We start from the raw sequence: 57,671 nt of genomic DNA, 5'->3' as shown, positions 1-57,671 counted from the left end.
GGAAGCAAGAAAGGAAAAGGCGGGGGCTATTACCTGCTGAAGACTCCGAAGGAGATACCTTTGGCAAAGATTATCCGCTTGCTGGATGGTGCAATTGCGCTGCTTCCTTGTGTAAGTCTCAATTACTATGAAAGGTGTGAGAATTGCCGGGATGAAGCAGTATGTGGGCTGAACGATGTCATGAGCAAGGTGCGGGATGCGACGTTGAAGATCCTTGAGAATAAGACGCTGAAGGACATATTAACAAGGAATGTTTCGATATTATAATCTTTTTGAAGGCCGGGGTTGATCTCCGGCTTTTTTATTGTCCTGGATTTCCACTTTGTATTTCTCTTGCCGGAGTCCTGATATTCAAGCGGTACGTTATGGTTTGTTGGGGGAAATTGTTGGGATAGGAAACGCGTTGCGGTTTCAGATGGGACCGCGGTCGGCGCCTCTTTGGTTGGATTTCTATTAGGCTTTTTCAATCGTATAGACCTTGGGGCATTATTTAGCTATATCAAGCGTATCTCAAAGAGCCGAAGGCCCGCGATCTCCATCTGAAACCGTCCGCTACTTCCGGCTCCCACCTATTTTTAAGGCTGTATGAGGTTGCTATCTCTCATGAACATCCAATAACCAGTTATTCGACTAATATTCATTGAATATTACATTGAGTTCTAATTAGCTGAGAACACCAAATCATAAGTATTTCCCCGTTTTCTCCGCCCCTACCCTTCTAATGATAACTATCATATCGAAACCTATGGAGACAATTAGAGTCCTGAATATTACCTGCCTGCCATGAGTCAGAGAATTGATCTCCAGCGGTTTCAGGAGGAGATAACGGGCATTAGCCCTTGTAGAGCCTCTATACGATTGACAGGGGTTTAATCAATATTCCCAAAGCCCGTACGATTGACAAAGCCAGATGGATAGTGCTCGAAAAGGGGTACAGCCCGTTATCCCTACCTGAAACCAGCAGACGTCAAAAACGAACGATTCAAAAAGTCAGCCTTGCTAGGGATGAGAGAACTGATCTATAGGGGCACAGCCGTTCCACTACCTAAGACCTGCAGAAAACATCAGTAAGCCCATCCATAAACCAAACCATAAGCCACTGATATACAACAAATAACCATGCCAGCAAGCCGTATTCAAAAAAAGTCTATCCTTTTTATAGAGTTTATGTATTTTTGTATGCAACAGAAGTTGCTAATTAACTAAAGGAAGTATTGCTGGTATCTGTAGGCAACTATAGATGGATGCCAGGCTATTTGAGACAGATTCACATGGATAATATCAGTACAGCACTGGAAGGGCTAGATCCAATCGCTGCCATGCAGTATCTGGCAGCACAATTCCCCGGAGCGGTGGCCTTCTCCACCTCATTTGGACAGGAAGATCAGGTGATTGCCGATATGATTTGGCGTGCCAACTTACCGATCAGGGTATTTACGCTTGATACCGGACGTTTGTTCCAGGAGACCTATGATTTAATGGACCTCACCCGCGCCCGCTATAAAAAGCCTTTTGAAGTCTATTTCCCCGAAACCGCATCAGTGGAAAAACTGCTGCTGGAAAAAGGACCAAATAGCTTCTACGAATCCGTTGAGAACCGTAAAGAGTGTTGTAACATCCGTAAAGTGGTGCCACTCAACAGAGCACTCACAGGCGTTAAAGTATGGATCACCGGTCTTCGTGCGGAACAGTCCGAAAACCGCCAGTCACTTCACGCTATCGAATGGGATGAAAGCAGGCAACTGTATAAGTACAACCCGTTGATCAATTGGACGTATGATGAAATGATCAACTATCTGAAAGAGAAGAACGTACCTTATAATAAATTGCACGATCAAGGCTTCATCTCTATTGGATGCGCTCCCTGTACACGGGCGATCGAACCTGGAGAACATCCACGCGCCGGCAGATGGTGGTGGGAACTTTCCAAGAAAGAGTGCGGATTGCACGGGTAACGGAAACAACGGCAGACAAAGAGGTCTGTATATTAGATTAAATTGATTAAACTGGTCCGCAGGGACATCTTAAATAAAGACTTATGACCAATAAAATACAGTGGGAGTTTCCGCAGGCATTGGAAGACGAGGCCATCTATATTTTACGTGAAACAGCTGCACAGTTTGAACGCCCCGCCATCCTGTTCTCGGGTGGTAAGGATTCTATCACTATCGTGCGATTGGCGCAAAAAGCATTCTATCCGGGTAAGGTTCCCTTCCCGTTATTGCATATAGATACTGGGCATAACTTCCCTGAAACCATCCAATTCCGTGACTGGCTGGTGGAATCACTGGGTCTTGATCTTATTGTAAGAAATGTACAGGATAGCATCGATCAGGGTAAAGTACAGGAAGAAACCGGTAAATATGCCAGCAGAAATGCCTTACAAACCGTAACCCTCCTGGATGCCATCGAAGAACTGAAATTTGACGCCTGCATCGGTGGCGCCCGCCGGGATGAAGAGAAGGCCCGTGCTAAAGAAAGGATATTCTCTGTAAGAGACGAATTCGGTCAGTGGAATGCTAAAATGCAACGCCCTGAACTATTCGATATGCTCAATGGTAAAATACACCTGGGCGAAAACGTGAGAGTGTTCCCGATCTCCAACTGGACAGAACTGGACGTGTGGAACTACATCCGCCGGGAAAACCTGCAGATCCCATCCATCTACTTCTCTCATGAAAGAGAGATCATTGAACGTGATGGCATGTACTGGCCGTACTCTCCTTTCCTGAATACTACTGAGGAAGAAACACCTTTCCGTCAGAAAGTGCGCTTCCGTACCGTTGGTGATATGACCTGTACCGCTGCAGTGATCTCCGAAGCAGATAAACTGGAAGACATTATTTCCGAAATACTGGAAGCCAAAATATCTGAAAGAGGCGCCCGTATTGACGATAAACGCTCTGAAGCAGCGATGGAGAAAAGAAAACAGGCAGGTTATTTTTAACGATCACCGGCTACTATCACTTTCTTTTCCGTTTACAGGATTCAATCAATTAGTATAAATCGCGCGGATAGCCCCGCTCTCCGCCGCTCAAAAAATATAACATGGAGGTTTTACGTATAACCACTTCCGGCAGTGTAGATGATGGCAAAAGCACCCTGATAGGCAGGTTGCTCTACGATACCCATTCTATTCCACAGGATAAAATGGAGGCGCTGCACGCCGCCAGCAAACGTAAGGGACTTGATTTTACTGACCTGTCACTGCTGACAGACGGTCTGGTAGCTGAACGCGAACAAGGTATCACCATTGATGTGGCACATATCTACTTCTCTACTCCCAGCCGCAAGTACATCATTGCCGATACACCCGGGCACATCGAATATACCCGTAACATGGTGACCGGTGCTTCCAATGCACAGGTATCCCTGATACTGATCGACGCCCGTAAAGGCATCGTTGAACAGACTTACCGTCACTTCTTCATCGCCGGTCTGCTGCGTATTCCGTACCTGGTGGTGTGCGTAAACAAAATGGACCTGGTCGAATATAGTGAAGCACGTTTCAATCAGATCGTGGAAGACTTCCAGCAGATGATTGCCAGTGCAACGTTTAAAGCACCTTCCATTAAATTCATTCCGATCTCCTCTCTCTATGGTGAGAACGTAGCTGCGCGCTCTGAAAAGATCAGCTGGTACTCCGGCGATTCACTGCTGGAATACCTGGAGCAGATCACGTTTGACCACGCTGACAGCAGTCACCCGGGACGCTTCAAAGTGCAGTCCGTGATCCGTCCGAAAACGGAGGCTTATCACGACTTCCGTGGTTTTGCGGGAAAAGTTGTGAGTGGTCACTTTAATGTAGGTGATGAGATCATCTCCCTGCCTTCCCAGCAGAAAAGCAAGATCAAAACCATAGAACAGTTCGAAACACAGCTGACGACAGCAGAAGCACGTCAGAGTGTTGTGATCACTTTTGAAGATGAAATTGATACCAGCCGTGGTAGTATGTTGTCCAAACCGGAGAATGCGCCTTCCCTGTTGAAAGAGATCTCAGCACAGGTATGCTGGATGGACCAGCAGAAACTTGTTCCAGGTAAAGCTTATCTGCTGCAGCACGGCATTAACCGTGTAAAGGCTAAAGTACAGCAGATAGAGCATGTGATCGATGTGACTTCAAATAAGATCCTGGAAGACAAAAAAGAACTGGGGCTGAACGATATTGGTAAAATCACACTGAAGACCGCACATCCGATATTCGCAGATAGCTATGATGTGAATCCAGCGAATGGTGCATTCATACTGATCGATGAATTTAGCAACTCGACAGTGGCTGTGGGATTCGTGGCCTAATGAAATATTTTAGTGTTTTGGTAAAATGACGGATGCTTTTGCATTCGTCATTTTTTTTGAGGTTCATTACAAATGAAAGAAGCTATTTTTTAAACTGCGATGATCCGATCTTCTTTTGGATGCAGGATGTTATTTCACCTTCTGTTACAGCGCGGCAATCAGGTTGTATGCCTTGCCGCTCCCACGTCTCTGTTGTTCCATGCCAAACCGGAGCCATCTCTGATACTGAGATGAAAATATGTTCATTAATGGGAAACCAGGCATTCATGTTTGCGGCACCTGCAGATGGCTGACCAATTACAGTAGCTCTTCCTGTTCTTTTCATAGCAAATGTAAAAGCCTCTGCAGCAGATGCTGTCTTATTATTGATCAGAATAAAGACGGGGCGGTCGTATCGTTTTTCTTTCAGCCAGGATACTGTACTATCTGTTGTTCTCTCCCCTGTTCTGCTGATAAACGTTATAAGAGGTGTTTTTTCCGGTAGAAAGAAGCTCTCGAATACCGCTCCTGTATCGCTGCCACCTCCCCCATTGTCGCGCAGATCAATGATCAGTGCGCGGGTGCCAGCTACTGATGTCATCGCCTTATATAGCGTTGGCAGGCTTTTACGAGAGATGTTGATCTCTGATAAATGGATATAACCAATATTGTCCGCGGTTATACCTATGCTGTCAAAACCATACTTACGATCCGCTGCGGAAGGGCTGTAAAAGAACGGATCGGATTTTTCCTCATTACTTTCCAAGACCTTGTTTTCTTTACTGGTTTCACTTTGCTGCTTTGATAGCTCCCGGCTTAATGCTGTGTCATAACGTACGTACAGATGCCCGTCATGACTATAGTCCTGCAGACATTTCGTTACGGTGTCCGCGAACTCTTTCCAGCTGCTGGCAGAAAGAAATTTCCCGGCTTTGTAACTCTTCGTTAGATGATCTGCAATAGCGACGCCCTTTTGCGGATAAACATAGTGATCCTTTAACTCTTTCGACATCTTGCCGATAGCAGCTGATACTGCTGATTTTGGAAGCAGCTGGGCTTTAACGGTGCATAAAAAGAAGCTGCAAATAACTGACAGCCATATCGTTTGGCAGTTCATACCCTTGTTTTTTGTCAAAGGTCAGACATCCCTTATACATAAAATAGTATGGATTTAGCAGACGCAGGGAACTTAATACTGAAGGATCAGAGCTTCCGGAAGTCTTTGGGCAGAAAACCGGTCTGTTCTCTAAAGGTCCTCGTAAAATGGCTTTGGTCAAAAAAGCCGCATTCATAGGCAATATCTGTAAGGGAATCATCCGTTTGCCGTACAAGGGATAGCGCTTTCCCTACCCTGATCTTTCGCATATATTCTCCCAGTGAGCAGTTAAAATACGCCGCAAAATGCCTGGAAACGGTCACAGGATGCAGCTCGGTAACGGCTGACAACTCCTTCAGGGATATATTTTCATTCCAGCGGTCGTGTAGCAGTTCAACTACATTAAGGGTGCGGCCTGCAAACAACTGTTTTTCGGATTGGCGTGTTTCCTGGGTGGTCTGTAATAGTGCCAGTAATTGCTGATGGATAGATAAAGTACTATGCTGATCCGCCACCTGACAATCATGATAAATCTTAATAGCCGTCAACGGTGCGTGGGTCTGAAATGTTTTTAACTCATTATAAGGACCAGCGGGAAAGCTGGCCTCATAATGAGTTAAAAAACTATCTTCTATTTCGAGATTGATATTCTGTGACGGGTGTTGGGTGTTGTTGTTACGATGCCATTCACCGCTGTGATACAACATAATATTCCCGGGAATAACAGCGCTGTCGCCATTTTTGCGGTATTCCCGGTTCCCCCCTTCCAGTATAAATGAAAGATGGTTATTCTCATGAAAATGCCATCCTTCGAATACCTTTTCCTGGTAAGTGGTTTTGCTGATGATCAGCCCATCTTTATGAAAAGTACGGCTGTTCTCCCCCAGATATTTCCCATTCTCCAGCTTCATACGCGATGAGTTTGCGTTAAGCCAAATGTAGGAATAACTGCTTATTTTTTGAGGTTCTTCAGCATATCCGTTGTCATCTTTTCCAGGTCAAATTCCGGCTTCCATCCCCAGTCCTGACGGGCGAGGGTGTCATCCATGCTCTGTGGCCAGCCGTCGGCGATCTGCTGACGATAGTCCGGTTCATAGCTAATAGTGAATTCAGGAATGTGTTTTTTGATCTCCGCAGCGATCTCTTTAGGCGAAAAGCTCATACCGCCCAGGTTATAGGAAGAACGTACCTTAACCTTCTCTTTATCAGCCTCCATCAGCTCAATAGTAGCACGGATGGCATCCGGCATGTACATCATAGGCAGATAAGTGCCTTCGGAGAGGAAACAGGTATATTTCTTTTCCTCCAGCGCTTCATGGAAGATCTCAATAGCGTAGTCGGTCGTACCACCACCCGGAGCGGATTTATAGCTGATCAGGCCAGGGTAACGCAGGCTGCGCACATCTACGCCATAACGATGGCTGTAGTATTCGCACCAGCGTTCACCGGCAAATTTGCTGATACCATAAATGGTGGTAGGCTCGATAATAGTATGTTGTGGTGTAGATTCTTTAGGGGAATTAGGTCCGAATACAGCGATGGAACTTGGCCAGTATACCTTATCGATGTGTTCTTCTTTCGCGATATCCAGCACATTCAGCAGACTTTGCATGTTGATATGCCACGCCAGCAGCGGGTTCTTCTCGCCGGTGGCAGAAAGGATGGCCGCCAGCAGATAGATCTGGGTGATATTATGACGGATAACCAGTACATGCAGCATCTCTTTGTTCATGACATCCAGAGATACATATGGGCCTGTTCCTTTGAGCAGGTCATGCTCTTCACGGAGGTCCGAAGCAAGTACATTGGCTTCTCCGTAGATCTTCCTTAATGCCAGTGTAAGTTCAACTCCAATCTGCCCGCAGGCGCCGATTACCAGTATTTTGTCTTTCTTCATGCTATCTCGAATGAATGGCTTTTTTAATTCAGACGTAATATTAACAGCTTCCGCAATAATTCAGAACAAACAGCCTCCGCGCATGACAATGCGGTAACAATCCGGAAAGTTTCTTCAGAACAGACACAAGCCCAGCGAACATTTCACTGTGTCGAGTTACAATATTATGACAATTGGGCGAGTCCCGGTCACTTCCACTACTGAAAAGTAATCTCTTAGAATAACATAACTTTGCACTCTCAAATACAAAAATCATGTCAGCAACAACACACCTGAAGTCAATTTTTAAGGATCAATATAACCCAGATAACTTTTTTCTGATAGCCGGGCCTTGCGTAGTAGAAGATGAAGCGCTGTTGATGCATGTAGCTGAAAAAGTATCAGGCATTTGTAAACGTCTGAACATACCATACATTTTCAAAGCTTCCTACCGCAAAGCTAACCGTACCAGTATCAATTCCTTCGCCGGTGTTGGCGATGTGGAAGGTCTGGACCTGTTACAGAAGACGGGTGAAACTTTCAATCTGCCTGTTACCACAGATATCCACTCTGCCGCAGAAGCTGCTATGGCAGCCGCTTATGTAGATGTACTGCAGATCCCGGCATTCCTTTGCCGCCAGACCGATATTCTGATCGCAGCAGCGGAAACCGGTAAATTCGTGAACGTGAAGAAAGGCCAGTTCGTGAGTGGTGAGGCTATGAAATTTGCCGTTGAAAAGGTAAAACAAGCCGGTAATGACAAAGTTTGGCTGACCGAGCGCGGCACGACCTTCGGTTACCAGGACCTGGTGGTAGACTACCGCAATATTCCTATTATGCGGGAACATGGTGTGCCTGTGATCATGGATTGTACCCACTCTCTTCAACAGCCTAACCAGACCAGTGGTGTTACCGGCGGAAATCCTAAGCTGATCAGCACTATTGCGAAAGCAGCTATTGCAACCGGCGCAGACGGTCTGTTTATTGAAACCCATCCTGATCCTTCCAAGGCTAAGTCAGATGGCGCTAATATGTTACATCTTGACCTGCTGGAAGGCCTGCTTGAGCAGCTGGTAAGACTGCGCGAAGTAGTAAAATAAGGGTCCGGCCCCGTTAGGGGGCATGTGTTTTTAGTTGTTAATAGGACGATTATAATTGATAGTCCATAGATCGGTCAGATGGCCTGCCTTTTGTGTTAAAATAGAAGACAGGAAAATGGCTGTAGTCTATGGACTATTTCTTATCTTAGGATAAGACTACGACCGCTCTTTACAGACTATAACTATAACACTAAACACCCAAAATTTTATTCCATGATCAATTTACATGATGTAAAAGCAGGAGATACCGTATTAGTGGAGTATGAAGGAAACACTGTGGAAGGTCAGGTATTGGAAGTTAACCGCGAGGACAAACAGGTATGCGTACAAACCGGAGAACAGGAGTTCTGGTACGACCTGCAGGATCTCTACCCGATTCCACTGAATGAAGATCAGTTACTCAAACTCAAATTCAAAAAAGACGAATCCCTTTCTGTTAATGGCGGTGGGCAGATCTATGTACGCGGACCATTCTCGGTAAAACTGCACACCCAGCCCAATGGGGCTCCGGCTACCCGTCTCGATTACAGGGATGAGCACCGGGAGATCAAAGGTTCGATCACTGTGAACCAGCTACAGAACCATTACCAGGAAATGACGAATTTCCATCTCGATTAAAATACATTCAAAATAAAAAATCCATTCGCTTATAACGAATGGATTTTTTTATCTGGTTACTGACACGGTCAGTGTACCAATGTCAGCGTATCTATTGTCGTTACTTTATCAAATTCCACTGTCACGCCTTGTTTTGTTGCAGGCTGCAACGTGCGGTCAACAGGAATATATTGAAGCGTGTAACTGCCTGCCACAAGGCCTTTCAGCAGATAACCACCGTCTGCGCCGGAATAAGTACTGGCCACGGTATCGGTACCATTCATCAGCAATATGGCTGTAGGCAATGTTGCAGGTAATACAGCACCCTTGATGCTACCTCCCTGTAATGCTGCTTCAAGAACAGTTCTGATAACAGGTTGCAGGATATACTTGCCGGCGTCTCCTGCTTCATGAATAGATTTCGCTACGTCAAAGTCGAGCAGCAGCTTATAAAGCACGCCGTCGAATACAGCCATATTGATCTTCAGTTCCACACCGGAAGATTGTCCGCTGGGTATTTGCAATTTTACGGAGTCGCCTGTGTTGGTCACCACCCAGTTGTTGTCTCCCAATACCAATCTGATGTCTTTAATATTACCGGAGGAAATCTCCCCATCTGCCAATAAAGTGTCTCTATCGTTAACAAGTGTAAGCAGGTTGTAGATACCCTTTTTTACACCTCCCATTGTTTGCCAGCCATTAACGCCCTCACCGCTATTATCGTAGTTGACATCTATTTGCTGGATATCAATGTAAACAGCTTTAAAATCCCCGGGGGCATCGGTCAGTGAGATCTGCATCGTGGATTTTCCATTACGGTCGCTTTTCGAACACGCGGCCATTGATGCGATGGCAGATAAAAACAGCACACCATTTACCAGGTGTTTCAGTGAAGGCATTTTCATTTGACTATATGTATTGGTTAAAATTTCCACATCCCACGACAAGCAAACTTTCCTACGCATACGAAGTTTTTGCAATAAGGCTCAACTTGTTATGCAATAGATCCCTGTCAATTTTTAAAGACAGCAGTGTAACAAAAATGATGCTCAATTTTAAATTACCTCGGGCTATTACCGGGAAGAATCAATAAAAAAATCCATTCGCCTAAGACGAATGGATTCTCAATTTCGTAATTGATGAATTATTTCACCAGTGTCAGCGTATCTATTGTGGTCACTTTACCTGACTCCACTACTACGCTTTGCTTTGTTGCTGGCTGCAGTGTAGAATCTACGGAAATATAGTGCAGCGTATAGCTACCCGCTGTAATACCCTTCAACAGATAGGCACCACCTATACCGGAATATGTGCTCGCAACTGTATCGGTGCCATTCAGTACCAATACTGCAGAAGGTAACACCGCTGGTAATACAACGCCTTTGATGCTACCGCCCTGGGCTTCCAGAACAGTTCTGATAACCGGTTTCAGGATATACTTACCTGCATTTCCTGCTTCGTGAATGGACTTAGCTACATCGAAGTCCAGTAATAATTTGTAAAGGATCCCTTCAGACACAGGCATGTTGATCTTCAGTTTTACACCCGAAGACTGACCGCTCGGCGTCTGCAGTTTAATAGAGTCGCCGGCGTTGGTTACCACCCAGTTGTTGTCTCCCAGTACCAGCCTGATTTCTTTAATAGTACCGGACGCAATTTCCGCGTCTGCCAGTACAGTGTCTTTGTCATTAACAAGTGTAAGCAGGTTGTACAATCCTTTTTTTACGCCGGGTAATGCCTGCCAGCCATTGTCATCGCTGTCGTTGTAGTTTACGTTTACTTCCTGAACGTCAATGTAAACAGCTTTAAAATCTCCCGGATCATCGGTGAGTGCGATTTGAATTCTTGATTTTCCTTCATTTTCGTTTTTCGAACATGCGGCCATAAATAACGCGGTAGACAAAAGCAGCACACCATTCGTCAGGTGTTTCAGAGAGAGCATTCTCATTTGTAAGTGTATTTTGGTTAAAATTTTTCTTCCTTATCCTTATCGTGGTACAAACATACAAACTAATAATAATGCATTATATCCCTGTTATCAGGGAATAAATTCACCGGCCATTCTTATAAATGACTGAATATCAAAAATGATGCTGAATATGCTACAAGTATCTGAGAGGGTTCCTGCGGGCGTTGAGGATATAATTCTTCATGTTTACCCAGAAGGCCATGATCATATACACGATGAGTGGGGAGCCCATAGTGATAAAGGAGGTATAGATAAAAAACAGGCGGATACGTGAGGTAGCTATCCCAAGTTTATTGCCGATAGCCGTGCAAACCCCAAAGGCCTGCCATTCCACGTAATCTTTAAATCTATTCATATATCAAATTTATTACAATTCCGGGTCAAAAACAAGTGTTTAATTTCATACTAATACTAAGCTGGCAGTGATTTAGCGGTATTTTACAGGGAGCACTGGCTGGGTAACCGATGTTTTCGCTGGCTTATCATTTATAGACAATAGCCTACATATCTTTTAAAAACTTGTTGAATTTAATTAATTTTGCGGTGCATTTTCTAACCGGTCTTAAATTATTTTTTTCCATGGTGTTTGATATTGAAATGATTAAAAAAGTGTATGCGGCACTGCCGGGTAAGGTGGAAGCTACCCGTAAAATGCTGGGACGCCCGCTCACACTGTCAGAAAAGATTTTATATGCTCACTTATATGCACCTACCACTGCGGCCTATGAGCGTGGAAAGTCTTATGTGGAGTTTGCGCCTGATCGCGTAGCTATGCAGGATGCCACTGCACAGATGGCCCTGTTACAGTTCATGACCTGTGGCCGTGACAAAGTAGCTGTTCCTTCTACCGTACACTGTGATCACCTCATTCAAGCCAAAACAGGCGCCGCGGAAGACCTGGCGACTGCTGTGGACACTAATAAGGAAGTATACGAGTTCCTTTCTTCTATCTCTAATAAATACGGCATCGGTTTCTGGAAACCAGGTGCTGGTATCATTCACCAGGTTGTACTGGAAAACTATGCTTTCCCAGGCGGTCTGATGATCGGTACTGACTCTCACACACCAAATGCAGGTGGTCTGGGTATGCTGGCTATCGGTGTTGGTGGTGCTGACGCGGTGGATGTAATGGCTGGTTTGCCATGGGAACTGAAAATGCCAAAACTGATCGGTGTTAAACTGACCGGTAAACTGAGCGGCTGGGCTTCTCCTAAGGACGTTATCCTGAAAGTAGCCGGTGTACTGACCGTTAAGGGTGGTACCGGTTGCATCGTTGAATATTTCGGTGAAGGTGCTGATAACCTGAGCGCTACCGGTAAAGGTACTATCTGTAACATGGGTGCGGAAATAGGTGCTACCTGTTCCGTATTTGCTTACGATAGCAAAATGTCTGCTTACCTGTCAGCAACTGAACGTGCTGATATCGCAGCCCTGGCTGACGGTGTGAAAGATCACCTGCGTCCAGATGCTGAAGTATATGCAGATCCTTCCAAATACTATGATCAGGTGATCGAGATCAACCTGAACGAACTGGAACCACATGTAAACGGTCCTTTCACTCCGGACCTGGCATGGCCTATCTCCAAATTCGCACAGGCTGTAAAAGAAAACAACTGGCCGGAAAAACTGGAAGTTGCCCTGATCGGTTCCTGCACCAACTCTTCTTATGAAGATATCTCCCGTGCTGCTTCCCTGGCTAAACAGGCGGTTGACAAGAACCTCGACGTTAAAGCTGAATATACTATCACACCGGGTTCTGAACTGGTACGTTATACCATTGAAAGAGACGGTCTGTTAAATACTTTCGACCAGATAGGTGGTGTTGTACTGGCTAACGCCTGCGGTCCTTGTATCGGTCAGTGGGCCCGTCACATCGACGATCCTAACCGTAAGAACTCTATCATCACTTCCTTCAACCGTAACTTCGCTAAGAGGAATGATGGTCTGGCTGCTACACACGCTTTCGTTGCATCTCCGGAAATCGTTACTGCCTTTGCAATTGCAGGTGATCTGACCTTCAACCCGCTGACAGACAAACTGAAAACCAAAGATGGTAAAGAAGTAATGCTGGATGAGCCGACTGGTTTCGAACTGCCTTCAAAAGGCTTCGCAGTAGATGATCCAGGTTACCAGGCTCCTGCTGCTGACGGTAGCGGTGTTCAGGTAGTTGTATCTCCAACCAGCGACCGCCTGCAACTGCTGGCGCCATTCGCTGCATGGGAAGGTACTGACATCAAAGGCCTGAAACTGCTGATCAAAGCAAAAGGTAAATGTACTACTGACCACATCTCTATGGCTGGTCCGTGGTTAAAGTACCGTGGTCACCTCGACAACATCTCCAACAACATGCTGATCGGTGCGATCAATGCATACAACGATAAATCTGACACCGTTAAAAACCAGCTGACTGGTGAATATGCAGGTGTTCCTGTTGTACAGCGTGCTTATAAAGCTGCTAACATCGGTTCTATCGTAGTAGGTGATGAAAACTATGGTGAAGGCTCCAGCCGCGAACACGCTGCAATGGAACCTCGTCACCTGGGTGTTCGCGCTATCCTGGTTAAATCTTTCGCACGTATCCACGAAACCAACCTGAAAAAGCAAGGTATGCTCGCGCTGACCTTCGCTGATAAGGAAGATTACGAAAAGATCCAGGAAGATGATACCTTCGATATCGTTGGTCTGACGGCTTTCGTTCCTGGCAAACAACTGACTGTTGTGGCTAACCACAAAGACGGTAGCAAGGACGAAATCCTGGTTAACCACACTTACAATGAACAACAGATCGAGTGGTTCAAAGCAGGTGGTGCACTGAACGTGATCCGTGCTCAATTTGCTGCTGCAAAAGCATAATAGCCTCCGGTTATAAACGATAAAGAGATCCCGCCTGCTTCCTGTAGGCGGGATTTTTATTTTAACTTTAATCCTATGCCAATGACTTTTCTATTGCAGAATTTCTGGCAGCAACTGCTGGAACGATATACCGATAACCAGGACCTGATAGACGAAGGCTACAGGATAATTGACACCCGTTATTCAGAACAGCATCGCCATTATCACAACCTGAGGCATATCGATATCATGATAGACCTGCAGCAGGTGCATGCCCATCACATCACTGACAATGATACAGTGTCTTTTGCGATCTTCTTCCACGACATCGTCTATGATGTAAAGCAATCGGACAATGAAGAGTTGAGCGCATTGGCTGCGCGTGCATTTCTGCAACGGACCAGCTTTCCGGCAGAACGCATAGCAGAGGTGATGGCGTTTATCCGCGCTACTAAATCACATCTTAATACCAGTAACAATACTGACCTGGATTATTTCCTTGATTTCGATCTTTCTATACTTGGCACAGGCGACAGAGAATATTTTACTTATGCTGAGCAAATCAGGCGCGAATACCGTATGTATTCCGATACTCAATTTAAAATCGGCAGAAAGAAAGTATTAGCTCATTTTCTGGCGCTACCGGCCATTTATAAAACAGCTATATTCAGGGAAGAACGGGAAGCAATTGCCCGGGAAAATCTGGATACAGAGTTGAGGATGTTTGCTGATGTATAGGTAGGACACTGGTCCGGCCGAAACCATCTTCTGAAAAACAGATTATTCAGCTGGTACGGCATTAAAACAATTGCTTTTTCAACGTGAACCTTCTGGCGAAACTGATCCTGAAATTACCCGCTCCCATAGTCTGATACGTACCCGGCACGGGCGACTGACTCCTGGTAGTGAGGTCCACATAGTGAATGCCTGCAAAATACCGCGACGAGTTATACCCTATGGAGATACGGATATTATTGTTCAGTTGTAAACCTGCTTTTTTCAGATCAGCGGCGTCTACTCTATTCAACGTTGTATAATTCACACCTAAACTGCCAGTAAGAGAAAGCGTGGCGAACCAGTGTTTCTTGTAAACAAAAGTATGTGCATAACCTGCGTTTGCGGCAGCACTGATAACCCGTGTGCGGTAGAAATTTTCACCATTAAAGAACCCTGCTTTCTGAAGATATGAAGGGATCAGCCCTGAGTCACCTTTCATTCTCATACCAAAGATCCCTCCTCCGAAGAGAAAGGACCCGGCGCTTTTTTTCTGGTAGTCATTCTGCAGATAAGCGGCCCGGTAAGAGAAGCGTTTGGCGTTGACAACATACTGTACATCCAGTCCTACATTCACATTCCGGGCATCGGGCCGGATCATCTCCACATTGTCAGATCCAAAGTTGTTGATCAACCTTCTGGTGTTAGCAATATAATATCCTTTATACACCTGTCCGTAAAAGTCGACAACAAGCTTACGGGTATAAATATGTGTTTGCAGGTCCAGCACTTTTGTCTTGCCATATTCACCGCCTTCCTTATTAATGACGGGCAGGTTAAAGGCAACGTTAAAAGCTATGAAGCGATAGTTAAACCCCACTCCGATGTTGAAAGGAGTATTGGGCCTGTAGAGAACCTCTTTGGAACTTTTTGTATTTGAGATGATACTGTTATCAACAATCCCGTCATCTACGATCTTGTGGTCGACAATATCATAATAGTTGTATTTACGCGAGCCAAAGACACGGAAGGTAATGTCCCGCGTATGTTCTTCGATATAATTCGAATCATTCTCCGCCTCCAGCCAGCCGCTCACTTTTTTGAACAGCGAAGTTTTCTGCGCTGAAACAGCCAGACATAAAAAAAGGCATCCCGACAAAAGAGTGAGCCATTTCAGCATTCTCTTAACAGTTGTATGGTATTCACAATTTACTTCTTCCACAATTACTTTGGCAACTCAATTACTTCAAGTTGGCTGATATTTCCTTCTGATAATTCAAAACGTAACAATGTTTTAACCTTATGCCATCCCTGTATACCAGAGGCTCCCGGATTGATATGCAGCAATTGCAGGGCCGGATCAGGCATTACTTTCAAAATGTGGGAATGACCGCAAATAAATAGTTTGGGAGCGCTTTTCAACAGCTCATCCTTAATACCCGGAGCATATTTTCCCGGATAACCGCCTATATGTGTTATGTAAACTTTCACCTGCTCCAGTTCAAAATGCAGGTTTAGCGGATAACGCACCCTCAGATCTGCTCCATCGATATTCCCATATACAGCACGGAAGGGCTTGAAAGCCTCCAGTTTATCCGCCAGTTCTGTGTTACCGAGGTCTCCTGCGTGCCAGATCTCATCTACCTTATCAAAGTATCTGAACACGTCCGGATGGAGGTAACTATGTGTATCTGACATCAATCCTATCTTCTTCATGCTTCAAAATTGGGCCAAAAGTAAAATAACATTTAGTATTTTACTGAGAATATATTTTCGATTTATGCAGACCGATATCACCGGCAGGTTACTGATCTGCTGTCCGGACCGGCCCGGTATAGTTGCCGGCGTATCCCAGTTCCTTTATACCTGCGGCGCCAATATCCTTGATGCGAGCCAGCATAGTACTGATCCTAAAGAAGGGGTCTTTTTCATGCGTATGGAATTCCACCTGGAAAACAGCAATATTACAAGTGAACAACTGGAAAAACAGTTCCAGGAGAAAGTAGGCGGGCCATTAAAGATGGACTGGCATATTGATTACACTACCCATCGTAAGAGGATGGCCATCATGGTATCCAAATATGACCATTGCCTTATGGAATTGCTCTGGCGCTGGCGCAGCGGCGAATTACCTGTGGATATCCCCCTCGTCGTCTCTAACCATGAAGACCTGAGGGAACTGACGGAAGATTTTGGCATTCCCTTCCACTATCTGCCTGTTACTGCGGCTACCAAAGCAGAGAAAGAACAGGAAGCGATCAGGTTGATCCAGGAGGCGAAAGCTGACTTCACCGTCCTCGCCCGTTATATGCAGATACTATCACCCACATTTGTAAGCATATTTCCGGGGAAGATCATCAATATTCATCATTCGTTCTTACCAGCGTTTGCAGGCGCCAATCCTTATAAGAACGCATACACACGCGGTGTAAAACTGATAGGCGCTACAGCACATTATGTTACTAACGATCTGGATGAAGGTCCCATCATTGACCAGGATGTAGCGCGCGTTAGTCACAGGCATGATGTAAGTGACCTTGTTGCGCTGGGACGTGATATAGAAAGACAAGTACTCACAAGAGCAGTAGTGGCACACGTTGAAGACAGGATCATCATTCACGGTAACAAAACAATTGTATTCTAAATATCTAAAACCTCCTTAGTGATAATGTAGGTTGCCCGCCATCTCAAACAAGAGTGAAGCCCCCAGTTTAGCGGTATGGTTATCAATATCCAGTGATGGGTTCAATTCTGCAATATCAATGCCTGCCAGTTTACCGCTTTGCAGGATGTTACGGTATGTTTCCAGGAACAAACCATCGGGGCGGATACCATTGTATGCAACGGCACTCACACCTGGGGCAAAAGCGGCCGAAAAAACGTCTAGATCTATCGTGAGATAGATATGGTCCACATCTCTCAAAAACTGGCTTACAGCAGCCTGTAAAAGCACTTTATCCTGAAGATGGAAAGCGTCCGCATCCACATACTGTACATCGAGGTCGCCGGCTATGCGGAATAACTGCTGTGTATTGCTATTTGACTGGATGCCCAGTGCCAGGTAATGAAAGGGAGTGCCTTCCAGTTTGCAATCCTGTGCCAGCTGCCAGAAACCTGTCCCGGAGGTGCTTCCCTCCTGCCCGGCTATGCGCAGATCAAAATGTGCATCTATATTCAGCAATCCCAGTTTTTCATTGCGCTTACGCTGCTGCAGATGCTGATAGATCCCTTTTGCATGTCCGTAAGTGATCTCATGCCCGCCGCCCAGTAATACCGGCAGATAACCAGCCTTACGTATAGCCAGCACAGTATCTGCCAATGCCTGCTGTGCATCTTCCAGTAAATTGTCTTTACAGAAGATATCGCCGGCATCCGCAAGAATGAGCTCACTTTCAAAATGCACGGGGAAATTGCTGCACGCACGCCTTAATGCTGCAGGCCCTTCTACTGCGCCCGTACGGCCCTGATTGCGGCGAACACCCTCATCACATGCGAACCCCAGGAATACGATACCTTGCTGGTGAGGCTTTAATGCCGGTAATCCGCCTGTCAGCAGGTTTACCGGAGTAACTCGCTGGTGCCAACGTAGTAATTCTTCATCCGTTCCATCTATCCTTCCCGTCCAGGCCACTGGCGGCCTGTAAAAATCTGGCTTCTTCATAACCGCAAAGTTAGTATTGTTACTTAAAATTCGCTCGTATTAAAAATTTGTCCCTATATTGCGGCCAGCATATATCAACCTTAGAGCGACTGTAGTATAAAGACCTGTAGATCTGTAGCATAGACCTATTATACAATTCACCATATCAACATCCAACCTATGTAACCATTACAAACAACATATCAGTTCCTTTATTTTCTCACCCTCAAAACAACTATCCAAATGAAAAAGAATGGAAGACGTCCTTCTTTCAAATTGGCGGCATTACTGTTATGCCTGTTAGGTCTCGGATCACAGAGCCAGGCCCAGACACCGGTTGCCAAAAATGGCCAGCTAAAGGTGATCGGCACCAAACTATGCAACCAGTATGGCAACCCTATTCAGCTCAGAGGCATGAGCACACATGGTATCCAGTGGTACGGCTGGGGAAGCTGTCTGACAGCCGCTTCTCTCGATGCACTTGCATATGACTGGGGTGCAGACGTACTGCGTATTTCATTGTATGTACAGGAAGGCGGTTACGAAACCGATCCTGCTGGTTTTACCGCACAGGTGAACCGTCTTATTGAAGAAGCTACCGCACGCGGCATGTATGCACTCGTTGACTGGCATCAGCTGACACCTGGCGATCCGAATGCCAATCTTGCGCGGGCTAAGACCTTCTTCTCTGCTATCGCCAACACACACAAGAATAAGAACAACATCATCTACGACATCTGTAACGAACCTAACTCAGGTGCTACCTGGGCAAAGATCAAAACTTATGCAGACCAGATGATCCCGTTCATCCGTGCTATTGATAATGATGCGGTGATCCTGATAGGTACGCACGGATGGTCTACTATGGGCCTTTCCGGCGATGGTTCCCTGCAGGACATCTTCAACAATCCGCTGCAGTTCCCTAACATCATGTACACCTTCCACTTCTATGCGAAGGCCCACCGTACACCATATCTGAACCAGCTGAACACAGCGTCCGACAGAATTCCTGTATTCGTAACAGAGTTCGGTACGCAGGAAGCCAGTGGCGATGGTGCGAACGACTTCGCTATGGCACAGCAATTCATTGATCTGATGCGCACCAAGAAGATCAGCTGGACCAACTGGAACTACTCCGACGACTTCCGTTCAGGCGCTGTATGGCAATCAGGTACATGTTCCAATGGACCATGGACACTGGCCCGCTTAAAGCCCGCCGGTACATGGATCCGTGAGCGTATGTTAGTTCCTGCGGATGATTTTCCTGGCGGTGGTACCGGTCCTGTTTGCGAACCAGTGTCGGCCAGCACACATGATGGCAACGTACCAGCTAACGTACAGGATAATGACTACAATACCCGCTGGTCTGCCGAAGGTGATGGTCAGTGGATCCAATTCTGCCTGAACACTGCTACTACAGTTTCCCGTGTTGATATCGCTTTCTACAGCGGTACAGTAAGAAGAACATTCTTCGATATCCAGACAAGCACCGATGGTAGCAGCTGGAGCAATGCCGCTACTGGTTTGCAAAGCAGCGGTACATCCAATGCACTGGAGTCTTTCACTTTCGCTGCACGCAGCGCGAAATATGTAAGGATCGTAGGTCATGGTAACAGCGCCAGCGCCTGGAACAGTCTGACCGAAGTAAGGATCGTTTCATCCTCTTCTTCTCTGCAAACTACCCTGGCGCCTCTACAGGACGCTTACGTAAGGAATGGTGATTTTGCATCTACTACTTATGGTACTACTGATCCTGCTGTGTTGTCATCTAAGCTGAATGCTACAACTACTCCGGGTTACGATCGTCAGTCTTTCCTGCGTTTCGATGTGAGCAGCGTGAGCAACATCTCTTCTGCTGTATTGAAAGTATTCGGTAAGATCGAAGATAACCGCGTATTCAACATCCCTGTGGGTGTTTACGCCGTAGCTAATAACACCTGGTCAGAGTCAACACTGACATGGAATAACAAACCTGCTGCAGGTACTGCTGCATTGCAGACCGCCACAGTAACTGATTCTACCGGCAGGTACTACACCTGGGATATCACCAGTTATGTGCAGACTGAAAAAGCGGCCGGCCGTAACAGCATTTCACTCGCCCTGGTGAGTGGTACTATTGCAGATCCGCGCATTGTATGGAGATCAAAAGAAGCAGGTCTGACGGCACCATTGCTCGAGATCACTTCTACTACTACCGCATCGAAACTGGCAGCAGCAGCAGCTCCTTTGCAAGAGCCTATCAAACTGACCACTTCCCTGACAAGTTACCCTAATCCGTTTGGCGATAACAGCACAGTAAGTTTCTTCCTGGAGAAACCATCCATCGTTACACTGGCTGTATTTGACGTCAACGGTAAACAGGTGGCTGTACTGAAACAGGGCCGTCTCGACGCCGGACAATATAACAGCAGCCTCGCTGGCAGCCATCTGCCTAAAGGTGTGTATACGCTGAAACTGACCTATGGTGAGAAAGCAATTACACGTAAGGTTGTGAAACAATAATATTCACCAGCTTTTGCCAAACCAACGGGACCGTCTCATTAAAAAATGAGACGGTTTTTTATTGAAATCAGTTGCAGATGATCTTAAATCCTATATGTCAAAGAACTCCTCCCAACAACACTTTCCGGATTAATGCCTATTACATTCATTACACCGTCATGCGCTTTCACAATACAATGTTCGGAAAGATTTCAAAGCGATTTTCAACAATGTATACAGGACGCAAAAACATGTATACAGGACGCAAAATCGCGTATACAGGGCGCAAAAATGAGGTGCCCGAAATTTGAAATTATGACCTTGTAAGGCCCTGTTCAATAACCGGCTTTAGTTCCACGCTTTCGGGGTTCAATCCCCATTATACAAGGTTTATACAAGCTTTATCTTACGTTCATCTTACGTCTTTGAACGTAAGATGAACGTAAGATAAAGCTTGTATAAACCTTGTATAATACAGATTTGATCAGGAAAATATCAGCCATGCAGTATTGCCGGAACCAATCAGGGAAAGACAACCTTATCCGGACTAAGAAGCAGAGGAGTCAACCTAAAACAGGATTTAACCAGCTTATGATATCAACATGTAAACTGCAATTATGTTATTTGACCCGCTCGCCTTCTTTCCAAACCCTGGTGGGCTTCATTTTCCCCTGATAGTATAGGATATCGCGGTAATCGGCACAGGGATAGGCCTGCATATCCGCAACGAAGCCGGGAGCAAGTTGCCCGATATTGTTTAGTTGCAATGCTTTTGCAGCGCGGGAAGTAAGTGCAGCAAATACTTCAGCGGTCGATAATTTTTCTGCAGCACTTAATACGGCTGCTTGTAAGAGTAAGTCGCCCATTGGCGCGGAGCCCGGGTTCCAGTCGCTTGCGATAGCCAAAGCAGCACCTGCGTCGAGCAAACGTCTTGCCGGTGCATAGTGCATACCAAGCCCTAAGGAAGCACCCGGTAAAACGACAGCGACAATATCTGCGGCTGCCAGTAATGCAATAGCAGCATCGTCACTGGCTTCCAGATGATCTGCAGAAAGCGCACCCGCTGCTACTGCAACGGCAACACCACCTGTAGAGAACTGATCGGCATGTACAGTAGCCGTAAAACCCATATCAGCAGCTTGTTGCAGGAAATGTTTGGCAGGACCGGCTGTGAATGCAGTTTCTTCTATGAAGATATCAACACGCTGCGCCAGTTGCTCAGACTGAACAGCAGGCAGTAATGTATCGATGATCCAGTTAAGATATGTTTCTTCTGATCCTTCAAAGTCCTTCGGCTTCATATGTGCAGCAAGACAAGTGGGGATTAGTGTAGCCTTTGTATGGCTGGCTGCATCCTGGATGGCACGTAACATATTCAGTTCGCCTTCCAGGTTCAAACCATAACCACTTTTTACTTCGATGGTCGTAACGCCTTCATGTAAATGCCTGTTAGCACGGGCTGCAGTATTGTTCATTAACGTCTCCTGATCTGCACTTCGTGTCTTCGTGACAGAATCCCATATACCACCGCCTGCACGGGCTATTTCAAGGTAAGTTTTACCCGCAATGCGCATGGCATAATCACGGTTACGGGAACCATCAAAACAAATATGCGTATGACAGTCAATAAAACCGGGCAACAATACAGCAGGTGTTGTAATATGCGTAACATCACAATCGGGATACTCATGTTGCAATGCCTTGAAATCGCCCACTGCCAGTATCTTACCACCGTCTGTTACAATACCGCCATGTTCGATAATGATCAGTTGATCATCATGCAATGCACCTTTCAGGGAAAGGTTCGTAAGCGGTAATATCTGTGAAAAAGGACCTGTTAGTTCCATATATCAGATATTGAATTTTCTGGCTGTTTCCTTTGCTTCTTCATAACCTGCATCTGCATGGCGGAAGATGCCCAGGGCCGGGTCATTGAACAATACTCTTTGCAAACATGCAGCAGCACGGTCAGTACCATCGGCCAGCACTACCATTCCTGCATGCTGTGAATATCCCATACCTACGCCGCCACCATGATGGAAAGACACCCAGGTAGCGCCACCGCCGGTATTGGCCATGAGGTTCAGTAAGGTCCAGTCTGACACTGCATCCGAACCGTCTTTCATCGCTTCTGTTTCCCTGTTAGGAGATGCTACGGAACCACAATCCAGGTGATCACGTCCGATAACGATAGGCGCTTTCACTTTGCCTGTTCTTACCAGCTCGTTGAAGATCATGCCGGCCTTTTCACGTTCTCCAAGTCCCAGCCAGCAGATACGTGCCGGTAAGCCCTGGAATGCAACTTGTTCCTGTGCTTTCTTCAGCCAGTTGATCAGCGCTGTGTTCTCCGGAAATGCTTCCATCAATGCCTGGTCTGTGGTGTAAATATCTTCGGGATCGCCGGACAAAGCCACCCATCTGAAAGGGCCTTTCCCTTCGCAGAATAACGGACGAATATATGCAGGCGTAAAGCCCGGGAAGTTAAAAGCATTTTGTGCGCCTCCTTCACGTGCAAACTCACGCAGGTTATTACCATAATCAAAAGTAACAGCGCCCTTCTCCTGCAATGCCAGCATATATTCTACATGACGGGCCATGCTTTTCAGCGAGCGTTGTTTATATGCAGCAGGATCTTTCTTACGCAGATCTGCCGCTTCCTGTAAGGACATACCATCAGGCACGTATCCGTTGATAGGATCGTGTGCAGACGTCTGATCTGTCAGTATATCGGGGATGATGTTATCCTTTAGTAAATGTTCCAGCATATCGCCAGCGTCACTTACCAAACCGATGGAAAGCGCTTCGCCTTTGGCTTTGGCATCCATCGCCCATGCAATAGCTTCTTCATAAGAATGCGTAATGCGGTCTATATAACGTGTAGCCAGTCTCTTCTGAATACGTGATTCATCCACATCTGCACCCAGGAATACTGCACCGGCCATTGTAGCGGCCAATGGCTGCGCACCGCCCATGCCTCCTATACCTGCAGTAACCAGCAGCTTACCTTTCAGATCGCCATTGAAGTGCTGACGGCCACAGGCCACAAAGGTTTCGTATGTACCCTGCAGGATCCCCTGTGTACCGATGTAGATCCAGCTACCGGCTGTCATCTGACCATACATCATTAACCCTTTTGCTCTGAGTTCATTAAAGTGTTCCCAGGTAGCCCATTTAGGTACGAGGTTACTGTTGGCCAGCATTACACGGGGCGCTTGCGCATGCGTACGCACAACACCTACAGGCTTGCCTGACTGCACCAGCAAAGAGTGGTCTTCATCCAGTTCAAGCAGTATCTCAATGATCTTTTGTAATGCTTCTTTATTGCGTGCCGCCTGACCAATACCACCGTATACGACCAGTTCATCAGGGTTTTCAGCCACTTCACTATCCAGGTTATTCAACAGCATGCGTAGGGGCGCTTCCGTTTGCCAGGAACGTGCGTGCAGCTGGTTACCACGGGGAGCTTTATAGTGCGGGTGTGCCGCGTATGTTTTAATAAATTCCGAACTGGTCATGATAAATACCGTTTAGCGTTAGTTGATTGTCAAGCGCGGCGTTATTGGCTACTTTGACTAAAGATTGATTGGTGATCAGCTTATGCAGCAATTGTATATCGTTGGCAAAGATCCTGTCTTTCGCTGCGAAGGAAACAGTCTCACGAACGTGCGCGTGCACAGCTTCCAGGATAGGACCAGACTTCAATGGCCGTCTGAAATCCACGGCCTGTGCAGCGTACAGCAGTTCTATGGCAAGTATATATTCGAGGTTATCAATCACCTGGTGAAGTTTACGCCCGCTGATGGAGCCCATGGAAACATGGTCCTCCTGACCAAGCGATGTGGGTACGCTATCTGCACTGGCGGGGAAACAGAGGGTCTTATTCTCCGTTACAAGTGCAGCAGTAGTATACTGTGGTATCATGAAACCGGAGTTCAGACCGGCGTCTTCTATCAACAATTTAGGCAATCCGTAACGGCCTTCTATCATCATATAACAACGGCGGTCGGAGATGTTGCCCAGTTCCGCAGCCGCTACAGTCGCGTAATCCAGCGGAAGCGCCAGTGGCTGTCCGTGGAAGTTGCCACCACTGATGGTATCTTCTGCACTGAAGATGATCGGGTTATCAGTAACAGCGTTCAACTCTATCGTAGTCAGATCACAGAGATGTAACCATGCGGTGCGCGATGCGCCATGTACCTGTGGCATACAACGCAGGGAATAAGGGTCCTGTACACGGCCACAGTCCACATGTGCAGCCATGATACCGGAGTTCTCCAGCATTGTTTTCAAACGATGCGCTACCAGCTGATTGCCTGCAAAAGGCCTGATAGCATGCAGACGGGGATCAAATGGACGGGAGGTGCCCATAAGCCCTTCAAGCGATAAAGCCCCGATAATGTCGGCTGCTTCCAATGCGTTATGCATACGTTGTAAGGCTGTTACGGCGAAAGACAGAATAAACTGCGTACCGTTAATGAGTGCCAGTCCTTCTTTAGGGCCTAACACCACCGGACCCAGTCCTTCGGCCTGTAAAACAGCAGCAGCAGGCAGCCGCTGGCCTTTATAAAATACTTCACCAAGACCTATTAAAGGCAGGAAGAGATGTGATAAAGGAGCAAGATCACCTGATGCACCTACGGAGCCCTTTTCAGGCACGACTGGTGTAACGTTATGTTCTATATGCCAGATGATGCGTTCAAGTGTAGACAGTGCTGCACCTGAATAACCCTGCGCCAGTGCATGTACTTTGGTGACCAGCATTACACGGGCTACCAGTTCAGGGATAGGGTTACCAACACCTACGCTATGGCTCTGAAGGATATTGTATTGCAGGGCACGGGTATCTTCTTCGGATATCTTGGTATCACAAAGTGGTCCGAAGCCTGTATTGATACCATATACAGTACTGTGTGCCGCTACGATGGCCTGTACATGTGCAGCACTGGTTTTTATGCGTTCAGTTACTTCGGGTACGAGAACGCCGGGAAGGCGGCCGGCAGCTATGTCCAGCGCCTTCCCTACGGTAAGCTGATCAATTCCGTACTTGAATTGGTGTATCATTGTTGATTGGATTGAATCGATTAGTTCTTCATAGACGCCAGGATCCGCGCAGATAGAGGCGTTTCCTGCACTGCGCTTTCCACCTGCGAAACTGCTTCCAGCAGCAATCTGCTTTGCTTATGTTCTTCGGTCAGTTCCTGCATAGCCGCTGTAATAGCCGTCCATACAGGCTGCACCTGCTGCAGCAGCTCCTCTCCTTTCTTACTGAGCATGACCAGTTGCCGGCGGCCATCATCCGGGCAGGGAGCAGTTATCACCAGACCTTTCTTTTTAAGACCTGTAATAAGCTGGCTGACAGCGGAATGGGAAACCTCCAGTTGTTCTGCAATATCTATTAAGGGAATGTTCTGTTGACGTGACAATATATAGAAAACGGGAAACCAGCTGGCGTCAAAGGCAATACCAGACTGCTCGTATACCTTGTTGACCTCCATCAGGAAGTATTCGCTTAACCGTCTTAAACGGCTGCCGAAGACCAGGTATCCTAAAGAAGCATAAAAACTCATACCGAAAATTATATAAGCACTTATATATTTTGATACAATAATAAGGAATTTCTCAATTCCTTATTAATTTCTTCAGGGGAGTCGGCTTTCCGGCTGATTAAAGATCTTTCCTGGCGGGCCAGTCGGGTTTTATTAAGCAGCGGCGCTTACATCCTTACAGTATTATTTCTTCCTGACGTCGAACCATACTGGTGAGGTATCGGTGACTTCACCATTGTAGTTGATGCATAGTTCCTCACCTTTCTTGATTTCCCGGCGGGTAATGATGCTCATGGTTTCTGCATCGAAGTCCATTTCATACTCGCAGTTAGGCTCATAGGAATGGTTGTAGATGGAACAAAAGCCCAGTGCAATACAGGAACGGGTTTCGCGTGCGCCCCACAGGAAGATGTAATTGTGCAGCTTAGTTTTATCGACAATCTCGGTATCGTCATAAGACAGAACAAGTACAGGAGAGGTTTCTATACGGGTACCGGAAGGTATTCTTTCTTTGGTAAATACACCGCGGCCCTTGCCTTTTGTCTTATCGACGAATAAATATGGCTTGATCATAATGTTATGTAAACGAAGCGTAAAATAAAGGTAAAGCAGGAAGTTATCAAAATCATGTGTAAAATTTTTAGGTTTGCGGAAATCTCTTTTTAAAGATATGATAGATTACAACCCAAAAGTCTGGTTTACGTTCATCTTCCGATTTCATAAAGCCGATACGGTCAGGAAGCTGTTCCCTATGTTTATAGCCCTGTCTGCCTACTGTGCATTAATTGCCTTTCTTGAACTTGAGATCTTGAAGCTGTCACCTAACAGCGATCTGAAACAGATCACCCTAATTCATTCATTACTAGGGTTTGTGATATCCTTATTGCTGGTATTCCGTACCAATACTGCGTACGACCGCTGGTGGGAAGGCCGCAGGCAATGGGGCTCCCTGGTGAACAACTGCCGCAACCTTGCTCTTAAACTGGAAGCTATGCTACCCGTTTCCAATACGGCTTCCCGTGAGTTCTTCCGGATCATGATACCTAATTATGCCTTCGCCATGAAGAACCATCTGCGCAATACTTATAAAGCAGACGAGTTACTACCTGTGGCAGGTGTTCAGTTAGATCCCGATAAACATGTTCCAAACCAGATAGCAAAACTGATACTGGCACATGTACACGAATTATACCGCCAGGGCCAGTTTACCGGCGAACAGTTGCTGACTATTAACCTGGAACTGCAATCATTTACAGATATTGTCGGCGCCTGTGAACGCATCAGGAATACACCGATCCCTTTCTCCTACAGTGTTTTCATTAAGAAATTTATCTTCTTCTTTGTAATGACGCTGCCACTGGGTTATGTGTTCACCCTTCATTACCTCGTTATACCTGTAGTGGTATTCATTTTTTATGTGCTTGCCAGCCTTGAACTGATTGCTGAAGAAATAGAAGACCCCTTCGGATTAGATGCGAATGACCTGCCTACGGACACGATTTCTGCCAATATCCGCAAACATGTGTCAGAGATATTGTAACGCGGGACACCAACTTTGTTTATTTTCGCCTCACTGACAGCATTTAGGAATATGGAAAATGAAGCTTTACAGGAAAAATTTGAGACGCTGGTCGCTGAGCAGAACTTACCGGAACTGAAAGTGTATCTGGATGATCAGCTTATCACGGATATCGCCGAACTCATTCATGAGATACCCGACCATGCTGATGTGATCATGAACCACCTGTCTATAGGCCGTGCTGCAGCGGCCTTCAGGATCCTGGAGTTTCATGTACAGGAAGACGTGATCAGGGACCTCCCTGCCGCCAGGGTAGCGGAACTGCTCAATGAACTGCCGGCGGATGACCGTACCGCCTTCCTGGGTGAATTACATAGTGATGTGCTGAAGGAGCTGATCAAACTGCTGGACCCCGAAGAACGCAAGATCACTCTCAGTCTGCTGGGATATCCCGAAACAAGCGTAGGGCGTATCATGACGCCTGAATATATTGCTGTAAGGGAAGAGTGGACTGTAAAGCAGGTGTTACGTTACATACGGGAATATGGTAAGGACAGTGAGACTATTGATGTGATCTACGTTGTAGACGAAAAGGGCAAACTGATAGATGACTTCCGTATCAGGGAATTCCTGCTGGTATCGCCGGAAACGGTGGTCCATACCCTGATGGATGACCGCTTTGTGGCTTTACATGTGAATGACGACCAGGAAGAGGCTATACAGATATTCCGAATGGAAAACCGTGTGGCGCTGCCTGTTGTGGACGATGCCGGCATACTGTTGGGTATCATCACGATCGATGACATCCTCTGGATTGCCAACGAAGAACATACAGAAGACATACAAAGGATCGGTGGTACCGAGGCCCTGGATGAGCCATACCTCGATATTCCATTAATGAAACTGGTGAAGAAAAGGATAGGATGGCTGGTGATATTGTTCCTGGGAGAAATGCTCACGGCTACTGCCATGGCGTTTTTTGAAGGAGAGATCGCCAAAGCTGTCGTACTGGCGCTCTTCGTACCATTGATCATATCCAGCGGTGGTAATAGTGGTTCACAGGCCTCTACGCTTATTATACAGGCGATGGCCCTCGGTGAGATCGCGATTACAGACTGGTGGCGGGTAATGCGGAGAGAGATATTATCGGGTGTACTGCTTGGCGGAGCGCTGGGCTTCATAGGCTTTATCCGTATCATACTCTGGAATTCATTCTTCCATACTTATGGCGATCATGCTATATTGATCGGATCTACCGTGGGGATATCACTTGTGGGCGTCGTGCTCTGGGGAACACTTTCCGGTTCTATGTTACCGCTTATACTGAAAAAATTAGGTGCAGATCCTGCTACGTCATCAGCTCCTTTTGTGGCAACCCTGGTGGATGTAACAGGTCTGTTGATCTATTTTTCTGTGGCCTATACTTTAATGAAAGGTATTTTACTGTGAGGAATCAGGGAGTCCTGGTTCCTCACTCATAATTCATTTTCCTGCATCTGACACTGTCTTTGTACTTCCTCACAACAAACAGGTTGCTATAATCTTTCTCTCCTATAGAATCAATTTTTGGCTTTGCCTTTAACGAGTGCATGATAGGGATCAATGTATTGCTATGCCCTATTACCAGCAGTTTCTTGCCCCAGTCATTATGACGGGTGATCTCATACAACAGATCCTCACCTGTAGAATCGGGAACATATGATGCGGTATCAATGGCCAGATACTGACATATTGAATCTGCCGTCTGCATACTACGCTGATAATGGGTAAAATAGACCTTCTGGATCCCTGAGTCCTGTAATAACCTATAGAGTGCCCCTGCCCTGTGCTGACCAGCATCTGTGAGTGCGGAATCTTCTCCTTCGCCTTGTTCGGCATGACGTACAAGATAAAAAGTGCCCGTAAGAAAGGTGCTATCTTCTGCAACCGGGATAGGTTGCCTTTCAGGTGGAGGTGGCTCACATGCCAGGCAGCATAGTAATATTATTACAATGTATCTCATAGGGCCTCATGTTAAGTTAAGGGGTACAAATTACGATTTTTATTAGCAGGCATGCAATTTGATAATAGGAATAGCCTGCCAACACATAAGTATTGCTACTTATCAGGGCTAAGAGAATGATCCTCATTTTGTTATTGTGGACCATTATTCGCTTTCTTTTATACTTTTTTCACATTTTTTGTACATATTGCACGTCTTTATCCATGTAAAACTGAAAAACATCTATGTGCGGAATAGTTGCTTACATAGGCCAACGAGAAGCCTACCCCATTGTATTAAAAGGATTAAAAAGATTAGAATACCGCGGTTATGACAGTGCCGGCGTGGCTTTGCTTAACGGCAGCGGACTAAAAGTCTTCAAGAAAAAAGGGAAAGTTGCAGAACTGGAAGACCATCTTACTGGTAAAGATGTTCGCAGCCACGTGGCCATCGGCCATACGAGATGGGCCACTCATGGTGAGCCCAGCGACCGTAACTCCCATCCGCATGCTTCCGGCAACGGTAAACTGGCTATGATCCACAACGGGATCATAGAGAATTATTCACAGCTTAAACAGGAGCTGTTGAAAAAAGGCCATGTTTTTAAAAGTGATACCGACACAGAAGTACTCATCCACTTCATAGAAGAAATACAACAAAGCAATCAGTGCGGACTGGAAGAGGCCCTGCGTATCGCTCTCAAAAGGGTGGTGGGCGCCTATGTGATCGTACTGGTTGATGAAGATAATCCTGACACGCTCATTGCTGCCCGCAAAGGCAGTCCCTTGGTGATCGGGGTAGGCAAGGGAGAACACTTCCTGGCCTCAGACGCCTCTCCTATTGTAGAATATACCAAAGAGGTGGTGTTCGTAAATGATTATGAAATAGCCATTATCAAAGCGGACGAACTGATCCTGAAGAATATCTCCAATGAACGTCAAACCCCTTACATACAGAAGCTGGACATCGAACTGGCTGCGATAGAGAAAGGCGGATATGACCACTTCATGCTGAAAGAGATCTTCGAACAGCCGCAAACCATCTTTGACAGTCTGCGCGGCCGTCTGGATGCGAAGAAAGGCACTCTGACCCTGGGTGGCATCCGTGAGCATGCTGCGCTACTCGCCCAGGCCAAACGTATTATCATTGTAGCCTGTGGTACCTCCTGGCATGCCGGGCTGATAGCTGAATATGTGATAGAGGAGTTATGCCGGATTCCTGTAGAGGTCGAGTACGCTTCTGAATTCAGGTACCGTAACCCCGTAGTAGGCGAAGGCGATGTGATCATCGCCGTATCACAATCCGGCGAAACCGCGGATACGCTGGTAGCTATGGAAGCAGCCAAAGAGAAAGGCGCGATCATCTTAGGTGTTTGTAACGTGGTAGGATCTTCTATCGCACGTCTTTCTCATGCAGGTGCATATACACATGCCGGTCCGGAGATAGGCGTAGCCAGCACCAAAGCATTCACAGCACAACTAGCTGTGCTCTGCCTGATAGGCTTGAGAGTAGCGCAGGAAAAAGGCAGCATCACCCAACAGCGTTTCCAACACCTGCTGGATGAACTGGATACCATTTCCGAGAAAGTAGCCGTTACGCTGAAACTGAATGATCAGATCAAAACAATAGCAGATAAATATAAAGATGCACGCGACTTCCTCTACCTGGGCCGTGGCTATAACTTCCCCGTGGCACTTGAAGGCGCGCTGAAACTGAAAGAGATTTCCTACATACATGCAGAAGGCTATCCGGCGGCAGAAATGAAACATGGTCCTATCGCCCTGGTCGACGAAAATCTGCCGGTTGTTTTTGTGGCTACGCACGACAGCTATTACGAGAAAGTAGTATCCAACATACAGGAAATAAAAGCACGTAAAGGGAAAGTAATTGCCGTAGTAACAGAAGGCGACCAGACCATTCCGGCAATGGCAGACGATGTCATTGAAGTACCGGCAGCAGATGAACTGGTGGCGCCAATACTATCCGTTATTCCAATGCAGTTGCTCGCCTATCATATTGGCGTACTGAAAGGATTTGATGTGGATAAACCGAGGAACCTCGCTAAATCAGTTACGGTAGAATAATTATAACCTCAATTCTTTTTCGATGAATGTGATACAGAAGAAGCCACTCGTTGAGTTGGGCTACAATTTTGTAGCGGCGCCTTATTTGCCTGAAGGGCAGGATGAGTACTACCTGCGGAACAAACAACTTGGTAAGCAACAACGCAATTACCGTAAGCTGAGTGCACTTGAAATTGAGACATTAGTGCGTAACGACAATACCTCCGACGACTGGAACAATATCTTCGTGGCTAATGAATTCAGTCCGCAACTGGTAAAACATTGTCACTTCTTTGGTGTCGTGCGTATTGGTAAACTGGAACCATACTACCTGGAATTTCATAACCTGAGATTACCTGTTGGACTATATAACAGTACAATATCATCCTGTGATTTCGGCGACAATGCTGCGATCCACAACGTGAACTTCCTCTCTCATTATATCATCGGTAATGAAGTGATCATCTCTAATGTCAATGAGATGGCTACTACCGATCATGCGAAATTCGGTAACGGTATTGTGAAAGAGGGCGAAGCGGAACATCTGCGCATCTGGCTGGAGCTATGTAATGAGAATGGCGGCAGAAGCGTCATGCCGTTTGACGGAATGTTACCCGGCGATGCCTGGTTATGGACCCGCAATCGCGATGACAAAGCGTTACAGGAACAATTCAAACGATTCACCGAAAACCAATTTGATAAGAAACGTGGTTACTATGGAATGGTAGGCGATCGTTGTGTGATCAAAAACTGTAAGATCATCAAGGATGCTACTATCGGCACAGATGCTTATCTGAAAGGCGCCAACAAGATCAAAAATGTTACTATCAACAGTTCTTCCGAGGCAACCAGCCAGATAGGTGAAGGCTGCGAACTGGTGAACGGCATTGTTGGTTACGGTTGTCGTGTGTTCTATGGTGTGAAGGCAGTGCGTTTTGTGATGGCCTCTCATTCGCAGTTGAAATATGGTGCAAGGCTGATCAACTCATACCTGGGCAATAATGCAACCATCTCTTGTTGTGAAGTATTGAACTCACTGATATTTCCCGCGCATGAACAACACCATAACAACTCTTTCCTTTGTGCAGCACTGATCATGGGACAGAGCAATATGGCGGCAGGTGCTACCATCGGTTCTAATCACAATTCCCGTGGAGCAGATGGTGAAATAATAGCCGGCCGGGGCTTCTGGCCGGGGCTGTGTGTAAGCCTGAAGCATAACTCCCGCTTTGCCAGCTTCACACTGATAGCCAAAGGTACTTACATGTACGAGATGGACGTACCTTTCCCATTCAGCCTCGTGTTGAATGATGAACAGAGCAACAGTATGAAGATCATGACGGGTTACTGGTTCCTGCATAATATGTATGCACTGGCGCGTAACTCGTGGAAATATGTTGATCGTGATAAGCGTACTGACAAGACACAGCTGATAGAATACGACTACCTGGCCCCGGATAGTGTGGAAGAGATGATCCATGCTATGACACTCATGGAAATTGCAACCGGTAAAGCATGGTATGCAAAACATGGATCTGCGGCGGATGAATTATCTGTACATGATCTGGAAGAAAAAGGGAAAGAACTGCTGATACATGATCCGGAGATAGTAGCAGGACTACAGATATTCGCAACAGATGTAGAGAACAGCTCACGTAAAGTACAGCTATTGAAAGTACACAGATCATATCCGCTGTTCCGTGAACTGATCAACCTATACGCAGTACGTAATATATTTAACTACATTGAAGAGCAACCCGGACGCTATTTCTCTTCACTGCGTGCTGTTGTGGAAACCGCAGAACGCGGCCCATGGCATAATGTAGGCGGTCAGCTGATGAAAGAGGAAACACTGGCAGACCTCAAAGACAGGATCCGCACGGGCGCTATCAGCAACTGGGCAGATCTGCATGAAAGCTACAAGACCATAGGAGAGCAATATGCTTTAGATAAACTGCAACATGCCATAGCTTCGCTGTTGCATGTAGAAGAAAAAACAGCACGTGATTTTACACCGGCCTTCCTGAAGGAATGCCTGCTGCAATCCCTGCATATACAAACGTTCCTGACAGAAGGCATCTATCATTCCAGGCAGAAGGACTATCAAAATCCTTTCCGCCGGATGACTTATGAAAATGAAGCCGAGATGGATGCTGTAATAGGAAAACTGGATGATAACAGTTTTATCCAACAAACGCTTGCAGAGCTGAAGGCTTATAAGAAGAAAGTAAGTGTGCTGATTGAGGAATGGGGCTTGAGCAGTACGCCGGTAGTTGAGAAGTGATCATCATTAATCAGTGATCAGTATTTCACTGAATTCTTTGTTGGTGATGAATTTTTTATCGGTCAACGTATTCAGGAACATATATAGCTGTCGCTGTTCCTTTTCGGTCAGGGGAATACCGTTCTTCACAAGAGGATCAATGGTATTCCCTTTTTCCTGTCCATGATCGTACATAGCGAATACCTGGAAAATATCGAAGAAGCGGCCGTCATGCATATATGGTGCGCTGACCAGCACATTCCGGAGAGAAGGCACTTTAAATTTCTTATAATCAGCTGTGTTGTTAGTGATCCGCATCCTGCCCACATCGTTCAGGGAAGGCAGATAAGGCAGACCGTTATTCCGGATACTGTAATCCGTAAAGAAAGGCGGTTTATGGCAGCTGGCACATTTCTGGGTGAAGGTTCTATATCCTCCCTGCTCTTCCGCCGTAAAAGTTACACCAGGTTCTCTGCGCATCACACTGTCGTATTTAGACTCGAAAGAGATCATCGTTACGATAAATTGTGACAGCGCTTTGAACATTCGCTGGCTGGTCACCTCCTCTGTACCATATGCCTCCTTAAAAAGCTTGCGATAGGTCTTATTTCCCTGCAAACGCGTAATTAGCACTCCAAGCTCCATCCCCATCTCGTTCTCGTCTGTAATAGGCGTTAAAGGCTGAATATCGAGATGATTCACTCCCCCATCCCACATAAAGTCCTTCTGCCAGATCAGGTTAAACAATCCCGGTACGGAGCGGTTACCTGTCCGTCCCAACACGCCGTGACTGAGTGCATGGTCAAAGTGACCGAAAGCGGCGAACTGCTGGTGGCAGAATCCGCAGGAAATGGAGCTGTCCAGGGAGAGTTTGGGATCATAGAACAGATGCCGTCCCAGCGCTATCCCCTGTTTAGTAAGCGGATTGTTCTTAAAGTCGTACACCGGAGGCGGCAGACTGTCTGGCAGTTTCAGCTGATAATACTCCACAGCCGGGGAATGGGCTGTAAGATCATGCCGGTCCCGTCCTATGATCCATAGCCACAGGCAAAAAGCAGTAAGGATATATGCCGCTTTACGGAACATGTTATTGATTTATCATCTTTTTAACGGAAAACATATGCTGGTAATTATCTGCAATCCTGTCTGCAGGTGTGCCAGGTGTCATAAACCCAGCCATCTGCCGGAAACTGACAGGGTAAGCTCCGTTGAACCAGGTCATGGCATCTGCCTGCAGTTCAATCCGTGGCTGCCCCTGTCGGCCGATCACTAGTGGCGATGGCAGGGTTAGCGTCACCAGTCGTTGGGTAACATGAGGCGCTCTGTAACCACCGATATGGAACTGGAGCATGTGATTAGGCAGACGGGAAGACGGTGAAGTGCCCTCCAGCTTAGCCATTATATAACCGCTGTTCCAGGTCCAGAACATCCCATATAAAGGGTCCAGAGCCCCGCTCTGCGGACCGCTGAAATTCAGCACACTATCTACTCCTATCATAAAGGAAAGTGCTGTATATGTCCCCTCAGGGCACTGCTGCAATAAGATCCTCTTTGAAGCAGCACTATCTTCGCTTACCAGGAAGTAACCCGGCATCAGCGCTACTTTCCTTCCGTTATTGTCCGTCAGCGAAAAGTTACTGAGATAATATTTGAATAAAGTGATGTTGAAAGTATCTCCGGATGCATTGGTATAATCCGCCTGTTGTAATTGCATCAGCTGCCCGCCCACCGTATGACTGATTTCCAGCTGCACCTGCTGTGCAGCTGTGCCCGTATAGGTAAACAGGAATATCAGTAATAACAGGCGGTTCATGATATCGAAAGTAAGCGATTTTTTTTATTACCTTGTCGAAAGATGATTTAATACTATAACCCATGACAGAAGACATATTACAGCAATTTCCCGTTCACTACCAGTACATTGCCGACGCTACGAACGCCTCCGGATTTACTATGGCCTCCGACCCGCTGACCTGCTCACTGCTCCGCACGCTGGCAGCATCCAAACCCTATGGCAGCTTTCTGGAACTGGGCACAGGTACCGGACTCTCTACCTCCTGGATATTGGACGGAATGGATAGAGAAAGTACCCTTATCTCTGTTGATAATGCAGAAGAGTTCCTGGATATCGCTAAACAGTTCTTAAGCGATGATAAGCGGCTGAAACTAGTACAGGCCGACGGTGGTGAATGGCTGAAGGAAAACAGACGCAGAAAGTTTGATTTCATTTTTGCAGATACATGGCATGGGAAATATCTTATGCTGGAAGAGACGTTAACTATGTTGAATAAAGGCGGGTTGTATATTATCGACGATATGTTGCCACAACCGAACTGGCCGGATGGGCATCAGGAGAAAGCAGTTCAGCTGGTGAAGGATTTGGAAGCGAGGGAGGATTTATTGCTGGTGAAACAGGCTTGGGCGACGGGGATCATTGTGGCTGTGAAGAAGTGAGTGTTTAGATTAACTTTTTGACGGCTTTCAGGCGGAGGTCTGGAAGCCGTTTTTTGTTTTACTGTTTATGGGTATTAATTCCAGGCATCACATAAGTAACGCTACTTATAGGAGACACTTTTGAACACTTTCTTTCCTAATTTCCATATACTTAGGCTATACTTATATTATAATTCAATAAGCCCCGCTACCCCGATTTGCCCTTCTTTCCTTTCGAATGGAGCTAATTCAGCCGGCTATAAAATTATGTTGATTTAAATAGATTTTTGAAACGCCAAATATGAGAAACTTATGAAATTAGTTAACATACTAGAGAATTATGATACTACTTTATTAGATCAACTTTCCGCAGACAAGGTTGATGAGGCGATAAGTCTTAGATTACCACATTCCGTTGTTATTCAGGAGATTATTTCCGCGCTAAGTTCACAATCCTATATCTCCGATAAAATAACCTACGCCAAACCACCTACGTTTGCAATATTGAACCTTATACTCCAGTCTCCCTCATGCATGGTTGAGGTGGAAGGATTTCGCACCAGGGTTTTAGACCATATAAACGAACTTACGTCAAGAGCAGGCCAGAATTCGATACCTGATAGAAACCCTCTGCTTTATATGAAAATTCTGAAAAAGGCCTGGGAGAATGATGGTCATATTGACAAAAGTGAGGCGAGCATTCTCGAACTAGTGAAGACAGAACTTGGTATCGGGGATAGGGAGCACTTTGTCTTAATGCATGATACTTCTATCCTTAACATGTGGGATGTCGAGCAAGAATATTATCTGGCGAGAAACTTTCTGCTAGCTATAGGTATCATTCTTACTCATGAGAATCAATACATCATTGCGGATGAAGTTGCCATACAAATTCGTAAGACATTTGGTATTGAGCTTATGGATGACTCTTATAAACGACTGTTGAACAGCTTTACCAGGGAGGAAATAGCGAAAGTGCTTGCCCATTATCAGCTTAATGTAGGAGGAATAAAAGAAGTACTAATTGGGCGTTTAGTGGACAGTTTGATATCTCCCAGTGATGTTCTGGTTTTTTTTCACCTGGAAAAGTTACGTGATGTATGTCGCGAAAAAAATATACAAGTCGGCGGACTCAAAAATGCTGTAATAGCTAACATTATTCAGTTCTTTGATGAAGATATGGATCTTCAGTCAGATAAGAATGAAGCCACAGAAGAGATACTTGCACCTGAACCAGAGATGAGGGAGATGGATGGGGATATATACGCCAAAATACTACTGTTGCTCACGGGACAACAACTGTATGATATACTTCATCAAAATCGGCTTATGACCAGTGGCACAAAAGACGAGAAGGTGAAGCGGATCATGGATAGCTACCGGTCGGAAAGATCAATATTAAATTTTCTCAGAAAAGAAGATTTATCTCAGTTATGTAGAAAGCTCCTATTGCCAGTGACCGGTTCCAAACAAGAACTGGTAGACAGACTTCTGGACTATGTACCTACTCCCCCCGATTTACAGGTAATAGAAAGTATACCTGATATTACAAACACCTCTGCCCCCATTTCTCAACTGCAGCAGATCGACATTGAGGCTGTTGATCCCTCAACGTTACCTCAAAATTGGGAAGAGGTTAATACCAGATTCCTAAATCTCGGACATGATGAAAAAATAGTCCTTGCTATATTAAAAGAAGCCAAGTCTATCACGGAACAAGACCTTGCTCGCATAGTTATCAAGCATCGACTGGGTTGGTTTTTGCATAAAGCACATATGGCGGAATTAATCGCAAAGTTGAACAGGGACAATAAGCCATACATTCAAATAAAGAGCATTCAAAATAACAATATTTATCAATGGACTTCTATTGATATCGCCGACGGACAAATATTAGAAAGAAGATCTGCACGTGATATTATAGATGCCTTGCGTCATGGTGTAGTACCAAGACATAATCTTGATTTGCTAATGGTGGGCCAACAGACCGCGAGGAAACATCTTTCAGACATTCTCTTTGAAGTTAATTCAAGTAAATCACATTTTAAATTTATCAGGGGGCAATACGGGTCAGGAAAAACCTTTTTATGCTCCTGGCTAAAGGAATTTGCGCTGAATAATGAATTTGCCGTTTCATTCATAAATATCAGTCATGACCAACCATTGTCTGATCTGCCAGTATTTTTTTCAGGTCTGATCAATGGATTGCGTACGCCAGAAAAGACTGATTCCAGTGCTTTAGTGGATATTCTTGAATCATGGCTACTGAATATTCATAATAAGACCGCCAAGATAGAAGGGATAGATTTGACACAGGCAGGAAACCATGAACTCCTGATAAAGTCTGTCGAGAAGTCAATAGAAGTCGAATTTGCAAATTTTAATGATATAGAACCTGGATTCTCTCAAGCTTTACGTGCTTTTTATGATGGCAAAGTGAATGGGGATATGGAACTTGTGTCAAATGCAGTCGCATGGATAATGGGCAGCAGATCTCTTTCATCTCAAGCACTGAAAGACGTTGGTGTGAAAGGTTACCTCGAACCCAATAACGTATTTCAACGAATTCGGGCAATCCTGGAAATCATTGGTGGTGCGAGATATAAAGGATTACTTCTGCTTGTGGACGAACTGGAATTGATCAGAAAGTTCCCTCATGCGCGACAACGCGAACTTGCGTTAGAAACTCTTCGATTGCTTATAGATGAAGCAGGGAGGAATGCCCTTCCCGGCTGCCTTGTTATATTCACTGGTACGGATGATTTTTTTGAAGACGAACGATACGGACTAAGAAGTTATGAGGCTTTGGCGGATAGGGTCATGACACCATTCAAACATGAAAATTATGTAAGCATGCGCCAGCCGATTATTAGTCTGGAAGCATTAGACGCTCAACGATTGGCGAATGTCATATTTAAAATACGTGATTTGTATGGCATTGCGTACGGTTGGGATGTCAATCAGTTTGCTGACGATGACTCCATTCTAAAACTTATAGGTGAGTGGACAATGTTTGGGGAAGAAAGTATTGATCGCAAGCCTAGACCAATTCTAAGAGAGTTTATTCAAATGCTGGACTTATGCGAAGAGAACAAGGGTGTCAGTTTATCCCAGTTCTTGAAGAAATCTATGTTGGAACCAGTTGCGGAGACTTCTAGTATTTCAATTTAATATTTAATATGTCATTGCACAAATTGCATCCAAGGCTACAGGATTTTGTGAAGGAGAAATGGAAGAGATTGACCAAAATCCAGGAAAAAGCATTTGATCCCATATATGAGGGGAATAGCTGCATCATAGAAGCCCCCACATCTGGAGGAAAAACCGAAGCCGTTTTATTTCCTCTATTGACAAGGATTGCGTCTCACAAAACCGCAGGGTTCAAGGTCTTATATATTGCTCCGTTAAAAGCGTTATTAAATGATCTTGCACTCAGAGTATTGCCTCACGCCGAAAGATGCTATATGGAAGCATTTAAATGGCATGGAGACGTGAGCCAGGCGGATAAGGTCCAACAGATGACTTTTCCAGCTGATATCCTTCTAACCACTCCGGAGTCAATTGAGGCCATTTTGCTACGTAGGGCGAACTGGAATGCTGTTTTTCGCAATCTTGAGACAATTGTCATTGATGAGGCTCATTATTTTGCATTAACAGAGCGAGGATCACATTTGCTTTCCCTGCTGGAAAGGCTCGAAGCAGGTATTCCCAATCGGCCTCAACGGATTGCAGTTACAGCAACTGTCGGAAATCCTGGCGATCTATTACGTTGGTTATTGGGAGGAAGATCTGGAGGAGAATGTATCCGTATCGAAGCAGAAAATGCAAAGGAAAGAGATTTTAAGATTCATTTTTTTGAGGAAGAGAAAGTACCACTTCATGATAACCTTTATACGCTGCTACAAAAAAAGAAATCAATAGTTTTTGAACGTTCAAGGAGTGGTACAGAGGATACCGCTTCGAAAATAAACGAACGTAATTTACTTATTAATAACCGGTTCCCCATAAAGGTAAAAACTCACCACTCATCTGTCAGTAAAAGGCTAAGAGAAGAAGCCGAAGGATCAATAAAAAAAGAGTCAACCCAATCAATTGATGCAATTATAAGCACGTCAACTTTGGAGTTAGGAATTGATATTGGAGATCTTGACCAGGTTATCCAGATCGGTGGATTAAGCAGTGCCAGCTCTTTTCTTCAAAGAGTGGGCAGAACAGGAAGACGAGACGGAAGACCTCAGTTTTTTCGTGGGCTATGCAATGATAGTGAAGAGCTACTGCTGTTAACCGGCTGTGTCAGTTTAGGCATAAACCGCTATTCAGAAGCTATTTTACTTCCTACTAGGGCTTTTCATATTCTAGCACATCAAACAATCTGTTACAGTATTCAAAATTTGGGAGCTACGGCAGATCAAATTTGGAATGCTGTTTCCAATGCTTATTGTTTTTCTAAAATAAAAAGGAGCGAGTTTGATTTACTTATTGATTACATGCTGCAAGAAGATTTCTTGAGGCTTGTAGAGAGATCTTTACTGATTGTCAGTAAAACTAGTGAAGATAAATTTCTTCGCGCCAACTACAAGAGGTTATTTGCTATTTTCGATGCTAGTCAAATGTACAATGTGGTAGATGGGAAAAAAGTAATAGGCACGCTTGATTCTGATTTTGCAAGATCCCAGCAACTACCTTTCATATTTGTTTTAGGAGGGCTGGAGTGGAATGCAATTAAGCTTGACCACGAGCAGCAACAAATATCAGTTGAGAAAAATGAGACCGGAATACCACCCAAGTGGACAACAATAAATAGCTTTGATGTCCCCTTTGAGGTTGCCCAGGAAATTGGCAAGCTACTTATGAATGATGAAAAACTGGAGTTCCTCGACTTGTCCGCACATAGAGTAATAAATGCACTAAGATCAACATTCGGTAATCTCAATTGGCGAAGTGGAAAATGGATAATGGAAGGCTCATCGGAAGCAGGAACAATAAACCTTTGGAATTTCGCGGGTGATAAAATCAACAGATGTCTTCATACTCTACTAAAGCATGAACTGGGTGATAATTTAAAATATGACTATCAAAAAGTGATTATTTACTTAAAAGATGACAAATCTATCGATGAGGTTTACGATTTAATAATGACTATCGGGACTAAAACAGAAAATGAATTATTGAATATCATTGAAGCGAATATACCCGTGAAATGGTTTTCTAAATTTTCAGAATGCTTACCTGATGAATTGTCAAAAAGAACTATTATTGACAAAGGGATGGATGTGGCAGGCCTGATTCGGCAGTTAAATGAAATTACAATTGATTATTAAATAGTATTCCCTGATATTATTAATAACCAGATACCACCATTCGATTAAGTCAAATCTTTTTTAACTCTTCCATATCCGCCTTATACATTCTCTCTTTCAGATAACTCACCCAGCCAGCTAGTCTTACTATATCACTAGCTCCAGCTTGTTGCATGGCATTGAATAGACGCTTGAAACGTTCATCATTTTTGGTATTCACAGTTTTTGACACTCTCTTAAGTTGATCCAGCTCAACTGGCAAATCAAAATCAGATAAAGAGATATTAACAGATGCCGCATTATCAACTATAAATCTTTCCATCGCTGGATTGATCTGAATAATGTAATGATGCTTCGAGGGATTAGTATGCCGGTGCAAGATTAACCCACCTATCTTGCAGACAATTTTAAATTCTTTAAGATAATCGACCTCATTTTTGTCTTTATCGATAATACCAACAGCAAAGCGATCCAAAAAATCCTCCTTCATCACCCTTGCAACCTTGCCACAGCCCTTCTGGTGATTGTAACGTACCTTCGGTGGAACTAAAGTTTCAATAAGATTGGTATCTACAAAACATTCGGGGATAACATCTTGATCCATCAAATAAAACTTTCGCTATTAATAAATAAATCCTCCCCGTTCTGAAATACATCATGCAGTTCCTGTTCAGAAAGCTGCTTGACCCTGGTTTCAGCGTCTTTATAGTACACTAAGAAAACGGATAGTTCATTTCGACAGTTTTCCAACAGATCATTTAATATAAAGGGGCTATGAGTGACAACAAGATATTGGTTGTTGGGACTGTAGATCATTTCCTGGGTTATATGTGTCATGTATGGCGGAAATGCATGGGCTTCCGGCTCTTCAAAAAGGAGTACACTATTGCTGTTAGAGGCAATTGCAGCCTTAAAAAAAATAATTCGTTGTAGTGTATCCGAAATTGAATTATAAGGTATCAGGAACATCCCGTCCCTTCCATTGGATTGGATCACTTTAAGCGTTTGACTACTTTTGTCGAAAGCAATATCAAGTCCATATTCTTTAAACATACGAGTAACCTGGCTCTTAAGCTCTGGGTAGTGTTCTATAATTGATAGCAGATTAAAACCGAAAGGAGGGATAAGATATTTACCATGTCCTTTTTTATATACGACATCGGATTTATAAATATATCTTTTGATCGTAGGAGCAAAAGAATAACTTTTTCGGCCTCCTCTTACAACGAATTTCTCATCAACATGGAAATCGAAAAATTCACCTCCGGAAAAATCTGAAACAATATTCAGTCCCTCGCGGGGATGGTACTTTAGCTCAACACCACCGCCATTTGTCCTGATCACTGCATGATCGTCGATATTACCATTGTAGAATAACTCCGCTTCATTTTCCAAACGGATGAGGCTATTTAGTTTCTTTGATGTGTTCTCTCTCAGATACGGTAATGAAAATAATGATAGTGCTTCAATGATATTGGATTTCCCCACATTAGGACGGCCTATAAAAAGGTTGATCCGCTTAAAACCGCGGAGTTCCAAATCTTTGATAGATTTAAAATTGCTGATGAATATATGGTCGATTGCATTTGGCATCATAAGCTAAAATATGACATTTTTCCCTGCTCATAACCAACTTAACAGCGATTACCTATGAAAATCTGTGCATTAAATACCAGGAATTTCATATTATTTGGTGTCGTGTCAAAATAAGAAAAGGGCGCCAGTTGCCTGACGCCCTCTCTCCTTTTTATTCAATCTATTCTCAGTGTGCTTTATCCAACTTATACCCCTTCGCACCAAACCATACCACTACCGCAAAACATATTAACGGCAGTATATACGCCATCTGTATATTCGAATTATCAGAGATCAGTCCCATTAACGGAGGGAAAATAGCCCCACCCACAATAGACATAATGATCAGTGATGATCCAAACTTCGTATCACCTCCCAGGCCTTTAATACCCAGTGAGAAAATAGTAGGGAACATGATGGACATGAAGAATGGTACTGCCAGTACTGTCCATACTGCTATCTGACCTTTGGTGGTCATAGCAATGAGGATCAATACGACATTTATAAGACCATATGTCGTCAGTAACACTTGTGGCTTAATTTTGCGTATCAGAAATGTACCAAAGAAACGTCCTATCATAAAGCCTACGCCTGATGCATAACCTAACATCGCAGCTGCCTCTTTTTCACCAATGCCTGCGGTATATTTTGAAAAACGGATAAAAAATGCATTTACACCTACCTGTCCGCCTATATAAAAGAACATAGCAACTACAGCTGCAATCAGATGACGATGCCTGAATATGCTGCCTTTGGCACCAGCGGTTGCATCTATGCTTGTGTCTTCCTGCTCGGTCACTTCTGGCATTTTGGTAAAAACGAAGAACACCGCTACCAACAGCACTACGATACCAATCACCAAATAGGGAATTTTTACAGTGCCTGCTTCTCCCACCAAATATTGATCTAACGCGGCGGGAGACATACTACTAAGCTGTTCTTTAGTCAGTTCGGTACCTGTCAGAATAAATTTGGAACCTAAAAGAGGTCCTATCACAGCCCCTAAACCGTTGAATGATTGTGCAAGATTTAGACGCTGTGTAGACGTATCCGGATTCCCTAGTACAGACGCGTAGGGATTTGCAGCTGTTTCCAAAAACGTAAGACCAGTAGCGATGATAAACAGCGCCACCAGGAAGAAACTATATTCGCGCGCATTCGCGGCCGGAATAAACAAAAAGGCCCCTAGCGCAAACATAAAAAGTCCACAGATAATCCCTTTCTTATATCCAAACTTCTTCATGACCGCTCCTGCCGGCAATGCCATCAGAAAATAAGCCGCATATATCGCAGAGTCAATAAATGCAGATTGCATATCTGACAACTGACAAGCCTTTTTCAGGTGTGGAATAAGGATAGGGCTCATATTGTGGATCAGCGCCCAGAGAAAAAATAAACTGGTCACCAGTATAAACGGGAACAGGTAACTCTTTTTTGTATCGGTGTTTGCCTTAACTGTGGAAGTGGGCATTGCGGCTCCGGCCATATGTATAATTTATATGATGAAAATTGCTGTTGGCAACTAGCTGATAGACCTGTCGAGGTGTGTATAACCACCGTCTACATATACGATCTGACCAGTGGTGTGAGATGATAAATTGGACAGCAGGAACACAGTCATGTTGGCGATCTCCTCTGAAGTGGTCATACGTTGTTCAAACGGGATCTTTGCTACGATAGAAGCCAGCTTCTCTTTCGGATTTGGTAAAGAGTTGATCCAGGTTTCATACAGCGGCGTCCATACTTCCGCAGGGATCACGGTATTTACACGGATACCATAAGGGATCAGCTCTACCGCCCACTCACGGGTCAGCGCATTGATACCACCTTTGGAAGCAGCATAACCGGAAGTGTTTCCCTGACCTGTATCTGCTACTTTAGAACCGATGTTAACGATATTACCTTTCGTAGCTTTCAGATGAGGCAACGCATAATGCGCAAGGTTGTAGTAGTGAGAGATGTTCTTCTGCAAAGACGCCATGAACTTCTCCGGACTACCGCTTTCCAGACCACAGCCGTCATTTACGCCTGCGTTGTTCACCAGGCCATCAATGCGGCCGTATTTCTCAACGGTAAAATCGATCACTTTTTTACATGCAGCTGCTTCTCCCAGTTCAGCGGTTACTTCAACGGCTTTGCCGCCGGCAGCAATAATAGCAGCTACTGTTTTATCGTTATCTTCAGTACTTCTGCCTGCAATCACGGTGATCCCGCCTTCTGCAGCGATCAGTTTGGAAATAGCTTCTCCAATACCTTTAGCACCACCTGTAACTATAAATACTTTATCTTTTAATCCGAGATCCATGTGAATCGTTTATTTGTTTTAATTGAACCGGGGTACTACAGACCATAGAATCTGACAGCATTTCCCCCCATGATACCCGCCTTTTCTGTAGTGGAAAGACGGCTGATATAATCAGTAACAATTCCCTTTACCTCTTCGTAACTGGCGGCCAGTTTACATACCGGCCAGTCAGAACCGAACATCAGGCGTTCGGGGCCAAAGGCTTCCAGTACTACATCCAGGAAAGGTCTGAAGTGTACTGCTTCCCAGTTCTGCCAGTCAGCCTCTGTTACTAATCCACTGAGTTTACAATAGACATGCGGATGTTGGGCAACAGCACGCATATGTGTTTCCCACTCCGTAATATCTCCCGTTTTGCAATACGGTTTCGCCATATGATCAATGACTAACCGCTGATCAGGGAATTGCTGTACAAACGCCGCAACAGCGGGCAGTTGTACAGGATACACCAGTATATCGTATGTGAAATTATATTTTGATAGTGCCTGTATACCCTTACAAAAATCATTGCTGAGTATAAAGGCCGGATCAGGCTCTCCCTGGACAATATGCCTGAAACCTTTCAGCTTTTCAAAACGGCTGAAATGTTCCAGTCTTTCAGACAGGTCATCCGAACGAAGATCGACCCATCCTACTACACCTTTAATGAAATTGTGTTGAGCGGCCAGATCAAGTAGAAAGCCGGTTTCAGTTTCCGATTGATCTGCCTGTACAGCAACACAACCATCCACACCATTTTCCTGCAACACAGGATGCAAATGATGTGGTAAAAAATCTTCCTGTATCACTTTCATATCGTCAGTGATCCAGGCGTCTTTTACGGGGTGATATTGCCAGAAATGCTGGTGTGCGTCTATAATCATTATTTCATAACGTTTATCTTCCTTCCTCAGTGATATAAGCTATACTTCCTTTCTGTTTTCTGTTTCCTGTTTACTCAATGTAGTGAAAAGATCTTGTCCATCATCAGCCATTTTTCACCCGGTTTGGCCACCGGTAAAGCTTTCTGATACTTCCACATCAGCTGCTCCCACTCCTGTACTTTAGGATTGGCAGCATCTGCCGCGCCTTTCGCCTCAAAAGAGAAACTTTCGTTCACCTCCATGATCATAAAAAGGCGGTCCATGATGCGATATATTTCCATATTGGTGATACCGCTATCAACGATGCTCTTTTGTATCTCAGGCCATATTTTGCGATGGTACGCTTCATACTCGGCGATCAGGACCGGGTCATTGACCAGGTCCAGCGCCAGACAGTAACGTTTCATAGTAACTATTTATACGCAACAGCCGTTTGTTTCGAGCTGCCTAATCCATCAATACCCAGTTCGATCACATCGCCTGGTTTAATATAAACCTGTGGGTTCATACCCAGCCCTACACCTGCTGGTGTACCGGTAGAGATCACATCGCCCGGAAGCAGTGTCATGAACTGGCTCAGGTAAGATACCAGGAAAGGTATTTTGAAGATCAGGTTAGCAGTGGTACCGTCCTGCATGGTCTTGCCATTTACGGTCAGCCACAGTCGCAGATTATTCACGTCTTTGATTTCGTCCTGCGTAGCCAGCCATGGGCCCAGTGGAGCGAAAGTATCGTTACTCTTTCCTTTTACCCATTGTCCGCCGCGTTCCAGCTGGAAAGCACGTTCACTGTAGTCATTATGCAATGCATAACCCGCTACGTAGTTCAGCGCATCTTTCTCTTCCACATAACTGGCCTTTTTGCCGATCACAACAACAAGTTCCACTTCCCAGTCAGTTTTTTCGCTGTTTCGGGGGATGATCAGATCATCATTTGGGCCTACCAATGCAGATGTACTCTTAAAGAATACAATCGGCTCCGCAGGGATCTGCGCATTGGTTTCCTTCGCATGGTCAGCATAGTTCAACCCGATGCAAATGATCTTGGAAGGCCTTTGTACGCAAGGTCCCAGGCGGGTGCCTGCTGGTACCTGTGCACAGCTGCCGCTGTTCTTTTCCCACCATGCGGCCAGGCGCTGTAAACCATCGGTCTCAAAGAATTTCTCGCCAAAGTCTTCTCCAAATGCACTTACATCGAATGTACCTGCTTCTGTTACTATACCCGGCTTTTCTGCACCTGGTAAACCAAATCTGATCAGTTTCATATTAAAAATTGCTGTTTACTTGTTGCTTTATGTAATGACTGCTTTCGCAGCACATGTTGTTATCTTATTAAATTATTGATCTGCAAATGCCCGCCTTCTACCGCGATCTCTGCTATGGGAGTCAGTTTACCATCATGCTCTAATACAAAAGAACATTGTGCCGGATTATCCGCAGATACAAGGAGGCCCGGTTTAAAACCTTCAGGAACCGGCTGTGAGAAGGTCCTGTTCGCACCGCCGAATTCAGCGTAAACATGTACAGAATCTTTCCTTTCCAGCGGTATAACCCTGACAATAAAGTCTGCGATGATCCTGCCGGATTGCACGTTCTTTTTATAGCTGTCTTCCAGTTTGTTCTTAGCAGATACAGTTACTTTACCCAATCCCATCTTATTCTCTGCAAACTGCCATACACCTGCGGGTGGCGTTCCTACATGGTTGATCTGCAGATATCCCTTGTCATCCACACTTGCGTGATAATAACGGGTCCCATTTTTCTGCTTCAGCACACCAATGTAACAGCTGTTAGGCTTGTCCCATACCAGGCGATACAGGTCCTTCTCTTCAAGGTCCTTCGCCAATGGCAGCTCAAAGCTCTTTTCCTTTGTCTTTCCATCCAGTTCGAAGAGGATCTTGATCTCTGTGGTATCGGTCACGGGAAAGGAGACTGTCACCTTTCCTGCCGCTTTCGCTGGCTGGAAGGCCTCCCCCGCAGAAGAGGTATCTTCTATTTCGTTAGATGATCGTTCCTGTTGCTCGTGGCAGGCAAAGAATAAGGTTGCTGAAAGTAATAGTGGCCAAGCCTTCATGGAATTATACATTAGTTCGGAATTAAGAATGTGAATTACGAATATAACTAATCCGCCATTCGTAACTACATTTTGTAATTCTTAATTATTCAGCCTGATAAATCCACCATCCAGCGGATAATCGCAACCGGTGATAAAACCTGCTTCATCAGCGCACAGATACAAAGCCAGTGTGCCCACCTCATCCGGTTTCGCCATACGGCCTATCGGCTGTGTCTTAGACAGTTTATCGAACATTTCCTGCTCTTTGCCAGGGTAGTTCTTTGCAATGAACCCGTCAACAAATGGCGTATGCACACGCGCCGGAGATACACAGTTGCAACGGATGCCATCCTGGATATAATCTTTCGCTACAGAAAGGGTCATGGTCAATACCGCTCCTTTACTCATAGAGTAGGCGAACCTGTCAGGAATACCCACACTGGATGCGATAGACGCGATGTTCAGGATCACACCGCTTTTCTGCTCCTTCATTTGTTTTATAACTGCATACATACAGTTGTATGTACCTTTAACATTCACATTATATACCCTGTCCAGATCTTCTTCCGTAGTGGTTTCCAGCTTGCCTACATGTGCGATGCCCGCACAGTTCACCAGGATGTCAATACGTCCTGCGGCCGCTATGATCTTATCCATAGTGGCTACTACGGATGATTGCTGGGCAACATTACAGCCATGCACCTGCGCCTTCCCTCCTGCTGCAGCGATGTCTGTCGCTGTTTGCTTTCCTCCGTCCTCGTTCAGCTCAAGGATGTGCACATTGGCACCCTGTGCTGCAAATACCTTCGCAATTGCCTGTCCTATGCCGCTGCCACCGCCGGTGATCACAGCCACTTTGTTGTCTAATCTAAACAGGTTCATAATTTGTCTTATTTAAGGGTTCTAAAATAACCCTTTTCACAAGGTAAAAGCTATCCTTTTTTACCAGTAATTTGTACTTTATTACCATATTTATGAATATTTAAATAAAAAACGGTTGAAAATCAATTATAGGATTACCCTAAAGGCGGCTATTTTAGTCTTATATGTCACCTTGACAAATAATATTTACTCAGCATATGCACAAAAGATCCCGCTGAATAAATATGACTTGCCCGTGGTCAATACGGTTACATTATATAAGGAACTCGTAGCCGCTGACAGTAACCAGGCATTTGTAGATGTTACGGCTTATATTCCTAACATCCGCAAGGATGTCCGTTATGCCACCGCCAATAATTTCACACACCAGGTATTGTACCCCTATGCTGCCGTATACCTGCGGTTGCCCGCAGCTAAAGCTTTAAAGGCTGTGCAAACTGAATTAAATAAAAAGGGATTGGGCCTACTGATATTTGACGGCTATCGTCCTTATAGTGTGACAGAGAAGATGTGGGAGATCGTTCCGGACGACCGTTATGCAGCCGATCCTCATGCAGGTTCCGGACATAACCGTGGTGCTGCAGTAGACCTCACCATTATAGACTTGCATACCGGGAAGCCCCTTCCCATGCCGACAGGTTACGACGACTTCACAGAAAAGGCCCATCACGATTATGCAGAACCTGATTCCACAGTAGCAGCCAACAGAGCCTTGTTACGCAGTATTATGGAGCAGCATGGCTTTGCACCACTATATACTGAATGGTGGCATTATTTTCTGAAAGATCACAAACGGTACCCATTGATGAACATCTCTTTTAAGGATATCAAATAAAAAATGCCCTGTCGGTCGACAGGGCACTTACATTCATATCAATGGTGCTTAATAGATCTTGTTCAGTGTATCTACATATGCATGTATAGAGGCATTCACAATGTCGGTGGAATAACCATAGCCATAATAAGACTGGCCATTGTGTTTCACACGCATGTTCACTTTGCTCACATCTTTACTACCACCACGCATAGACTGGATATTGAATTCATCAATATCTATTTCGTCTTTGATGATCTCGTGAATAGCATTGATAGCTGCGTCTACAGGACCATTACCTGCGGAACTTGCTTCTTTCTCTTCACCGTTGATCTTCAGTTTCACAGTAGCCATCGGGCGTAGCGGATCTCCACATACTACCTGCAGCAATGTAACTTTGATCGCTTTATCATCATAGTTCTTATCATCACCATCCCCCATCAGCTCCTGCAAGTCAGCATCGTTAATGTCCTTCTTCTGATCGGCCATTACGAGGAAGCGTTGATATACTTCATCCAGGTTTATCTTGTCCAGTTTATAACCAAGACGTTCCAGGTGATGCTTGAGCGCATGACGGCCACTACGTGCTGTCAGGATGATAGAGTTAGAAGGTATACCTACATCCTCAGGATTCAGGATCTCATAGTTCTCACGATGTTTCAACACACCATCCTGGTGAATACCGGAACTGTGAGCGAAAGCATTACGGCCAATGATAGCCTTGTTAGCCTGTACAGGCATACGCATCATTGTTTCAACCATGTTGCTGATACCATAGATGCGTTTTGAATTGATACCTGTGTGGTAACCCAGTCCATGATGTGTTTTCAGGATCATCGCCACTTCTTCCAGAGAAGTATTACCTGCACGTTCACCGATACCATTGATAGTACATTCTACCTGGCGTGCGCCGTTCATAACACCTGCGATAGTGTTGGCAGTAGCCAGACCCAGGTCATTATGGCAATGCACGGAGATGATCGCTTTATCAATGTTGGATACATTATCCATCAGGTATTTGATCTTAGCGCCATACTGGTCAGGCAGACAATAACCATTCGTATCAGGAATGTTTACTACGGTTGCACCTGCAGCAATTACCGCTTCGATCATTTTAGCCAGGTATTCGTTATCCGCACGGCCGGCATCTTCTGCATAGAATTCAATATCATCCACATACTTGCGGGCATACTTCACAGCATCTACCGCACGTTTCAGAATGTCTTCGCGGGTACTGTTGAATTTATATTTGATATGCATATCGGATGCCCCGATACCTGTATGGATACGCTTACGTTTCGCAAAGCGGAGCGCTTCAGCAGCAGCATCGATATCCATTGTGTTTGCACGTGTCAACGCACAGATCACCGGTTCGCTTACCGCTTTGGATATTTCAACCACGCTCTGGAAATCGCCGGGGCTGGAAATTGGAAACCCGGCTTCAATAACATCTACTCCCAGCGCTTCCAATTCTTTAGCTACCTCGATCTTTTCAACAGTTGTCAGCTGACAGCCAGGCACCTGTTCACCATCACGGAGAGTAGTATCGAAGACGTATACACGATTTTTATCGCTCATCTTAAATTATTTGTGTTATTGGAGAATTTACTTTAATCAGGCAATTGTGTTGAAAGAACTAGTTCAGATTTTCCAGCACTTTTGCTCCCATTGCATCTGTACCCATTACCAGATGATTTTCCGTATGTTTATTCGCTATATCCATCGTACGGAAGCCTTGTTTCAATGTTGCTTCCACAGCCTTGATCACACGCAATGATTCTGTTTTCAGTCCGAAGGAAATATCCAGCATCAGCGCAGCAGAAAGGATAGATGCCAATGGATTGGCAATGCCCTTACCTGCAATGTCATGCGCGGAACCGTGAATAGGCTCGTAGAAACCAGTGCTGTCGCCTACAGAAGCTGATGCCAGCATACCCATAGAACCTGCGATCTGTGAGGCCTCGTCAGTCAGGATATCGCCAAACAGGTTTGCTGTCAGTACCACATCAAAACGTTTAGGATCTTTCACCAGCTGCATTGCTGCATTGTCAATGAACATATGTTCTGTTTCCACATCGGAATATTCCTTTGCCAGTTCCTGTACCACTTCGCGCCACAGACGGCTTGCTTCCAGCACATTCGCTTTATCCACAGAGCACAGTTTCTTACGACGGCTGCGCGCTGCTTCATATGCTTTACGGGCAATACGTTCTACTTCATAACGATGATAGATCATCAGGTCAGAAGCAGTATTACGGTCTTCTGAACGTTTCTTTTCACCGAAGTACACATCACCGGTCAGCTCACGGAAGAACAGAATATCTGCTCCACGGAGTATTTCCGGTTTAATGCTGGATGCTTCCAGCAATTCATCAAACAACTTAATAGGCCGCAGATTGGCATATAAGCCCAGCTCTTTACGGATCTTCAGCAGCCCTTGTTCAGGACGTACTTTCAGCGTAGGATCGTTGTCATATTTGGCATGACCGATAGCACCAAAGAGGATCGCATCGCTTTTGCGGGCTTTTTCCAATGTTTCGTCAGGCAGCGGATTACCGGTAGCTTCGATCGCAACATGCCCCATTATGCCTTCTTCAAAAACAAAGTTGTGCTTGTAGTTTTCAGCAATTGTTTGTAGTACTTTCTGTCCCCATGCAGTCACCTCTTGTCCGATACCATCACCGGGAATTACCAGTATCTTTTTGTCTACGCCCATTTAGTTTACAGTTGATTTGAATTGATGTTTTACTTCATTGCATACCACAGCGGTCTGCCGTTCCTTCGAAAAGTACGGCGAAACGGCTGAAGTAAAATGTTAAAAATTAAACTCACGGCCGGCTTCGTAGGTCTCGATTTCTTTACGAAGGCTCAACAGGTAGTCAATATCGTCGTAGCCGTTGATAAGACAGGCTTTTTTATAAGGATTGATGTCAAATTTTGCTTCTTCACCAGTAGCAGTGATCTTCAGTGATTGCTTTTCCAGGTCTACTTCCAGTTTGGCAGCAGGATCTTTTTCAATCGCAGAGAAGATCTTGTCCAGGAACTCGTCAGTCACCTGGATAGGCAGGATAAAGTTGTTTAGCGCATTGTTCTTGAAGATGTCAGCAAAGAAGCTGCTGATCACTACTTTGAAACCATAGTCGCCGATAGCCCAGGCAGCGTGCTCACGGGAGGAACCACAACCAAAGTTCTTACCTGCTACCAGGATTTCACCTTTATAGATCGGATTGTTCAGCACAAAGTCCTTCTTAGGCTCATTGTTGCTTTCAAAACGCCAGTCACGGAAAAGATTTTCTCCAAAGCCGTCCCTTGTAGTCGCCTTCAGGAATCGGGCAGGGATGATCTGATCAGTATCAATATTTTCTATCGCAATAGGAACTGCGGTGGAAACCAGGTGTTGAAAATTCTTACTCATTATTTATAGCCTTCCACAGAAGGTCTTTCATTTTACAAGTTAAAGATCCGAATTAATTTTTTCTGCTTTTACACGTAAACGCACATACTTTGAATACCATTTACCATCGCGGAAGTTAGTTGCACGTAATGCTTCCTGTGCCTCCTGCAGGATAGGCAGCCTGTCCTGTTCCGGTACCTGTTCAAAGAAATGTGCTCCGAACATCTGCAGCCATTCAACAATTGCGTTCTCAGGATCTGCCAGTTCAGTTTCACGGTCAAAGTAATGTACCTGGTTCACTCTGAAACCATATTCTTCCAGCAGGGATGTATACTCTCCTACTGAAGGGAAATACCAGAATGCTTTGTAGCTATAGCCCTTGTTCTGCATTGCTTTCTCCAGCGCTCCCATAATGTCGTCTACATTCCCTTTACCTCCCATTTCCAGCACCAGCCGCCCGCCGGGCTTCAGGTGATTCCAGATGCGGTCCAGCGCTTTTTCCTGTTGGCGTACCCAGTGCAGGGTAGCATTAGAGAATACCGCATCAAACTTTTCCGGCAATGAGAAGGAAGTTGCATCCGCCACTTTAAAAGTCACATCCGGAAAATGCTGTTGCGCACTCGCTATCATGCTGGCAGAACTATCCAGTCCTGTCACCTTTGCTCCACTTGCCGCTATCTGCGATGTCAGCTCGCCGGTACCACAGCCCAGGTCCAGGATGTTCTCCCCTTCCTTTGGCTCCAGCCATTCGATCAGGCTATTGCCATGACCAAATACAAAAGCATGTTTTTCCTTATATAATTCTGCGTTCCAGGACATTTTTCAGTGATTATACCAGTTCTCTTACATCTGTTACTTTACCGGTAATTGCTGCTGCTGCTGCTGACAGCGGGCTTGCGAGGAAGGTACGGGCATTAGGTCCCTGACGGCCTTCGAAGTTACGGTTGGAAGTAGAGATACAATACATGCCGGCCGGTACTTTATCTTCGTTCATACCCAGGCATGCAGAGCAACCTGGCTGACGTAAGTTGAAACCTGCTTCTTCAAATATCTTATCGATACCTTCTTTCTTTGCCTGTGCTTCTACCTGTTTGGAACCTGGTACGATCCAAACCACTACATCGTCAGCTTTTTTCTTTCCTTTTACGAAGTCGGCCACCATACGGAGGTCTTCGATACGGGAATTCGTACAGCTACCGATGAACACATAATCCACCTTTTTGCCCAGCAGTTCACTGCCGGCTTCCAGGCCCATATATTCCAGTGATTTTTTGAAAGATGGTTTTTCTTTCTCATCCAGGCTATCCAGTGAAGGGATATGCTGGGTAACACCGATACCCATACCAGGATTAGTACCATAGGTGATCATTGGCTCGATATCGGCTGCATCAAAGGTCAGTACTACATCGAAATTTGCATCAGCATCGGTGTAGAGTGTTTTCCAGTAACCCAGTGCCTTGTCCCAGTCTGCACCTTTAGGCGCAAACTCACGGCCCTTGATATATTCGAAAGTCGTCTCGTCAGGAGCGATCAGACCACCACGTGCACCCATTTCGATACTCATGTTACAGATGGTCATACGGGCTTCCATGCTCAGACTGCGGATGGCCTCACCGGCGTATTCCACAAAGTAGCCGGTAGCACCGGAAGCGGATATTTTAGAGATGATGTACAGGATAATATCCTTCGACACCACACCTTTCTTTAATTTACCGTTCACCTCGATCTTCATACGTTTCGGGCGGTATTGCAGGATACACTGGGTAGCCAGTACCTGTTCCACCTCGGAAGTACCGATACCGAAGGCAATTGCACCAAAAGCACCGTGTGTGCTGGTGTGGCTGTCGCCGCACACGATGGTCATCCCCGGCAGGGTAATACCCAGCTCTGGCCCGATCACGTGTACGATACCCTGATAAGGGTGTCCCAGACCATACAGCTCCACGCCGAATTCGGCAGTATTGGTGGTCAGCATTTCTACCTGTTTACGGCTCAGCGCCTCTTTAATAGGCAGGTGCTGGTCAATAGTGGGTACATTATGGTCTGCCGTAGCCCTGGTTTTAGCAGTACGGAAAACCGGTATGCCCCTTTTACGCAGTCCGTCGAAAGCCTGCGGGCTGGTCACTTCGTGAATAAAATGCGTATTGATGTATACTGCATCCGGAAAGCCGGGTTTGCTAACCACTACATGGCTATCCCAGATCTTGTCAAATAATGTTTTTCCCATCCGTAATTTTACATTTTGTAACGCCTTCTGCCAGGATCATCAGACACAGGCATCGGCGAAATTGATAATTTTGTGCTTCCTTGTTTGGTTTGTACCTTCAAAGCTAATAGTCAAAGGCAATTACCATATAGCTAAATTTGACTTAATTACGATATATAACTACGCCTGACATCGATTATAGTTTTGATTGTCAGTCAATTATAACACATTATTAACGATGTCCAACAACCAGCACGACGCCCTCTTTATATTAATTAAAACACTTACAAAAGCCGAAAAGCGGAATTTCCAACTTGCTTTTAATAAAAATAACACTAAGGAGGACGTTCTCTTCATTCAACTTTTCAATACGCTGGACAAATTAAAGGAGTATGATGAAGAACTGATCCTCAAGAAGATACCCGCTATTAAAAAGCAGCAGCTGAGCAATGTAAAGGCACACCTATACAAGCAATTACTGACCAGCCTCCGCTTGTTATATAAGCAAAAAGACCCACTGATAGACCTGCGGGAACAGTTAGATTACGCGCGTGTGTTATACAGTAAAGGGCTTTATAACCAGAGCCTCAGGATACTTTCCCGGGCTAAAAGCATGGCTATTGAGCAGGAAGAGGTAATGCTAAGCTATGAAATTATAGAATTCGAAAAACAGATCGAGAGCCGGCACATTACCCGAAGCCTGGAAAACCGGGCCGACGAACTGAGTGCCGAATCCCGTCAAATAGAACTGAGACTCAGCAATATAAGCCGTCTGTCCACCCTGGCCCTCCGGATGTACGGCCTATACCTGAAACTGGGCCATGCCCGTGACGCCAAAGACGCAGACATGGTGAAAATGTTCTTCGAACAGGAACTTCCCCCCAACTGTGGTACAGGCATGAGTTTCTATGAGAAGATCCATCTCTACCAGGCTTACAGCTGGTATTATTACATTCTCCAGGACTTTGTCATGTTTTACCGCTACACCCAGAAATGGGTGGACCTGTTCAAGGAATATCCCTCTCTGCAGCGGACGGACGTTGAACTGTACATAAAGGCCATGCACAACCTGCTGACCGCCCACTTTTATACCATGAACCATGAGAAGTTCATGCGGGACCTGGATGAGCTGGAAACCTTCATTACAGATAACCAGGAGGGCTTTAACGAAAATACCAAGACATCGGCCTTCGTGTATGTATATACGGCCCGTATTAACAGGTATTTCCTGGAAGGTACGTTCAGCGATGGATTATCGCTTGTGCCACAACTGGAAACAGAAATAGCCGAGCATCAGCTGAAAATAGACCAGCACCGTGTATTGTTATTCTATTATAAAATAGCCTGTCTGTACTTCGGCAGTGGTGATAATAACAAGGCCATCGATTATCTGAATAAGATCATTCACCTTAGAATAGGAAATTTACGTGCTGATATTCAATGTTTTGCACGCATCCTCCACCTGATAGCCCACTATGAGCTGGAAAATTACAGCCTGGTGGAATATCTTATCAAATCTGTATACCATTTCATTGCCAAGAACAAAGACCTCGGGCAGATGATGGAGGAGATCCTGAAATTTTTACGGCGGAATATTTATGCGCATCCCAAAGCATTACGCAGCGCCTTTGCCGATCTGAAAGAAAGATTGGTACAGTTGTCCCAGAACCCCTACGAACGACGCTCCTTCCTGTACCTGGATATCATTTCCTGGCTGGAAAGCAAGATCGAGGGTATACCTGTTCAGGAGATCATCCGGAGAAAATTTGTCCGTAAGGAAAAGAGGATCTGATACCGCTTAGATACCGCTTAGATACCGCTAATCCTACGTTAATCCTACGTTCATGAACGTAGGATTAACGTAGGATTAGCGGTATCTAAGCGGTATCTAA

Annotated in this window: 50 protein-coding genes (1 of these 50 running past the window's edge); 19 read left to right on the top strand and 31 right to left on the bottom strand. The window is 45.3% G+C overall.

Features of this window, described 5'->3' with window-relative positions:
* From C7475_RS19690 to C7475_RS19675, 4 genes are all read left to right on the top strand, one after another.
* A protein-coding gene (locus tag C7475_RS19690) for an Rrf2 family transcriptional regulator (RefSeq protein WP_110055114.1) crosses the window boundary here: on the top strand, positions 1–267 show its 3' portion. The gene continues 162 nt to the left of window position 1, outside the view; only the last 267 of its 429 coding nucleotides appear in the window; the start codon falls outside the window, past its left edge; it ends in the stop codon at positions 265–267.
* Positions 268–1,271: 1,004 nt separating this feature from the next.
* The gene (locus tag C7475_RS19685; RefSeq protein ID WP_110055113.1) at positions 1,272–1,955 is read left to right on the top strand and encodes a phosphoadenylyl-sulfate reductase; all 684 of its coding nucleotides are present in this window, start codon (positions 1,272–1,274) and stop codon (positions 1,953–1,955) included.
* A gap of 83 nt (positions 1,956–2,038) precedes the next feature.
* Positions 2,039–2,947, top strand: coding sequence for a sulfate adenylyltransferase subunit CysD (gene cysD, locus C7475_RS19680; RefSeq protein WP_110055112.1), 909 nt, complete (start codon positions 2,039–2,041; stop codon positions 2,945–2,947).
* Positions 2,948–3,048: 101 nt separating this feature from the next.
* Positions 3,049–4,296: a sulfate adenylyltransferase subunit 1 gene (locus C7475_RS19675; RefSeq protein WP_110055111.1), complete on the top strand. Its 1,248-nt coding sequence runs from the start codon at positions 3,049–3,051 to the stop codon at positions 4,294–4,296.
* A gap of 82 nt (positions 4,297–4,378) precedes the next feature.
* On the opposite strand, the gene C7475_RS19670 is transcribed toward C7475_RS19675, so the two are convergent.
* From C7475_RS19670 to C7475_RS19660, 3 genes are all read right to left on the bottom strand, one after another.
* Entirely contained in the window at positions 4,379–5,392 is a 1,014-nt protein-coding gene (locus C7475_RS19670) for a S41 family peptidase (protein ID WP_110055110.1), read from the bottom strand.
* Positions 5,393–5,478: 86 nt separating this feature from the next.
* Positions 5,479–6,282 carry an AraC family transcriptional regulator gene (locus tag C7475_RS19665; protein WP_110055109.1) on the bottom strand — a complete coding sequence of 268 codons (804 nt, stop codon included), beginning with the start codon at positions 6,280–6,282 and terminating at the stop codon, positions 5,479–5,481.
* 41 nt (positions 6,283–6,323) lie between these two features.
* Entirely contained in the window at positions 6,324–7,268 is a 945-nt protein-coding gene (locus C7475_RS19660; protein WP_110055108.1) for an L-threonine 3-dehydrogenase, read from the bottom strand.
* 254 nt (positions 7,269–7,522) lie between these two features.
* Between C7475_RS19660 and kdsA the strand changes: the two genes are divergently transcribed.
* Together kdsA and C7475_RS19650 are read left to right on the top strand one after the other, a co-directional pair.
* Positions 7,523–8,347, top strand: coding sequence for a 3-deoxy-8-phosphooctulonate synthase (gene kdsA / locus C7475_RS19655; protein ID WP_110055107.1), 825 nt, complete (start codon positions 7,523–7,525; stop codon positions 8,345–8,347).
* Between the two features lie 213 nt (positions 8,348–8,560).
* Positions 8,561–8,965, top strand: coding sequence for a hypothetical protein (locus C7475_RS19650; protein WP_110055106.1), 405 nt, complete (start codon positions 8,561–8,563; stop codon positions 8,963–8,965).
* A 68-nt stretch (positions 8,966–9,033) separates the two neighbouring features.
* Here the strand turns inward: C7475_RS19650 and C7475_RS19645 are convergent, their stop codons facing one another.
* The 3 genes from C7475_RS19645 to C7475_RS19635 form a co-directional block, all read right to left on the bottom strand.
* The gene (locus C7475_RS19645) at positions 9,034–9,849 is read right to left on the bottom strand and encodes a DUF4382 domain-containing protein (protein WP_233259901.1); all 816 of its coding nucleotides are present in this window, start codon (positions 9,847–9,849) and stop codon (positions 9,034–9,036) included.
* 239 nt (positions 9,850–10,088) lie between these two features.
* The gene (locus tag C7475_RS19640) at positions 10,089–10,892 is read right to left on the bottom strand and encodes a DUF4382 domain-containing protein (protein WP_233259900.1); all 804 of its coding nucleotides are present in this window, start codon (positions 10,890–10,892) and stop codon (positions 10,089–10,091) included.
* Positions 10,893–11,046: 154 nt separating this feature from the next.
* On the bottom strand, positions 11,047–11,268 hold the full coding sequence (locus C7475_RS19635; RefSeq protein WP_110055104.1) for a PspC domain-containing protein: 222 nt from the start codon (positions 11,266–11,268) through the stop codon (positions 11,047–11,049).
* Positions 11,269–11,492: 224 nt separating this feature from the next.
* Between C7475_RS19635 and C7475_RS19630 the strand changes: the two genes are divergently transcribed.
* Together C7475_RS19630 and C7475_RS19625 are read left to right on the top strand one after the other, a co-directional pair.
* Positions 11,493–13,766, top strand: coding sequence for an aconitate hydratase (locus C7475_RS19630; RefSeq protein WP_110055103.1), 2,274 nt, complete (start codon positions 11,493–11,495; stop codon positions 13,764–13,766).
* Positions 13,767–13,847: 81 nt separating this feature from the next.
* Positions 13,848–14,483 (top strand): hypothetical protein, encoded by a 636-nt coding sequence (locus tag C7475_RS19625; RefSeq protein ID WP_110055102.1) that lies wholly within the window; start codon positions 13,848–13,850, stop codon positions 14,481–14,483.
* 61 nt (positions 14,484–14,544) lie between these two features.
* Here the strand turns inward: C7475_RS19625 and C7475_RS19620 are convergent, their stop codons facing one another.
* Positions 14,545–15,639: a DUF4421 domain-containing protein gene (locus C7475_RS19620; RefSeq protein ID WP_110055101.1), complete on the bottom strand. Its 1,095-nt coding sequence runs from the start codon at positions 15,637–15,639 to the stop codon at positions 14,545–14,547.
* Between the two features lie 44 nt (positions 15,640–15,683).
* Positions 15,684–16,175, bottom strand: a complete 492-nt coding sequence (locus C7475_RS19615; RefSeq protein ID WP_110055100.1) for a metallophosphoesterase — start codon at positions 16,173–16,175, stop codon at positions 15,684–15,686.
* A gap of 64 nt (positions 16,176–16,239) precedes the next feature.
* Between C7475_RS19615 and purU the strand changes: the two genes are divergently transcribed.
* Complete coding sequence (gene purU, locus C7475_RS19610; RefSeq protein WP_110055099.1) at positions 16,240–17,103, top strand: formyltetrahydrofolate deformylase; 864 nt, start codon at positions 16,240–16,242, stop codon at positions 17,101–17,103.
* Between the two features lie 15 nt (positions 17,104–17,118).
* Here the strand turns inward: purU and hutG are convergent, their stop codons facing one another.
* Positions 17,119–18,120 carry a formimidoylglutamase gene (gene hutG / locus C7475_RS19605; protein WP_110055098.1) on the bottom strand — a complete coding sequence of 334 codons (1,002 nt, stop codon included), beginning with the start codon at positions 18,118–18,120 and terminating at the stop codon, positions 17,119–17,121.
* Positions 18,121–18,342: 222 nt separating this feature from the next.
* Here hutG and C7475_RS19600 point away from each other — a divergent pair, with 222 nt between their 5' ends.
* The gene (locus tag C7475_RS19600; protein ID WP_110055097.1) at positions 18,343–20,601 is read left to right on the top strand and encodes a cellulase family glycosylhydrolase; all 2,259 of its coding nucleotides are present in this window, start codon (positions 18,343–18,345) and stop codon (positions 20,599–20,601) included.
* A gap of 599 nt (positions 20,602–21,200) precedes the next feature.
* On the opposite strand, the gene hutI is transcribed toward C7475_RS19600, so the two are convergent.
* From hutI to C7475_RS19575, 5 genes are all read right to left on the bottom strand, one after another.
* Entirely contained in the window at positions 21,201–22,427 is a 1,227-nt protein-coding gene (gene hutI, locus C7475_RS19595; protein WP_110055096.1) for an imidazolonepropionase, read from the bottom strand.
* A 3-nt stretch (positions 22,428–22,430) separates the two neighbouring features.
* The gene (gene hutU, locus C7475_RS19590; protein ID WP_110055095.1) at positions 22,431–24,095 is read right to left on the bottom strand and encodes a urocanate hydratase; all 1,665 of its coding nucleotides are present in this window, start codon (positions 24,093–24,095) and stop codon (positions 22,431–22,433) included.
* Complete coding sequence (gene hutH, locus C7475_RS19585; protein ID WP_110055094.1) at positions 24,073–25,641, bottom strand: histidine ammonia-lyase; 1,569 nt, start codon at positions 25,639–25,641, stop codon at positions 24,073–24,075. Before hutH ends, hutU begins: the two co-directional genes overlap by 23 nt.
* 20 nt (positions 25,642–25,661) lie before the next feature.
* A complete protein-coding gene (locus C7475_RS19580; RefSeq protein WP_110055093.1) occupies positions 25,662–26,147 on the bottom strand; it encodes a MarR family winged helix-turn-helix transcriptional regulator in 486 nt (161 codons plus the stop codon).
* 162 nt (positions 26,148–26,309) lie between these two features.
* A complete protein-coding gene (locus C7475_RS19575) occupies positions 26,310–26,699 on the bottom strand; it encodes an SET domain-containing protein (protein WP_110055092.1) in 390 nt (129 codons plus the stop codon).
* A gap of 97 nt (positions 26,700–26,796) precedes the next feature.
* On the opposite strand from C7475_RS19575, the gene C7475_RS19570 reads away from it, so the two are divergent.
* The gene (locus C7475_RS19570) at positions 26,797–27,666 is read left to right on the top strand and encodes a bestrophin family protein (protein ID WP_110055091.1); all 870 of its coding nucleotides are present in this window, start codon (positions 26,797–26,799) and stop codon (positions 27,664–27,666) included.
* A 51-nt stretch (positions 27,667–27,717) separates the two neighbouring features.
* The gene (gene mgtE, locus C7475_RS19565) at positions 27,718–29,094 is read left to right on the top strand and encodes a magnesium transporter (RefSeq protein ID WP_110055090.1); all 1,377 of its coding nucleotides are present in this window, start codon (positions 27,718–27,720) and stop codon (positions 29,092–29,094) included.
* A 22-nt stretch (positions 29,095–29,116) separates the two neighbouring features.
* On the opposite strand, the gene C7475_RS19560 is transcribed toward mgtE, so the two are convergent.
* Entirely contained in the window at positions 29,117–29,647 is a 531-nt protein-coding gene (locus C7475_RS19560) for a histidine phosphatase family protein (protein WP_110055089.1), read from the bottom strand.
* Between the two features lie 224 nt (positions 29,648–29,871).
* On the opposite strand from C7475_RS19560, the gene glmS reads away from it, so the two are divergent.
* Positions 29,872–31,710: a glutamine--fructose-6-phosphate transaminase (isomerizing) gene (gene glmS, locus C7475_RS19555; protein WP_110055088.1), complete on the top strand. Its 1,839-nt coding sequence runs from the start codon at positions 29,872–29,874 to the stop codon at positions 31,708–31,710.
* Between the two features lie 22 nt (positions 31,711–31,732).
* Complete coding sequence (locus C7475_RS19550) at positions 31,733–33,973, top strand: DUF4954 family protein (RefSeq protein WP_110055087.1); 2,241 nt, start codon at positions 31,733–31,735, stop codon at positions 33,971–33,973.
* 6 nt (positions 33,974–33,979) lie between these two features.
* On the opposite strand, the gene C7475_RS19545 is transcribed toward C7475_RS19550, so the two are convergent.
* Entirely contained in the window at positions 33,980–35,038 is a 1,059-nt protein-coding gene (locus C7475_RS19545) for a cytochrome-c peroxidase (protein ID WP_110055086.1), read from the bottom strand.
* Between the two features lies 1 nt (position 35,039).
* Positions 35,040–35,765, bottom strand: a complete 726-nt coding sequence (locus C7475_RS19540; RefSeq protein WP_110055085.1) for an MbnP family protein — start codon at positions 35,763–35,765, stop codon at positions 35,040–35,042.
* A 62-nt stretch (positions 35,766–35,827) separates the two neighbouring features.
* Here C7475_RS19540 and C7475_RS19535 point away from each other — a divergent pair, with 62 nt between their 5' ends.
* From C7475_RS19535 to C7475_RS19525, 3 genes are all read left to right on the top strand, one after another.
* Positions 35,828–36,406 carry an O-methyltransferase gene (locus tag C7475_RS19535; protein WP_110055084.1) on the top strand — a complete coding sequence of 193 codons (579 nt, stop codon included), beginning with the start codon at positions 35,828–35,830 and terminating at the stop codon, positions 36,404–36,406.
* A gap of 291 nt (positions 36,407–36,697) precedes the next feature.
* On the top strand, positions 36,698–39,556 hold the full coding sequence (locus C7475_RS19530; RefSeq protein WP_110055083.1) for a BREX system ATP-binding domain-containing protein: 2,859 nt from the start codon (positions 36,698–36,700) through the stop codon (positions 39,554–39,556).
* Between the two features lie 8 nt (positions 39,557–39,564).
* A complete protein-coding gene (locus tag C7475_RS19525; RefSeq protein ID WP_110055082.1) occupies positions 39,565–41,706 on the top strand; it encodes a DEAD/DEAH box helicase in 2,142 nt (713 codons plus the stop codon).
* A gap of 49 nt (positions 41,707–41,755) precedes the next feature.
* On the opposite strand, the gene C7475_RS19520 is transcribed toward C7475_RS19525, so the two are convergent.
* The 9 genes from C7475_RS19520 to C7475_RS19480 form a co-directional block, all read right to left on the bottom strand.
* A complete protein-coding gene (locus C7475_RS19520) occupies positions 41,756–42,289 on the bottom strand; it encodes a hypothetical protein (RefSeq protein ID WP_110055081.1) in 534 nt (177 codons plus the stop codon).
* Positions 42,289–43,281 (bottom strand): AAA family ATPase, encoded by a 993-nt coding sequence (locus C7475_RS19515; RefSeq protein ID WP_110055080.1) that lies wholly within the window; start codon positions 43,279–43,281, stop codon positions 42,289–42,291. Before C7475_RS19515 ends, C7475_RS19520 begins: the two co-directional genes overlap by 1 nt.
* A 166-nt stretch (positions 43,282–43,447) precedes the next feature.
* Positions 43,448–44,746: an L-fucose:H+ symporter permease gene (gene fucP, locus C7475_RS19510; RefSeq protein ID WP_110055079.1), complete on the bottom strand. Its 1,299-nt coding sequence runs from the start codon at positions 44,744–44,746 to the stop codon at positions 43,448–43,450.
* Positions 44,747–44,782: 36 nt separating this feature from the next.
* Positions 44,783–45,565 carry an SDR family oxidoreductase gene (locus C7475_RS19505; RefSeq protein WP_110055078.1) on the bottom strand — a complete coding sequence of 261 codons (783 nt, stop codon included), beginning with the start codon at positions 45,563–45,565 and terminating at the stop codon, positions 44,783–44,785.
* A 35-nt stretch (positions 45,566–45,600) separates the two neighbouring features.
* Positions 45,601–46,428, bottom strand: coding sequence for an amidohydrolase (locus C7475_RS19500; protein WP_110055077.1), 828 nt, complete (start codon positions 46,426–46,428; stop codon positions 45,601–45,603).
* Between the two features lie 74 nt (positions 46,429–46,502).
* On the bottom strand, positions 46,503–46,835 hold the full coding sequence (locus tag C7475_RS19495; protein WP_110055076.1) for an L-rhamnose mutarotase: 333 nt from the start codon (positions 46,833–46,835) through the stop codon (positions 46,503–46,505).
* A gap of 5 nt (positions 46,836–46,840) precedes the next feature.
* Complete coding sequence (locus C7475_RS19490; RefSeq protein WP_110055075.1) at positions 46,841–47,692, bottom strand: fumarylacetoacetate hydrolase family protein; 852 nt, start codon at positions 47,690–47,692, stop codon at positions 46,841–46,843.
* A 59-nt stretch (positions 47,693–47,751) separates the two neighbouring features.
* Positions 47,752–48,501, bottom strand: a complete 750-nt coding sequence (locus C7475_RS19485; protein ID WP_146217599.1) for a hypothetical protein — start codon at positions 48,499–48,501, stop codon at positions 47,752–47,754.
* An 81-nt stretch (positions 48,502–48,582) separates the two neighbouring features.
* The gene (locus C7475_RS19480; protein ID WP_199236262.1) at positions 48,583–49,365 is read right to left on the bottom strand and encodes an SDR family NAD(P)-dependent oxidoreductase; all 783 of its coding nucleotides are present in this window, start codon (positions 49,363–49,365) and stop codon (positions 48,583–48,585) included.
* A 172-nt stretch (positions 49,366–49,537) separates the two neighbouring features.
* On the opposite strand from C7475_RS19480, the gene C7475_RS19475 reads away from it, so the two are divergent.
* Entirely contained in the window at positions 49,538–50,200 is a 663-nt protein-coding gene (locus C7475_RS19475; RefSeq protein WP_199236261.1) for a M15 family metallopeptidase, read from the top strand.
* A 48-nt stretch (positions 50,201–50,248) separates the two neighbouring features.
* On the opposite strand, the gene C7475_RS19470 is transcribed toward C7475_RS19475, so the two are convergent.
* The 5 genes from C7475_RS19470 to leuC all read right to left on the bottom strand — a co-directional run bounded on the left by C7475_RS19470 (position 50,249) and on the right by leuC (position 55,800).
* The gene (locus C7475_RS19470) at positions 50,249–51,757 is read right to left on the bottom strand and encodes a 2-isopropylmalate synthase (protein ID WP_110055073.1); all 1,509 of its coding nucleotides are present in this window, start codon (positions 51,755–51,757) and stop codon (positions 50,249–50,251) included.
* Between the two features lie 58 nt (positions 51,758–51,815).
* On the bottom strand, positions 51,816–52,895 hold the full coding sequence (gene leuB, locus C7475_RS19465) for a 3-isopropylmalate dehydrogenase (protein ID WP_110055072.1): 1,080 nt from the start codon (positions 52,893–52,895) through the stop codon (positions 51,816–51,818).
* Between the two features lie 99 nt (positions 52,896–52,994).
* Complete coding sequence (gene leuD, locus C7475_RS19460) at positions 52,995–53,594, bottom strand: 3-isopropylmalate dehydratase small subunit (protein ID WP_110055071.1); 600 nt, start codon at positions 53,592–53,594, stop codon at positions 52,995–52,997.
* A 39-nt stretch (positions 53,595–53,633) separates the two neighbouring features.
* Positions 53,634–54,392, bottom strand: coding sequence for a methyltransferase domain-containing protein (locus tag C7475_RS19455; RefSeq protein ID WP_110055070.1), 759 nt, complete (start codon positions 54,390–54,392; stop codon positions 53,634–53,636).
* 10 nt (positions 54,393–54,402) lie between these two features.
* Positions 54,403–55,800, bottom strand: a complete 1,398-nt coding sequence (gene leuC / locus C7475_RS19450) for a 3-isopropylmalate dehydratase large subunit (protein WP_110055069.1) — start codon at positions 55,798–55,800, stop codon at positions 54,403–54,405.
* 217 nt (positions 55,801–56,017) lie between these two features.
* Here leuC and C7475_RS19445 point away from each other — a divergent pair, with 217 nt between their 5' ends.
* Positions 56,018–57,571 (top strand): hypothetical protein, encoded by a 1,554-nt coding sequence (locus C7475_RS19445; protein ID WP_110055068.1) that lies wholly within the window; start codon positions 56,018–56,020, stop codon positions 57,569–57,571.
* Positions 57,572–57,671: the final 100 nt, after the last annotated feature.

It is taken from the genome of Chitinophaga sp. S165, from assembly GCF_003182155.1.
In the GTDB taxonomy this organism is placed as follows: domain Bacteria; phylum Bacteroidota; class Bacteroidia; order Chitinophagales; family Chitinophagaceae; genus Chitinophaga.
This window is presented reverse-complemented; position numbering and strand designations above follow the sequence as displayed.

Coding starts and splice junctions, on each gene's coding strand:
- C7475_RS19685 (WP_110055113.1), top strand. CDS start 1,272: ATGGATAATATCAGTACAGCACTGGAAGGGCTAGATCCAATCGCTGCC.
- cysD (WP_110055112.1), top strand. CDS start 2,039: ATGACCAATAAAATACAGTGGGAGTTTCCGCAGGCATTGGAAGACGAG.
- C7475_RS19675 (WP_110055111.1), top strand. CDS start 3,049: ATGGAGGTTTTACGTATAACCACTTCCGGCAGTGTAGATGATGGCAAA.
- C7475_RS19670 (WP_110055110.1), bottom strand. CDS start 5,392: ATGAACTGCCAAACGATATGGCTGTCAGTTATTTGCAGCTTCTTTTTA.
- C7475_RS19665 (WP_110055109.1), bottom strand. CDS start 6,282: ATGAAGCTGGAGAATGGGAAATATCTGGGGGAGAACAGCCGTACTTTT.
- C7475_RS19660 (WP_110055108.1), bottom strand. CDS start 7,268: ATGAAGAAAGACAAAATACTGGTAATCGGCGCCTGCGGGCAGATTGGA.
- kdsA (WP_110055107.1), top strand. CDS start 7,523: ATGTCAGCAACAACACACCTGAAGTCAATTTTTAAGGATCAATATAAC.
- C7475_RS19650 (WP_110055106.1), top strand. CDS start 8,561: ATGATCAATTTACATGATGTAAAAGCAGGAGATACCGTATTAGTGGAG.
- C7475_RS19645 (WP_233259901.1), bottom strand. CDS start 9,849: ATGAAAATGCCTTCACTGAAACACCTGGTAAATGGTGTGCTGTTTTTA.
- C7475_RS19640 (WP_233259900.1), bottom strand. CDS start 10,892: ATGAGAATGCTCTCTCTGAAACACCTGACGAATGGTGTGCTGCTTTTG.
- C7475_RS19635 (WP_110055104.1), bottom strand. CDS start 11,268: ATGAATAGATTTAAAGATTACGTGGAATGGCAGGCCTTTGGGGTTTGC.
- C7475_RS19630 (WP_110055103.1), top strand. CDS start 11,493: ATGGTGTTTGATATTGAAATGATTAAAAAAGTGTATGCGGCACTGCCG.
- C7475_RS19625 (WP_110055102.1), top strand. CDS start 13,848: ATGACTTTTCTATTGCAGAATTTCTGGCAGCAACTGCTGGAACGATAT.
- C7475_RS19620 (WP_110055101.1), bottom strand. CDS start 15,639: ATGCTGAAATGGCTCACTCTTTTGTCGGGATGCCTTTTTTTATGTCTG.
- C7475_RS19615 (WP_110055100.1), bottom strand. CDS start 16,175: ATGAAGAAGATAGGATTGATGTCAGATACACATAGTTACCTCCATCCG.
- purU (WP_110055099.1), top strand. CDS start 16,240: ATGCAGACCGATATCACCGGCAGGTTACTGATCTGCTGTCCGGACCGG.
- hutG (WP_110055098.1), bottom strand. CDS start 18,120: ATGAAGAAGCCAGATTTTTACAGGCCGCCAGTGGCCTGGACGGGAAGG.
- C7475_RS19600 (WP_110055097.1), top strand. CDS start 18,343: ATGAAAAAGAATGGAAGACGTCCTTCTTTCAAATTGGCGGCATTACTG.
- hutI (WP_110055096.1), bottom strand. CDS start 22,427: ATGGAACTAACAGGTCCTTTTTCACAGATATTACCGCTTACGAACCTT.
- hutU (WP_110055095.1), bottom strand. CDS start 24,095: ATGACCAGTTCGGAATTTATTAAAACATACGCGGCACACCCGCACTAT.
- hutH (WP_110055094.1), bottom strand. CDS start 25,641: ATGATACACCAATTCAAGTACGGAATTGATCAGCTTACCGTAGGGAAG.
- C7475_RS19580 (WP_110055093.1), bottom strand. CDS start 26,147: ATGAGTTTTTATGCTTCTTTAGGATACCTGGTCTTCGGCAGCCGTTTA.
- C7475_RS19575 (WP_110055092.1), bottom strand. CDS start 26,699: ATGATCAAGCCATATTTATTCGTCGATAAGACAAAAGGCAAGGGCCGC.
- C7475_RS19570 (WP_110055091.1), top strand. CDS start 26,797: ATGATAGATTACAACCCAAAAGTCTGGTTTACGTTCATCTTCCGATTT.
- mgtE (WP_110055090.1), top strand. CDS start 27,718: ATGGAAAATGAAGCTTTACAGGAAAAATTTGAGACGCTGGTCGCTGAG.
- C7475_RS19560 (WP_110055089.1), bottom strand. CDS start 29,647: ATGAGATACATTGTAATAATATTACTATGCTGCCTGGCATGTGAGCCA.
- glmS (WP_110055088.1), top strand. CDS start 29,872: ATGTGCGGAATAGTTGCTTACATAGGCCAACGAGAAGCCTACCCCATT.
- C7475_RS19550 (WP_110055087.1), top strand. CDS start 31,733: ATGAATGTGATACAGAAGAAGCCACTCGTTGAGTTGGGCTACAATTTT.
- C7475_RS19545 (WP_110055086.1), bottom strand. CDS start 35,038: ATGTTCCGTAAAGCGGCATATATCCTTACTGCTTTTTGCCTGTGGCTA.
- C7475_RS19540 (WP_110055085.1), bottom strand. CDS start 35,765: ATGAACCGCCTGTTATTACTGATATTCCTGTTTACCTATACGGGCACA.
- C7475_RS19535 (WP_110055084.1), top strand. CDS start 35,828: ATGACAGAAGACATATTACAGCAATTTCCCGTTCACTACCAGTACATT.
- C7475_RS19530 (WP_110055083.1), top strand. CDS start 36,698: ATGAAATTAGTTAACATACTAGAGAATTATGATACTACTTTATTAGAT.
- C7475_RS19525 (WP_110055082.1), top strand. CDS start 39,565: ATGTCATTGCACAAATTGCATCCAAGGCTACAGGATTTTGTGAAGGAG.
- C7475_RS19520 (WP_110055081.1), bottom strand. CDS start 42,289: ATGGATCAAGATGTTATCCCCGAATGTTTTGTAGATACCAATCTTATT.
- C7475_RS19515 (WP_110055080.1), bottom strand. CDS start 43,281: ATGATGCCAAATGCAATCGACCATATATTCATCAGCAATTTTAAATCT.
- fucP (WP_110055079.1), bottom strand. CDS start 44,746: ATGGCCGGAGCCGCAATGCCCACTTCCACAGTTAAGGCAAACACCGAT.
- C7475_RS19505 (WP_110055078.1), bottom strand. CDS start 45,565: ATGGATCTCGGATTAAAAGATAAAGTATTTATAGTTACAGGTGGTGCT.
- C7475_RS19500 (WP_110055077.1), bottom strand. CDS start 46,428: ATGATTATAGACGCACACCAGCATTTCTGGCAATATCACCCCGTAAAA.
- C7475_RS19495 (WP_110055076.1), bottom strand. CDS start 46,835: ATGAAACGTTACTGTCTGGCGCTGGACCTGGTCAATGACCCGGTCCTG.
- C7475_RS19490 (WP_110055075.1), bottom strand. CDS start 47,692: ATGAAACTGATCAGATTTGGTTTACCAGGTGCAGAAAAGCCGGGTATA.
- C7475_RS19485 (WP_146217599.1), bottom strand. CDS start 48,501: ATGAAGGCTTGGCCACTATTACTTTCAGCAACCTTATTCTTTGCCTGC.
- C7475_RS19480 (WP_199236262.1), bottom strand. CDS start 49,365: ATGAACCTGTTTAGATTAGACAACAAAGTGGCTGTGATCACCGGCGGT.
- C7475_RS19470 (WP_110055073.1), bottom strand. CDS start 51,757: ATGAGCGATAAAAATCGTGTATACGTCTTCGATACTACTCTCCGTGAT.
- leuB (WP_110055072.1), bottom strand. CDS start 52,895: ATGGGCGTAGACAAAAAGATACTGGTAATTCCCGGTGATGGTATCGGA.
- leuD (WP_110055071.1), bottom strand. CDS start 53,594: ATGAGTAAGAATTTTCAACACCTGGTTTCCACCGCAGTTCCTATTGCG.
- C7475_RS19455 (WP_110055070.1), bottom strand. CDS start 54,392: ATGTCCTGGAACGCAGAATTATATAAGGAAAAACATGCTTTTGTATTT.
- leuC (WP_110055069.1), bottom strand. CDS start 55,800: ATGGGAAAAACATTATTTGACAAGATCTGGGATAGCCATGTAGTGGTT.
- C7475_RS19445 (WP_110055068.1), top strand. CDS start 56,018: ATGTCCAACAACCAGCACGACGCCCTCTTTATATTAATTAAAACACTT.